The organism is Cohnella sp. OV330, from assembly GCF_900112065.1.
In the GTDB taxonomy this organism is placed as follows: domain Bacteria; phylum Bacillota; class Bacilli; order Paenibacillales; family Paenibacillaceae; genus Cohnella.
Window position 1 is genome coordinate 229,760 of record NZ_FOKE01000013.1, and the last position, 48,007, is coordinate 277,766.

Annotated in this window: 39 protein-coding genes and 1 riboswitch (1 of these 40 only partly in view); of the genes, 13 read left to right on the forward strand and 26 right to left on the reverse strand. The window is 60.7% G+C overall.

Going from position 1 to position 48,007, the window contains the following annotated elements; translation table 11 throughout:
* From BM235_RS26655 to BM235_RS26680, 6 genes are all read right to left on the reverse strand, one after another.
* Positions 1–1,470, reverse strand: the 5' portion of a protein-coding gene (locus BM235_RS26655; RefSeq protein ID WP_090117284.1) for a hemoblobin-interacting domain-containing protein. 972 nt of this gene lie to the left of the window's left edge; only the first 1,470 of its 2,442 coding nucleotides appear in the window; its start codon is at positions 1,468–1,470; its stop codon lies off the left edge, out of view.
* A gap of 185 nt (positions 1,471–1,655) precedes the next feature.
* On the reverse strand, positions 1,656–2,798 hold the full coding sequence (locus BM235_RS26660; protein ID WP_090117285.1) for a response regulator: 1,143 nt from the start codon (positions 2,796–2,798) through the stop codon (positions 1,656–1,658).
* Entirely contained in the window at positions 2,795–4,603 is a 1,809-nt protein-coding gene (locus tag BM235_RS26665; protein ID WP_090117286.1) for a sensor histidine kinase, read from the reverse strand. Before BM235_RS26665 ends, BM235_RS26660 begins: the two co-directional genes overlap by 4 nt.
* Before the next feature lie 155 nt (positions 4,604–4,758).
* On the reverse strand, positions 4,759–5,400 hold the full coding sequence (locus tag BM235_RS26670) for an NAD(P)-dependent oxidoreductase (protein WP_090117287.1): 642 nt from the start codon (positions 5,398–5,400) through the stop codon (positions 4,759–4,761).
* A 116-nt stretch (positions 5,401–5,516) separates the two neighbouring features.
* Positions 5,517–5,966 (reverse strand): Rrf2 family transcriptional regulator, encoded by a 450-nt coding sequence (locus tag BM235_RS26675; RefSeq protein WP_090117288.1) that lies wholly within the window; start codon positions 5,964–5,966, stop codon positions 5,517–5,519.
* A 154-nt stretch (positions 5,967–6,120) separates the two neighbouring features.
* Positions 6,121–7,149, reverse strand: coding sequence for an SDR family oxidoreductase (locus BM235_RS26680; RefSeq protein ID WP_090117289.1), 1,029 nt, complete (start codon positions 7,147–7,149; stop codon positions 6,121–6,123).
* A gap of 307 nt (positions 7,150–7,456) precedes the next feature.
* On the opposite strand from BM235_RS26680, the gene BM235_RS26685 reads away from it, so the two are divergent.
* From BM235_RS26685 to BM235_RS26695, 3 genes are all read left to right on the forward strand, one after another.
* Positions 7,457–10,600, forward strand: coding sequence for a CBM35 domain-containing protein (locus tag BM235_RS26685; RefSeq protein WP_255374615.1), 3,144 nt, complete (start codon positions 7,457–7,459; stop codon positions 10,598–10,600).
* Between the two features lie 101 nt (positions 10,601–10,701).
* Entirely contained in the window at positions 10,702–11,166 is a 465-nt protein-coding gene (locus BM235_RS26690) for a carboxymuconolactone decarboxylase family protein (RefSeq protein WP_090117290.1), read from the forward strand.
* Between the two features lie 418 nt (positions 11,167–11,584).
* Entirely contained in the window at positions 11,585–12,484 is a 900-nt protein-coding gene (locus BM235_RS26695; RefSeq protein ID WP_090117291.1) for a sigma-70 family RNA polymerase sigma factor, read from the forward strand.
* 68 nt (positions 12,485–12,552) lie between these two features.
* Here BM235_RS26695 and BM235_RS26700 read toward each other — a convergent pair whose 3' ends face one another.
* Genes BM235_RS26700 through BM235_RS26715 form a run of 4 tightly spaced genes read right to left on the reverse strand, consistent with a single transcriptional unit; the run spans position 12,553 to position 17,917 of the window.
* On the reverse strand, positions 12,553–14,370 hold the full coding sequence (locus BM235_RS26700) for a glycoside hydrolase family 35 protein (RefSeq protein ID WP_090117292.1): 1,818 nt from the start codon (positions 14,368–14,370) through the stop codon (positions 12,553–12,555).
* A 4-nt stretch (positions 14,371–14,374) separates the two neighbouring features.
* Positions 14,375–15,640 (reverse strand): alpha-L-fucosidase, encoded by a 1,266-nt coding sequence (locus BM235_RS26705; protein ID WP_090117293.1) that lies wholly within the window; start codon positions 15,638–15,640, stop codon positions 14,375–14,377.
* A gap of 13 nt (positions 15,641–15,653) precedes the next feature.
* Positions 15,654–16,922: a Gfo/Idh/MocA family protein gene (locus tag BM235_RS26710; RefSeq protein ID WP_090117294.1), complete on the reverse strand. Its 1,269-nt coding sequence runs from the start codon at positions 16,920–16,922 to the stop codon at positions 15,654–15,656.
* Positions 16,919–17,917 carry a metallophosphoesterase family protein gene (locus BM235_RS26715; RefSeq protein ID WP_090117295.1) on the reverse strand — a complete coding sequence of 333 codons (999 nt, stop codon included), beginning with the start codon at positions 17,915–17,917 and terminating at the stop codon, positions 16,919–16,921. The genes BM235_RS26710 and BM235_RS26715 overlap by 4 nt, the downstream gene beginning before the upstream one ends.
* A gap of 239 nt (positions 17,918–18,156) precedes the next feature.
* Here BM235_RS26715 and BM235_RS26720 point away from each other — a divergent pair, with 239 nt between their 5' ends.
* The 5 genes from BM235_RS26720 to BM235_RS26740 all read left to right on the forward strand — a co-directional run bounded on the left by BM235_RS26720 (position 18,157) and on the right by BM235_RS26740 (position 25,186).
* Complete coding sequence (locus tag BM235_RS26720) at positions 18,157–19,146, forward strand: ABC transporter permease (protein ID WP_369803555.1); 990 nt, start codon at positions 18,157–18,159, stop codon at positions 19,144–19,146.
* Between the two features lie 22 nt (positions 19,147–19,168).
* Positions 19,169–20,059 carry a carbohydrate ABC transporter permease gene (locus BM235_RS26725; protein WP_090117297.1) on the forward strand — a complete coding sequence of 297 codons (891 nt, stop codon included), beginning with the start codon at positions 19,169–19,171 and terminating at the stop codon, positions 20,057–20,059.
* 75 nt (positions 20,060–20,134) lie between these two features.
* The gene (locus BM235_RS26730) at positions 20,135–21,679 is read left to right on the forward strand and encodes an ABC transporter substrate-binding protein (RefSeq protein WP_090117298.1); all 1,545 of its coding nucleotides are present in this window, start codon (positions 20,135–20,137) and stop codon (positions 21,677–21,679) included.
* 104 nt (positions 21,680–21,783) lie between these two features.
* The gene (locus tag BM235_RS26735; RefSeq protein ID WP_110468895.1) at positions 21,784–23,532 is read left to right on the forward strand and encodes a sensor histidine kinase; all 1,749 of its coding nucleotides are present in this window, start codon (positions 21,784–21,786) and stop codon (positions 23,530–23,532) included.
* A gap of 31 nt (positions 23,533–23,563) precedes the next feature.
* Entirely contained in the window at positions 23,564–25,186 is a 1,623-nt protein-coding gene (locus tag BM235_RS26740; RefSeq protein WP_255374616.1) for a helix-turn-helix domain-containing protein, read from the forward strand.
* Between the two features lie 75 nt (positions 25,187–25,261).
* On the opposite strand, the gene BM235_RS26745 is transcribed toward BM235_RS26740, so the two are convergent.
* The 9 genes from BM235_RS26745 to BM235_RS26785 all read right to left on the reverse strand — a co-directional run bounded on the left by BM235_RS26745 (position 25,262) and on the right by BM235_RS26785 (position 34,453).
* A complete protein-coding gene (locus BM235_RS26745; RefSeq protein ID WP_090117300.1) occupies positions 25,262–25,618 on the reverse strand; it encodes a hypothetical protein in 357 nt (118 codons plus the stop codon).
* An 18-nt stretch (positions 25,619–25,636) separates the two neighbouring features.
* Positions 25,637–27,301, reverse strand: a complete 1,665-nt coding sequence (locus BM235_RS26750) for a DUF4091 domain-containing protein (RefSeq protein WP_369803557.1) — start codon at positions 27,299–27,301, stop codon at positions 25,637–25,639.
* A gap of 24 nt (positions 27,302–27,325) precedes the next feature.
* Positions 27,326–28,825, reverse strand: coding sequence for a CehA/McbA family metallohydrolase (locus tag BM235_RS26755; RefSeq protein WP_090117301.1), 1,500 nt, complete (start codon positions 28,823–28,825; stop codon positions 27,326–27,328).
* Positions 28,800–30,050 (reverse strand): MFS transporter, encoded by a 1,251-nt coding sequence (locus BM235_RS26760; protein ID WP_090117302.1) that lies wholly within the window; start codon positions 30,048–30,050, stop codon positions 28,800–28,802. Before BM235_RS26760 ends, BM235_RS26755 begins: the two co-directional genes overlap by 26 nt.
* Before the next feature lie 58 nt (positions 30,051–30,108).
* Entirely contained in the window at positions 30,109–31,047 is a 939-nt protein-coding gene (locus tag BM235_RS26765) for a metallophosphoesterase family protein (RefSeq protein ID WP_090117335.1), read from the reverse strand.
* A 94-nt stretch (positions 31,048–31,141) separates the two neighbouring features.
* Positions 31,142–31,963, reverse strand: a complete 822-nt coding sequence (locus BM235_RS26770) for an alkaline phosphatase family protein (protein WP_090117303.1) — start codon at positions 31,961–31,963, stop codon at positions 31,142–31,144.
* Positions 31,964–31,988: 25 nt separating this feature from the next.
* Positions 31,989–32,840 (reverse strand): DMT family transporter, encoded by an 852-nt coding sequence (locus BM235_RS26775; RefSeq protein WP_090117304.1) that lies wholly within the window; start codon positions 32,838–32,840, stop codon positions 31,989–31,991.
* A gap of 177 nt (positions 32,841–33,017) precedes the next feature.
* Positions 33,018–33,785: a DeoR/GlpR family DNA-binding transcription regulator gene (locus BM235_RS26780; protein WP_090117305.1), complete on the reverse strand. Its 768-nt coding sequence runs from the start codon at positions 33,783–33,785 to the stop codon at positions 33,018–33,020.
* A 143-nt stretch (positions 33,786–33,928) separates the two neighbouring features.
* Positions 33,929–34,453, reverse strand: coding sequence for a pyridoxamine 5'-phosphate oxidase family protein (locus BM235_RS26785; protein WP_090117306.1), 525 nt, complete (start codon positions 34,451–34,453; stop codon positions 33,929–33,931).
* A 193-nt stretch (positions 34,454–34,646) separates the two neighbouring features.
* Here BM235_RS26785 and BM235_RS26790 point away from each other — a divergent pair, with 193 nt between their 5' ends.
* Both BM235_RS26790 and BM235_RS26795 read left to right on the forward strand, forming a co-directional pair.
* Complete coding sequence (locus BM235_RS26790) at positions 34,647–35,111, forward strand: HPP family protein (protein ID WP_090117307.1); 465 nt, start codon at positions 34,647–34,649, stop codon at positions 35,109–35,111.
* Between the two features lie 77 nt (positions 35,112–35,188).
* Positions 35,189–35,695, forward strand: coding sequence for a Crp/Fnr family transcriptional regulator (locus BM235_RS26795; RefSeq protein WP_090117308.1), 507 nt, complete (start codon positions 35,189–35,191; stop codon positions 35,693–35,695).
* An 18-nt stretch (positions 35,696–35,713) separates the two neighbouring features.
* Here BM235_RS26795 and hmpA read toward each other — a convergent pair whose 3' ends face one another.
* The 4 genes from hmpA to BM235_RS26815 form a co-directional block, all read right to left on the reverse strand.
* Positions 35,714–36,952 (reverse strand): NO-inducible flavohemoprotein, encoded by a 1,239-nt coding sequence (gene hmpA, locus BM235_RS26800; protein WP_090117309.1) that lies wholly within the window; start codon positions 36,950–36,952, stop codon positions 35,714–35,716.
* Between the two features lie 327 nt (positions 36,953–37,279).
* Complete coding sequence (locus tag BM235_RS26805) at positions 37,280–38,512, reverse strand: MFS transporter (protein ID WP_090117310.1); 1,233 nt, start codon at positions 38,510–38,512, stop codon at positions 37,280–37,282.
* Between the two features lie 15 nt (positions 38,513–38,527).
* Positions 38,528–39,562: an ROK family transcriptional regulator gene (locus BM235_RS26810; RefSeq protein ID WP_255374617.1), complete on the reverse strand. Its 1,035-nt coding sequence runs from the start codon at positions 39,560–39,562 to the stop codon at positions 38,528–38,530.
* A gap of 181 nt (positions 39,563–39,743) precedes the next feature.
* Positions 39,744–40,604: an MFS transporter gene (locus tag BM235_RS26815; protein WP_255374618.1), complete on the reverse strand. Its 861-nt coding sequence runs from the start codon at positions 40,602–40,604 to the stop codon at positions 39,744–39,746.
* An 86-nt stretch (positions 40,605–40,690) separates the two neighbouring features.
* On the opposite strand from BM235_RS26815, the gene BM235_RS32230 reads away from it, so the two are divergent.
* Entirely contained in the window at positions 40,691–40,867 is a 177-nt protein-coding gene (locus BM235_RS32230; protein WP_158543800.1) for a hypothetical protein, read from the forward strand.
* Positions 40,868–40,927: 60 nt separating this feature from the next.
* On the opposite strand, the gene BM235_RS26820 is transcribed toward BM235_RS32230, so the two are convergent.
* Both BM235_RS26820 and BM235_RS26825 read right to left on the reverse strand, forming a co-directional pair.
* On the reverse strand, positions 40,928–41,803 hold the full coding sequence (locus BM235_RS26820) for a hypothetical protein (RefSeq protein WP_143106735.1): 876 nt from the start codon (positions 41,801–41,803) through the stop codon (positions 40,928–40,930).
* Between the two features lie 137 nt (positions 41,804–41,940).
* Positions 41,941–44,217 carry a putative bifunctional diguanylate cyclase/phosphodiesterase gene (locus BM235_RS26825; protein ID WP_255374619.1) on the reverse strand — a complete coding sequence of 759 codons (2,277 nt, stop codon included), beginning with the start codon at positions 44,215–44,217 and terminating at the stop codon, positions 41,941–41,943.
* Between the two features lie 129 nt (positions 44,218–44,346).
* Positions 44,347–44,427, reverse strand: a riboswitch (cyclic di-GMP riboswitch).
* Between the two features lie 160 nt (positions 44,428–44,587).
* Here BM235_RS26825 and BM235_RS26830 point away from each other — a divergent pair.
* Positions 44,588–45,289, forward strand: coding sequence for a glycosyltransferase family 2 protein (locus tag BM235_RS26830; protein WP_255374620.1), 702 nt, complete (start codon positions 44,588–44,590; stop codon positions 45,287–45,289).
* Between the two features lie 107 nt (positions 45,290–45,396).
* On the opposite strand, the gene BM235_RS26835 is transcribed toward BM235_RS26830, so the two are convergent.
* A complete protein-coding gene (locus BM235_RS26835; RefSeq protein ID WP_090117313.1) occupies positions 45,397–46,629 on the reverse strand; it encodes an MFS transporter in 1,233 nt (410 codons plus the stop codon).
* 136 nt (positions 46,630–46,765) lie between these two features.
* Here BM235_RS26835 and BM235_RS26840 point away from each other — a divergent pair, with 136 nt between their 5' ends.
* Positions 46,766–47,650, forward strand: a complete 885-nt coding sequence (locus tag BM235_RS26840; RefSeq protein ID WP_090117314.1) for a LysR family transcriptional regulator — start codon at positions 46,766–46,768, stop codon at positions 47,648–47,650.
* The last annotated feature ends 357 nt before the right edge of the window (positions 47,651–48,007 follow it).

The following is a 48,007-nucleotide window of genomic DNA, read 5'->3' on the forward strand; positions in this document are numbered from 1 at the left end:
GCCTACAAAGCGTCCATTCAAATCTACGGTGCCGCCGTACAAACCGATGGAGCTATGGTCGTTAATGTCAAACCAAGCCGAGTTGAACGAATCATTTGAATGATTGCCAGAGAGATCGGCGATTTGGCTAAGAGAGAAATAATAGTAATGTACCTCACTATCGCGCGTCTCGAAATGGATCGTCACCGATGAACCCGACACAGTCACTGTCGCACCCGGAGGCAGCCCATGTACATAGTCACCGCTAATCGAATCATACCAGTTAACATTGCTTTTGAACGCCTCGAGATCGTCGATCGCTACATTTTCGTTAAATTGCAAGGTCAGGTCCTTGAGATCTTTTGATACGACATAGTCCACAAGCTCAGGAGGAGTCAGATCGCTGTCATCATTTAATTTAAAATACGACGAAGAGATTTTACTCGAAAAGTAATTGCCTTCCGCGTCCTGCAGCGTAGAACCTTGAATGACGATTTGGTTCGTCTCGATTGTCAGCGGAGTTGCGAATTTGACGATCAGCTGATTATCTTTCAGCGTCACCTTATCGCCTTCTTCTAGGTTCCTTCTCTGAGTGACATCTTGATTAATTTGTTGCACATATATTCTCGAATTCAAATCGGTTGCGTCATAGTCCGGCGTGGGATAAATGTTGCGGTCGAACGTGACCGTAACCTCTTGATCGTTGTCGCTGAGCTCCACGCTCTTAATTGCCGGAGGGCTCACGGCAAGGGCCAACTCCGGTGTGACATTGCCTGCCGTATCCTCGAGCAAACCGGCTGCGAGTTTAATCTTAGTCTTAGGGCCGGAGACAAGTGCTACATTTTGATTAGAGTATATTTGCAAATAATTGCTTTCCCAATCCAAACTTACTACGCCGTCAAGCAATGGAGAGAAATGCTCTCCATCCTGCGCGATTTGAATTTGGCTTTGGAGATAAGACGCTTCGTCCTCGATGCTATCCGGGTATACGACGACGAAGTCTTCGTCGAAGTATAGCTTCACACCCTCACTGTAGCTCTCCGCTCCCACGAATTCCGGAGGCGTGATATCTCGACCCACGATCGAATTCAGTTCAATCGAACTCCCGTATGTGGCTTCCTGGTCCATCAGCCATAGCGCATCTGCCTCAATCCGAACGGCGTTGGACTTGCCGACCAACTCCGTATCCAGCGTCAAAACGAGCTGGCGCCGTTTATTGCTATCATACTGGACCGAATCCTTGTCGCCGAGCGGCGTTGGCTCATTGGTACCCGTCAATTGAAGCGAGATCGCGTTCTTCAATTCATCCGAGTTTCCCGCCGGCTCTATGTCACTGTCAAAACTGAGAGTAATCGTCTTGAAATCCTCGCTGACGGAAGCTGTCGCATTTAGCGTCGCGGGCGTAATCGGCTCCGCACTCGCCGCAGGCGCGTACGAGAACGCCGCGAAGACCAACATCGCCAGCATCAAAAATACTGAAACTTTTTTCATTCTTCTTTTGTCACTCCTATATGTTTTTAGTGATTCTTTTTGCCTACTATGTCAGTATAAATGACGCCAATGACGGCAAAATGACAAACTTCGACGAAAGTCCATTCCCGCCGCGCATGCGAAAAAAGACTCATCCCGAGTGGGAACGAGTCTTCCGGCCAGCTTCCTCTATTGATCTATCTCTTCTATTCGGCGGCTTCCAGCTGCGTCAGCAGCTGTCCGTACAGCTTAGTCACCTCTGTCGATGGCCGGACGCCCAGCTCTTCCTGAAGCGTGTCCGAAAACTTCGCGTACAACCGGGTCAGCGCTTCTCGATTGTGCTGCAGGGCCAGCGCCCTCATATATAGCTTGACCGTATCCTCGTCGAGCTCGTTGTATGCCGTGAGCTTGGCAAGCAGGCGGATCGCGGCCTGGATATCCCCCCGGTCCAACAACGCCTGGCCAAGACGAAGGGTGAACGACGCGTACATTTGGGAAATTCGTTCGACCTCGCTCCACGCCCACGGATAGGCGAGATCCCCGAACAGCTGGCCTACGTAGGCACGCTCCAGCTCGATCGCCCGGTCCAGGTTGGACGCATCCACCCCCGCCATTTCCCTACAGCCCTCTTCGAAGCGATGGAGGTCGACCTCCGCCAGCGTCAGATTCAGCGCATAGTGATTGGCGTTCGAATACAGGCTTCCCTTCATGCCGATCGCTTCGAGCAGCTTGCGGAGCTGATAGGCCGTCGTGTTCAAGTAGACCTCCGCGTTCTTGCGGGGCATGCCGCCGAAGATGTCCTCGATCAGCCGCGCCCTGGAGACGAGGCTCCCGCGCTGCAGCACCAGATAGGCGCACAGCTCCGCGCTCTTGCTGGATCTCCACTTGACGAGCTCGCCCTGCGCGCCGCGGATCTCCATGCGCCCGAGACAGTTCACTCGCACTTGCGGCTCGGGTATTGCCGGACTTTCCGCGCTTCCCTTGCCTTCGCTCGCTTCTGCCATCGCCCTTCGGACGGTATGGTGCAGCCGCTCCTGAACGACAGGCTTCACCATAAAGTCATAGGCATAGACGTCGAACGCGGCCAGCGCGAATTCGGTATGCGAGGTCACGAAGACGAGCTTGACGTCCCTGTCGCTGGCCCGAAGGCGCTGGGCGAAGGCCATGCCGCTCTCCTTGGGCATGTTGATGTCGATGAAGATCAGGTCGACCGCGTTGCCCCTCAAATATGCCTCGGCCGATGCGGTGTCCGCGAAGCTGCCGACGACTTCGACGCCGTCGATTTTAGCCAGCATCCGCTTCATGATCAGGTGCATCGCCTTTTCGTCGTCTACGATCAGGACCTTCATCCGATCTCCCTCTCCGCCATCAGGTCGTCGCCGAATGCGACGTCCGCCTGCGCGGCCGGCACCGTGAAATAGAATACGCTGCCCTGCCCGGGCGTGCTTTCGAACCAGAGCTCTCCTCCGTTCAGCCGCACGAACTCCTTGCAGAGCGCGAGCCCCAGCCCGACGCCTCGCTCGCCCGCCGTTCCTTCGGTAGAGACGACGTTGTCCTCCCGCAGCAGCGTATACAGCCGCTCCTCGGGCACGCCCGTGCCCGAATCGCTGACGCTGACGGTGAACGCGTCTCCCGACCGCGATGCCCGCACCTGGATGTCGCCGCCGAGCTCGGTGAATTTGATGGCATTGGACAGCAGATTGCGGAGCACCAGGTCGAGCATCTCCTTGTCCGCGTACACGAACGCGTCCGACTGGACGTCGGATGCGATCCGGATGCCTTTGCCGTCGCTGCGGCCTTGCAGAAGCCGGACATTCCGCTGCACGGAGTGGGACAGGCTCTGGACGATCGGTACGAAGACCATGCCGCTCCGCTGACTGCGGAACCATTCGAGCAAGCTCTCGACGAGCGCAAAGGTGCTGTATACCTGGCGGCTCATCTCTTGCACGATCTCCTCATGGTCCTCTCCGCAGGCGGACGCCTCCTCCTCCAGCAGCTCGGTCAGATTCAGAAGCACCGCCATCGGATCCCGGATATCGTGCGCGATCACGTTGAACATCTGATCCTTGAAGGCGTTCAGCTCGCGAAGCTGCCTGGCGTTCTCGAGCAGCCGCTCCTCGGATCGCACCGCGTCCGTCACGTCGCGCAGCAGCAGCATCTTGCCCGTCGGTCTGGAACGGAAATCGGCGATGAGCGAGAGCTGGACTTTATAATAACGGTCCGCGGCCTCGTCCTTAAGAAGCTCCTGATCTTCGGAGCCAGGCGCACGGTCGATTCGCCGGAGAAGCTCGTGATTGGCCGCGAAAACGGCCGATGCCGGCTGGCCGATGCCGTTTTTGCGGCCCAGGCCTTGAATCGTGCGCCCGGCCGATTGATTGAAGCCGGTGATGTTGTGCTCCAGATCCAGCAGCACGACGGCGTCCTGCATGGATTCGAACACCTTCTGCAGCGCCATCGGCGCGAGCCGGAGCAGATTGAACTGGTAGATGCCGAACAGGAAAAAGATGCCCGAGAGGACGAAGCCGAACGGAGAAATATCGAACGGCGTGGGCAGCACCTCGCTGAGATAGACGAGCGTAAAGCTATAAGGGGCTAGCGAGCCTACCAGCATGAGCGCGACATGCTTTTTCATGGACGGCGCGGACTTGAAGTACATGCGCAGGAGGAGGACGGTCCCGACGAGGATGAGCACGTATGCATACACCGCGTGCATGTAATAGAGCGGACCCCGGACGATCCGGGCCAGCGGGAAGCCCTCGGAGTCGTCGAGCGTGAGGCTTTTGTAAAAAAGATGATGCCATTCGTTCGTATTGTGGGCGATGAACGTCACGACGGGAATGACCATCGCGGCGGCGACGGTCCATTTGCGTATGTAGGCCTGCTTGCCCGTATATTGGAGCACCATGACGATCCAGAATACGGTTCCGAACGGGATGCCGATATACTCGATGCGCAGCCAGAAGCGTATAGTCTCCAGCGACGTACTGACGAGTTCGAATGCGTAGCCGAGCGTGTAGAACGCGGTGCTCAAAATGCATAGGCCATAGCTGACCGCGATCGGCAGCTCTCTTCTTTTCCAGCACAGATAGACGACCACCGCGGAGCAGCCGGTAGCCGCGATCAGCAAGGCGGACAAATATAAATTGAAGTTCATAAAAGAGGAGGCTCCTCATGGTGCTAGGCTGGAAATGCGTTCATTCGCTTCTACAGTATACACCCCTTTAATGACGGAGAAATGACAAATTTCGACGAAAACAGACGGCGCCGTATTTTCCTTTAAGAAAATACGGCACCGACGTCCGGCCTATGTTATTCCGCTTCGCCCACGACGGTGAAGCGCTCGCCTTCATGCGCGGGCTGCTCGATCTCGTCCACGATCGCGATCGCATAATCGGCGTAGCTCACGTAGCTATCGCCCTTCGCGTTGACGAGGAGTTGATCCCGTCCTTTGCGGTAAGCGCCGGTACGCTTGCCCGCCGGATCGAAAAACGCGGACGGGCTGACGAACGTCCAGCGGATGCCGGTCGCGGCCTGAAGTTCCTGCAGATTCTGCGCCTGGCTCGACGCGGTCGCCTTGAACATCTCGGGGAAGTCGGGCGTATCGACGACGCGGAGCGTCTTGGCTTCGTCTACGAACAGGCTGCCGGCGCCGCCTACGACGATGAGGCGAGCGTTTGACGCGCCCCGGAGCGCGGCGATCAGCGCCCGTCCGGCTTCGGCATGCAGATGCGCTTGGTCCAGCGGCGCGCCGAACGCGTTCACGATCACGTCGAACGCTTGCAGGTCGCTTGCTTGCAGATCGAAGATGTCCTTCTTGAGCACCGGCCAGCCCTTGTCCGCCACCTTGGACGCGGTGCGGACGATCGCCGTCACCGCGTGACCTCGCGCCGCCGCTTCCGTGGCGATTGCTTCGCCTGCCTTGCCGCTTGCGCCGATAATTCCGATTTTCATGAACGTATCCTCCTCAACGATGATGGGTTCTTTTGCAAATGGATATTGCTTATGCGCCGAACTGGGGTGAAATTCGTTGAAACCATGACGGTTACAACAAGTGCAGAGAAAAGCGCTTAGCCGTTCGCGGCACGCTTTTCTTCGATCTCCCGCGCCAGCACGTCGACGAGCTCTCTCATCGTCACGGCGGCCAGCACGCCCTCCATCGCCGCCTGCGCCTTGAACATCATCAGGCGAAGGACCTGCTCGATGTTGGCGCCGACCGGACAAGCCGGATTCGGCTGTTCGTGCACATGGAACAAGTTGCCTTCTTCCACCACGTCGACCGCGCGATACACGTCGAGCAGCGTGATCTCGTCCAGCTCCCGAGCCAGCGTAGCGCCGCCGCTCCCGGCTTTGACGTTGGCAAGTCCCGCCTTTTTCAGATGACCCAGCACCCGGCGGATGACGACCGGATTCGTCCCGACGCTGCCGGCCAGCCATTCCGACGTATGGTGATCCTGCGGCCGAATCGCTAGCAGGGACAAGATATGCACGCCGATGGAAAATCTGCTGCTGATTTGCATAAGCAACACCCTTTCGTTGTAAAAATTATAGTTACAACTCATGAGGGATGTCAAGGCTTGCGTTCCGGAGTCGAATAGACATTGCTATAGGATTCCGTTAGAAAGGGAAGCCCATTCCTTGCTTGGCTTCCCTTTGTTTCATGCCTGCATCCCGCTATTCCGCAAGCGACCGTCTAACCGACGAAGCCGCTTCGTCCAGCGCGGCGACGACCTGGTCGCACCAACCATCGAATGCCGGATCCTCACGCTGCAGCTCAGGGTGCGCCAGAATGTGCGCCACGGTCCGCTTGATCCCTTGATCGAAGCGCGTCTCGGCCGCGAAGCCGGGGACCAGCCGCTTCAGCTTGGCGTTGTCGAAGACGACGGAGTTCGCCTTGTCCCCGATCAGCCCGCCCGTAAAATCTTCGCGACTGCAAGCCGCCAGAAATTCAGAAGGCGCATGCACCGCCCGCAGCGGGACGCCGAGCGCGTCCGCGATGGCCGCATAGATCTGGTTCCAGGTCAGCGACTCGTCCGAAGTGATCTGGACCGACTCGCCGATCGCGTGCAGATTGCCCATCAGCCCGATGAATCCTTTCGCGAAATCTTCATTATGCGTCATCGTCCACAAGGAGGTGCCGTCGCCGTGAATAAGGACGGGCTTGCCTTCGAGCATCCGCTTGGCCACCTGCCACGAGCCCTTGCTGCCATGCACGCCCAGCGGTATCGAGCGCTCGTCGTACGTGTGGCTTGGCCGCACGATCGTGATCGGGAAGCGCTGCTCGCGATACTGCTTCATCAAATATTCCTCGCAGGCGATCTTGTTCCTCGAATATTCCCAATACGGATTGGCGAGCGGCGTGCTCTCCGTGATCCGGTAGTCGGACAGCGGTTTCTGGTAGGCGGAGGCGGAGCTGATGAAAATGAACTGCTTGGTTTTCCCCGCGAAAAGACGGTAATCCCGCTCGAGTTGGGCAGGCACGAAGGCGATAAAATCCGCCACCACGTCGAAAGACAAGTCCCGGATCAGCTCCGCTACGCGCGTTTCGTCGTTGATATCCGCCTCGAGCGTCTTGACGTTCGCGGGCAGCTCCGCGTTGCGCGAGCCTCGGTTCAGCAAATACAGCTCGCAGCCTTGCGCCGCCAGTTGTCTCGTGATCGCCGCGCTGATCGTACCCGTGCCGCCGATAAATAACGCCTTCATCAAAAAGCACCTCCGCAAAGTGAATTGGAGCAAGCGATAATATTCGTCCCTACCTATATTCGCTGCCGGGAAAGCCGGTCCTGTCGCCGGGCGCCCGAAAAATCGGGCGGACCGCCGCCGTAGTCACAATCCTGACGGTCGAGGTCACCAGCTTGGTAGCCGGCAAGCCATTGGCGCTCCTACAATGGGTTCACGGTGCGGCCGTCACCGACAGCGGACCGCCCGCTTAAAGGAAGGAGGCGTCTATCGCAGCAAGGAGGAACGGGCACGAACGACTCCAATATTCCACGATACGGAGGTTATGAAAATGTTAAACATGCTATGGCTTAAAAAAGCGGCGGCCAGCGTACTTGCTTTTACGCTGATCGCCGCGCTGGCGCCGCAGTTCCCGCGTACGAATGTCGCATCCGCCGCCCCCGTCGTGTACGAGGCGGAATCCGCCGCCAAGTCAGGCGGTGCCGTTACGGCGGCGGACCACGTGGGCTACAGCGGTACCGGCTTCGTCGGCGGCTATACGGATGCCAACAAGGGCGGCGCAGCGACGTCTTTTTCTGTAAGCGCTTCATCATCCGGCAGCTATACTGCGTCTTTGCGCTACGCGAACGGCACAGGCTCGGCGCAGACGCTGAGCCTGTACGTAAACGGCGCCAAGCTGAAGCAAGTGTCGCTGCCGGCGACGGCGAATTGGGACACGTGGGCGACCGCGACGGAGACCGTGACGCTAGCGTCCGGCGCCAACACGATCGCGTATAAATACGATACGACCGATACCGGCAACGTTAATCTCGACAGCCTGACGATCGACGTCTCTCTGGGCGCGAACTTGGCATTGGGCAAGACCGTTACCGCCAACAATACCTTCAGCGGATTTCCTGCCTCGAACGCCGTGGACGGCAATGCCTCCACCTACTATGAGGGTGCGGCAGGCGCCTATCCGAACACGCTGACCGTCGACCTCGGCAGCGCCCAAAACGTCGGCACGGTCGTCCTTAAGTTGCCGGCCTCCTGGGGCTCGCGCTCGCAGACGCTCTCCGTGTCCGGCAGCGCGGACAACGCGAGCTTCAGCACGCTGAAGGCTTCGCAATCGTATGCGTTCAATCCCGGCTCCAACAACTCGGTGAGCCTCTCGTTCACTGTGGCTTCAGCCCGATACGTCAGGCTGAGCTTCACGGCGAACACGGGCTCCACCGGAGGGCAGGTCGCCGAATTCGAGGTGTACGGGTCCGGCACCGCGCCGACGCCAACGCCGACGGCCACGCCTACCGCGACGCCGACTGCGACGCCTACCGCCACTCCAACCGCCACGCCGACCCCGACGCCGCCGCCTAGCGGCACCTATGAAGCCGAGTCGGCCGTCCGATCGGGCGGCACGGTCGTGGCGACCGACCATACGGGCTACAGCGGCTCGGGCTTCGTAGGCGGCTTCACCGACGCCAATAAAGGCAACGCGGCGCTCCAGTTTAACGTGAATGTCGCTGCGGCAGGCAACTACACTTTAAGCCTCCGCTACGCCAACGGCTCCACCGTGACGCAGACGCTCAGCCTTTACGCGAACGGCACGAAACTGACGCAGGCGGCGCTGCCCGCAACGACCAACTGGGACACCTGGTCCGTCAAGACGGACAGCGTCTCCCTGAACGCCGGCAGCAATACGATCATGTACAAATACGATACGACGGACACAGGAAACGTCAACCTCGACAGCATCCAGCTGGCTGTCGTCGTCGCGACGCCAACCCCAACGCCTACGCCGACGCCGCCGGTCGGCACGTATGGCGCGACGATGCCTTACGACACGTACGAAGCAGAGAACATGACGTACACCGGCGCCGTCGTCGGCCCGAACACGACGTTCGGCAACATCGCCTCCGAGGCTTCAGGACGCAAGGCCGTCCGGCTCACTTCTACGGGCCAATACGTGCAATTCACGCTGGCCAAGGCCGCCAAAGGGCTCACGCTGCGCTACTCCATCCCGGACAACGCTGCCGGCACCGGCATCGACTCGGCGATCAGCCTTTACGCCGGCGGTACGCTGATCAAGGACATCCCGCTGACGTCCAGATTCAGCTGGATCTACGGCTCATGGGGAACGGAGGGCGGCCAGATCCGCTGGTCCAACAATCCGAACGCCTCGCCCAACACGCCGCACCATATGTACGACGAAGTCGCCGTCGTGCTGGACCAGCAGTATCCGGCGGGCACGGTCATCAAACTGCAGCGCAATGCGGCCAATCTGAACTTCAGCTCCGTCGCGAACGTCACCGTCGACCTTGTCGAGGCGGAGCCCATTCCGGCTGCGCTGACCATGCCGGCCAACTATGCGTCCATCGCCAGCTACGGCGCGGTCGCGAATGACGGCGCGGACGATACGACCGCGATTAACAACGCCATTAACGCAGTCAAAAATTCGGGCGGTTCGCTCAAGGGCATCTGGATACCCTCGGGCACCTTCAACCTGAACAACGGCGATCGCGGCGCCGGCTTCGACGGTTCGGGCACGCGGCTATATCTGGACAACGGTATCTCGATCAAAGGCGCGGGTATCTGGTACTCGACGCTCGCGGGCAACTATGCAGGCATCTTCATGCGAGCCGGCAACGTCACGCTGTCGGACTTCAAGATAAGCGCGAACGACGTAATACGCGACGACTACAACGGCGTGACGGCCGTCGAAGGCGTCGGGACTAATTCCACGCTGACTAATCTGTGGATCGAGCATGCCAAGGTCGGCTTCTGGCTAACGGATCAGACAAACGGCGCGACGATCTCGAACTCCCGCGTACGGCAAGTGTGGGCGGACGGCATGAATCTGCACCGGGGTACGTCCAATACGACCGTCACCAACAACTCGGTCCGGGGCAGCGGCGACGATGGGCTCGCGATGTGGTCGGACGTATACCTGGATACGAACAATACGTTTAGCTACAACACGGTCCAAATCCCGACGCTGGCGAACAACATCGCGATTTACGGCGGCCAGGGCAATAAGGTCATCGGGAATCTGCTGACGGACACGGTGGTAAACGGCTCCGGCATCTCCTTCGGCACGAACTTCGACCCGCCGTCGATGACGGGCACGCTGACGATTCAGAACAACATGCTGCTGCGGACCGGCTCCCTGCACAAAGACTACGGCTATCAAATCGGCGGCATCTGGGCATACTGGCTGAACAATAACGGCAGAGCGCAAAACCTGACCGTGACCGTATCGGGCAACACGATTCAGGACAGCACCTATTCCGGCATCTTCATCGAAGAGCCGGCGCCGAATATCTCCGTTGCGTACTCGGGCAACACTGTTACTAACGCCGGCACGTATGGCGTCTATATCCGGGGCACGGCGACGGGCAGCTCGACCTTAACGAACAACACGGTGAACGGCGCGCCTTCGGGCAAGTTCCTGAATACATCCTCCAGTTTCACGGTGTCGGGGTCGGGGAACAACTGGTAACCGAATCGGGAAAACAAATTCGGTCCTCCTGTCACAAATCCGCCCGCCTCGTTGTCTTAGATAGCAGGAACGACAAATACGAGTTAAATGGAGGAATCGACATGCAATTGCGAATGAACTATATGACGGCGAACCAGGCCGCTTTCCAGGCGCTGCTGAAGCTGGAGGACTCGGTCAAAAAGCTGGGCCTCGAGCCCGTGCTCTACGAGCTGATCAAGATTCGGGCGTCGCAGATCAACGGATGCGCCTTCTGCGTCGACATGCATACGGCCGACCTGCGCAAAATGGGCGAATCCGAACGGCGGATCAACCTGATCGCCGTATGGCGCGAGGCCCCGCAGTTCACCGCGAAGGAACGGGCCGCGCTCGCCCTGGCGGAAGCGGTCGTGCGCATCGCCGACGCCGGCGTGCCGCAGGATATCTACGACGAGGCGCGCCGGCACTTCAGCGAGAGCGAGTACGTCGCGATCGTGATGGCGGTCAACGCGATCGGCAGTTGGAACCGCATCGCGATCTCGACGGGCATGTTCCCGGGCTGCTTCGACAAGGAGACGGCGCAGGCGTAAATTTCTGAGTAAAGAAGCGGATTGCGGATGTCTTTGACAGTCCAGGCGGCACGTGCCAAAACGGGCGGACTCTGGTTCCGTTATTTCGCAAAGTCGTGTGGATTTGCGTAGGTTGCCGGACCGTGGTTCCGTTATGGCTGCTTCCGCAGGCTATAAAACCCGGTTTTTCGTGAAATAGCGGATTCTGTGTCCGAAACGAGCCGTATTCGCTCCTTTTGACGTGAACAGCGGATCTAAGGTCCGTCTCGCCCTCTCGCCCCTCCCGCAGCAGGTTAGACCGTCAGAGGCCGGCATCGCCTCCTCATTCAACAAAGCCACCCGGCCGGGTGGCTTTGTTGGCGTCGCGGGATGAAGTTGGATAAAATGAAGGCAACATATAAGGATAAGGGAAAGCAACTAAGAAACGGAGGCGGGCTCCTTGAATACCAGCGACGCGACGCAAGACGTCGAACGGCTCTACCGCGAATACAAGCCTCTGCTGACCTCGATCGCCTACCGCATGCTCGGCTCGATGAGCGAAGCGGAAGATGCCGTGCAGGACGTATTCGTCGCCGTCAGCCGGCTGAACGGCGGCGAGGAGATCGAGCATCCGAAGGCCTATCTCGTCAAAATGACGACGAACCGCGCGCTCAACATGATGAAGGCCGCGCCTCGCCGACGGGAGAGCTACCCGGGGCCATGGCTGCCCGAGCCGATCATTGAGCTGGACGACAAGGAGCAGCCTCTGGAGCAGATGCTTCGGCATGAGCGGCTCGGCTACGCGATGCTCGTGCTGCTGCAGACGTGCACGCCGCCCGAACGGGCCGTGTTCGTACTGCGCGAGTCGTTCGGCTACGACTACGCCGAGATCGCGGCCATGCTCGACAAGAGCGAAGCCGCCTGCCGCAAGATCTTCAGCCGCGCCTCCGCCAAGATCGGCCACTTGCAGCCGACGGAGCACGAGGACGCGCCGGAACCCGAGATGGATCGCTTCGTCCGTTCGTTCGAGGAAGCGCTCGCGTCCGGACGCCCGGATGCGTTCGTCCATCTGCTCGCCGAGGACGCCGTACTGCTGAGCGACGGCGGCGGCATCGTGCGCGCGGCGATCAACCCGATCGAAGGCCCGGCGCGCATCGTCGCCTTCTTTGCCGGCATTGCCAACAAGGGCTCGCTCGACGGCCGCTGGCGGCGCGTGCGGATCAGCGGGCAGCCCGGCCTCCTGCTGGAGCGGGATCGCCTGACGCCGGTTGCCTATACGCTCGAGCCCGACGGTCGCGGGGGGATTCGCGCGATTTATATGGTGTCCAACCCGGAGAAGCTGACGCGAATCTCGCGCTAAAAATGCGAAGAGCCGTCCCGGAGGACGGCTCTTTGTCTTGTTAGGAGAGCGCCATGCTTTTCGACGGGTCAGCCTCCGGCTCCGACGTCCGGTTCATCCGCGAACCGAACGGTCGGACGGTTCACCCCGTGCAGCTCGAATACGACGATCTCGTTCTCTCCTTTGCGGAGCAAAGGTCCGGGGACGTACAGCCGGCGCTGCGGCCCGAGGCTCCAGTATCTCCCGAGATTGAAGCCGTTCACGAATACGACGCCCTTCGTCCATCCGTCCAGCTCCAGGAACGTATCGGCCGGTTCCTCCACTTTCAGCTTGCCGCAGTAAAAAGCGGGGTCGCCTTCCGGGGCTTCGAACGCCGAATTGGCCCGTCCTCCGGACTCCGGCGCCGCTTGTGTCCCTGGCGCGAAGACCAGTCCCGACAGATCGTCCAGCGGCAAAGCGCGAAGCTCCCAATGATACAGGAACTGATTGCCCAGCCGGATGCCTTCGGTGACGCCCTTCGGATCGCGCATCAGCGGCCCGTAATTAATGCGCCCCATGTTCTCCACCAAAATGTCTAGCCGGACGCCTTCGGGCGGAATGTCGAAGCGGATCGGCGGATGCGTCCTGCCGCTGTCCGCCCGTTCGACGACGCCCAGGCAGCGCCCGTCCACGAACACCAGCGCGCGGTCGCGCACCTCTTGAATCACAAGCTCGTTATCCGGACGCGGGCCTGTGACATGCGTTGAATACAGGATGAAGCCGCTCGACTGCCCGACGTTCTCCATCGGCTCCGGCGTCGTCCGCTTCATCGGCGCAGACAGCGCGTCCAGCGAACCGAACAGCGATGCCCTCTCTGCCAAGATGAGCTCGCCATAGTCCCGGCTTGGGATCCGGGCGGGCAGCGGGTCGTCGGGCAGCGTCATATGCTCGGACAGCACGCGCCGGACCGCCTCGTATTTGACCGTCGGACGGCCGGATTCGGACAGCAGCGCGTCGTAATCGTAGCTCGTGACGGTAGGCGCATAAGCGCCGCCATGGTTAGCCCCGCTCCAGAAGCCGAAGTTCGTGCCGCCGTGGAACATGTAGAAGTTCAAGGAAGCCCCTTGCCGCAGGATCGCGTCCAGCTCCTGCGCCAGATTGTCCGCATCCCGGACATGATGTTTTTCTCCCCAGTGGTCGAACCAGCCGTTCCAAAATTCCATCACCATGAGCGGGCCGACGGGCTGATAGCGCCGCAGCTGCTTGAAAGCCTCCTCCGACCGGGAGCCGAAGTTCACCGTCGCCAGCGCTTCCGGCACCATGCCGCCCTGAAGCATGAAGTCGGCTTCGCCGTCGGACGTGAACAGCAGCACGTCCATCCCTCTGGCGCGCATCGCGTCCCGCAAGTACGCGAGGTACGCGGTATCGTTGCCGTAGCTGCCGTATTCGTTTTCGATCTGCAGCGCGATGATCGGTCCTCCGTTCGTGCACAGCAGCGGGCGCAGCATCGGCAGCAGCCGGTCGTAATACGCGTCGATCCGCCGCAAGTACGGCTCGTTGTAGCAGCGCAGGCGAATTCCCGGCTCCGCGAGCAGCCAAGCCGGCAGCCCGCCGAACTCCCATTCGGCGCAGATGTAGGGGCTCGGCCGGACGATGACGTGCAGCCCCAAGCTTCCGGCCAGCCGGACGAAGGCGGCTACGTCGGCGATGCCGGCGAAGTCGAACTCGCCGGGGCGCGGCTCGTGCAGGTTCCACGGCACGTACGTCTCCACCGTGTTGAGGCCGAGCGCCCTCAGCTTCAGCAGCCGGTCCTCCCAGTACTCGGGCACGGTGCGGAAGTAATGAATCGCGCCAGACAGGATCCGTACCGGCTCGCCGTCGAGCACGAATCGATCGCCTTGCGCCTCGAACGTTTTCCTTGCTGTCATCGGCTTATCCCCTCTCCTCGGCATATAGGCGCATCGCCCGCACGATCGGTACGCCTTCGCTCTCCAGCACGCGCAGGCGGACGGCCTCCGCCTTCACCTGCGGCAGCCGGTCGATCTTCTTGTGACCGACCGCGCTGCCGCGGGCGATCTCCGTCCATTGCCCGTTCGCCAGCGCGTCCGCCGCATATGCGCGGATGCGCTCCCCGTGCCGGATGTCCTCCATCAGCACGAGATGCGAGAGCGCCGTCTCCCGGTCCAGCCGTACGGTCAGCTCGTATCCCTCGCCTGCCGTCTGACCCGCAGTATGCCCGAATCGCCGCCGCACCTCGTCGCCGAACTCGAGCACGCGGCGGACATCCGCCTCCGGCAGAAGTCCCCGATCGTCCGGCGATACGTTGAGCAGCAGATTGCAGCCGTGCCCGACCGAACGATAATAAATATCCATCAGCTCATCGAGCGCGAGCAGCCGGTCTTCGGCATCCGGATGCCAGAACCACTGTCTCTTGCGGATCGGCACGTCGCACTCGGCCGGAATCCACCGGGGCGTATCCTCCAGCCAATCGGCCCCGGCATCGGTGAACATGCTTAGCCGCGCCGCCTCGGCCGTATTCCAGCAAGGGTACGGCGCGACGCCGTCTTCATTGCCCACCCAGCGGATGGTCGGGGCGCCCATGTTGAACACCATCGCCTCCGGCTGATATTCGCGGACTAGCTCCATGATGCGCGCCCAATCGTACGCGCGGCCCTCCGAGCCGGCGCCGTCGAACCATACCTCGGCCAGCGGCCCGTACCCGGTCAGCAGCTCCGTCAGCTGGACGGCATAGAAGTCGTCGTAGGCCGCGGGGTCCGCGTAGCAAGGTTCGTGCCGATCCCACGGGGACAAATATAGGCCGAAGCCGATACTCTCCTCCCGGCACGCCTCCGCGCATTCCCGCACGACGTCGCCCCGGCCGTCCCGCCACGGGCTCGAAGCGACGGAGTAGTCCGTCGTCGCCGTCGGCCACAGGCAGAAGCCGTCGTGGTGCTTCGCCGTCAGGACGAAGTACTTCATGCCGGCCTGCTTCGCCGTCCGTACCCACTGCCGCGCGTCGAGCGCCGTCGGCCTGAACTTTTCCGCCGGATCGTCGCCCTCTCCCCACTCTTGATCGCAGAACGTATTCATCCCGAAGTGGCAGAACATGCCCATCTCCATGTCCTGCCAGGCCAGCTGCGCCTCGCTCGGCAGCGGGCCTTTATATTGGTCAGCCGCGTTCGGCTCCCTCGCGTTCATCCCATCGTCCTCCTCATCCTTGCAATCCCTTGACGAACGCGGCCGGCTCGACCACGATGCCTTCCGATCGCGATTTTTCCGCCGCGAAGGCCATCAGGTGGCTCTGAACCGACTGCTGCGCCGATGTGCGGCCGCCGCCCGAGCCCCCGCCTTCGCCGACCAGCTTGACGAAATCCTTCATCAGCCGCTCGTCTCCGCCGCCGTGACCGACATGGCCGCCCGATTGGCCCCAGGAGATTCGCTCCGTCTTCCCGGTGCCGAAGTGCAGCACCTCGATCGCGTCCTCCTCCATCGTGCCTCGGATCTCGCCTTTCGTGCCCATCAGCTTGATGCTGCGCCCGATGTCCCGCGTGAAGGCGCTCATCGTGAAGGCGGCGGTCGCGCCGCCCGCGAATTCCAGATTGACGACCTGGCGGTCGACGACATCGTTGTCGCAGCGATAGACGCAGCGGCCGTAAGGACCTTCGAGCAGCGCGCGATACCGCGCCTCGTAGCTCGGATCGTCGCTGATGGCGGAGGTCGGCCAATCCGTGTTGTCCGTCAAATACTGCCTAGGGGCGTAGTAGAGGCATTCGTCCGCGGCCGGGCAGCCGTCCAGGCAGCGCTGCGGCGCGCCCGCCGGGGCATGCTCGGGCCGGAAGTGCCCAAGCGAGCCGAAGGAAGAGACGCGCACGCAATCCGTCCCGGCCAGCCACAGCAGGATGTCCAGATCGTGGCTGGCCTTCGCCAGAATCATCGGACTGGCATCCGCCGTCCGGCTCCAATTGCCTCGCACGAAGCTGTGCGCCTGGTGCCAGTAGCCGACATTCTCGTTGTGCACGATGTTCGTCAGCGTGCCGATCCGCCCCTCGTCCAGCAAAGCCTTGATCGTGGAGAAAAAATCGGTGTACCGCAGCACGTGGCAGATCGAGAAGATCCGTCCGGCGCTCGCGGCGGCTTCCCCAAGCCGCAGGCACTCCCCGGCATCGGGCGACATGGGCTTCTCCAGCAGGACGTGGTATCCCGCGGCCAGCGCCTTCATCGCCTGCTCGTAATGCTGCTTGTCCTGCGTGCAGATCAGCACGGCGTCCGCGAGCTTCGGGCGCGCGAGCAGCTCGTCCGCGCGCTCGAAGCACAGATCGGGCGCGATGGCGTGCGCTTGCCCGACCTGGTTCCTTCGCACGGCGTTCGGCTCGGCGACGGCGACGACCTGCATCGCCTCCGGATGGCCGATCGCGTACGACGCATAGTAAATTCCTCGCAGCCCGGCGCCGATCAATGCAACCTTTACCTTCGCTTTCATCCTTGAGACTCACTCCCTGCCTTCTTATATTTATCCGTGCCCATTGCGCCGACCTTCGGCGTCCGGCCCGTCGGTTCATGTCTCGGCTGCGCCTTCAGCACGGAGCCGTCCGCGAGCCGAAGCCATGTGTCGAAGCTGCGTTCGCCCTCACGGAGTTCGATGACCCGTGCGCCCGGAAGGAAGGGTCGATCCAGATAGGCGTTTCGCGTCGTTCGACCGTAGCAGAGCCGGATGCCATGCCACTCGCCCCAGTAATCTTGCGCATGGTCGTGCCCGACGAACGTCCCCATGACGTCGCCCTGCTCGATCATCGCCGCGAACATGCCGGAATTGATCCAAGGCGCGCAGCAGAAGTCCGCGTGGCGCTCTCCGTAGCAGACGCCGAAGTCCCATACGTCGTTGTATTCCGGAAGCGGGATATGGAAAAACGCGAGAGCCGGCAGCGGGACGCCGCCGTTGTCGACGGCAAGCCGGTGGGACGTATTCGCATACCATTCGATCTGATCGCGGCGAATCCAATCGTAGAAGCCCATCCGGCTGTATTCGAGCGGCGAGTAGCTTCCGGAATCGAGGAAATACAAGGCGGCCGCCGCCCCGCGCTCCCGCCCTTCCACCGTCAGCGCGTAATTGCCGGCGCCGTGCACGCCCGGCGCGTCCGGCTTGGCCGCATTGTGCGGGTACGTCAGTTGGAGCGCGTGCAGTTGCTCCCGCGTGACCGTCCCCTCCGAATCGTGATTGCCGAAGACGGCCGCCCAGGCCGTCCGCGTCCGTTCGGGCACCTCGCAGGCGCGCCGGAACGCAGCCGCGGGATCGGCATGTCCGGCCGAAGCGATCACATCGCCCGTATAGACGACCAGGTCCGGCTTCTCCGCCTCGATGATTTCAAGCATCATCCCGGTCATCCGCGTTTCTTCCTCGTCCGGATTCGCGAACTCGGGATCGGTGAATTGTACGATCCGGAACGTTCCGTCCGCTTTGAATCGCATCGATTTCATATAAGCAAAGGCCACCTCCGCAATCACTTAACTGTACTTCCGGCGACCGTTCGCGGTCCGCCGGCCTTGGCTACGCCACTAGCATATGAGCCCCTATCAGCCGCGTCAATACGCGGCCCCGCCGTTCGCGCAACAAGTCACGAGCGTGCCAAGATCAAGTCATCATCCTAGTAGTGACGCCGATCGGCCCCTTGCTATAATCGAGTCACCGCAACGGACGCACAGAAAGGATGAGCCATTTGGCAGCGCTACCAACGATAGAACACACCGCATCGCAAGCAGAGCTTCGCCGAGCCGTGCCCGCGTCCCGAACACGGACATTATGGAGGCAGATCAAGAAGTACAAAGCTCTGCTGCTCATGACGCTGCCCGGCGTCGTCTACTTGATCGTCAACAACTACATTCCGATGTACGGCGTCATACTCGCTTTTAAAAACCTGAACTACGTGCAGGGCATCTGGGGCAGCCCCTTCGTCGGATTCGACAACTTCAAGTTCCTGTTCCAGTCTCCGGACGCCTTCCTGATCACGCGCAATACGATCGCTTACAACGTCGCGTTTATCGTCTTCAATCTGATCCTGGCGCTGCTGACCGCGCTGCTCATCAACGAGATCAAGGACAAATTCGTCGCCCGCTTCTACCAAAGCACCTTCCTGCTGCCCCACATCATCTCGATGGTCGTGGTCGCCTATCTGGTATACAGCTTCCTCAACACGGACAGCGGCCTCGTGAACCGGCAGATCGTCAAATGGTTCGGCACGGACGCGATCTCCTGGTATACCGAGTCCCGCTATTGGCCCTACGTTCTCGTGATCGTCAACGCATGGAAAAACGTAGGCTACCTGTCCATCATCTACTTTGCCGCCATCATCGGCATCGACAAGGAGTATTACGAGGCGGCGACGATCGACGGCGCCAGCAAGTGGAGACAGATGACCCGGATCACGCTGCCGCTCATCTCGCCGGTCATCGTCGTCATGACGTTGCTCGCTATCAGCTCCATCATGCGTTCGGACTTCGGCCTGTTCTACCAAGTGCCGATGAATTCGGGACCGCTGCTGCCGACGACCAATACGATCGATACCTTCGTCTACCGGGCGATGGTCGGGTTCGGCGATATCGGAATGTCCGCCGCGGCCGGCTTGTACCAGTCCGTCGTCTGCTTTTTCCTGATCCTCGCAGCCAACCTGCTCGTCCGTCGAGTCAGCAAGCAAGACGCCCTATTCTAAACGAGAGGAGGCACGACGCCGCATGCCGATTGCCAGCCGTATACGCATTCCGTTCATTCACCTGTTTTTCGTGTTGTTCGCCATTGCATCGCTCTTGCCGTTCGTCCTCGTCTTCATCGTATCGATTACCGACGAGCAGTCGATCGCCCGGCACGGCTACTCTTTGTTCCCGAGCAAGATTAAATTTGCCGCCTACAACTTCCTGTTCAACGACTTCGCGCAGATTGCCCGGTCTTATGGCGTTACCATCGTCTGCACCTTCATAGGCACGATTCTGAGCGTGCTGATCACGGCCCTGTTCGCCTATCCGCTGTCGCGACCCGGACTTCCGCTGAAGCGAACGCTGAGCTTCTTCCTGTTCTTCACGATGCTGTTCAGCGGCGGCATGGCGCCTTGGTATATCACCTACGTCACGATGTTCGGGATGAAAAACACGCTGATGTCCATGATCGTCCCGAACCTGCTGCTGAGCGCGTTCAACGTCCTGCTGATGCGCAGCTTTTTCGCCAATACGATACCCGAGTCGATCGTCGAATCGGGCACGATCGACGGGGCGAGCGAATGGAAGATCTTCCTGAAGCTGATCGTGCCGCTGTCGGCTCCGATCGTCGCGACGATCGCCCTCTTCAATCTGCTGTCATACTGGAACGATTGGTACAACTGCATGCTGTTCATCGACAAGGCGGGACTTATGAACATCCAGTATCTGATGACGAAGATGCTGCTGAACGTCCAGTTCCTGATCGAAAAGTCGAGCTCCTCGAGCAATGCGACAGAACTGCTGTCCAAGATGCCGACCGAGACCATTCGCATGGCTCTCGCCATCATCGGCATCGCGCCTCTCTTGGTCGCGTATCCGTTCTTCCAGCGGTACTACATCAGCGGCATTACCAGCGGCGCGGTCAAGGGTTAATTCCCATCGATCTAGCCGTTGTCAAAGATTCATAGATCCTTAATATTAGAAGGTAGAGAAGGGAATGGGACAAAGATGAAGAAATCTCAAGCAGTCATCGCCCTCTTGACGGGAGGAGCGCTGCTCCTGTCCGCGTGCGGCAACAATTCCGGCAACGGCAACAACGCCGCAAGCTCGCCATCGGCTTCGGCCGGCTCAAGCGCGGGCTCCTCCGCAACCGCTTCCGCTAGCGGAAACGATACGGCGGCGAGTCTGAAGCCGTACAAGCTGACGCTTGTCTATCCCGGTTCGGCCCCTGCCGACCTGCAGCTCGTTCAAGACGAGATGAGCAAGTACCTGACGGAGAAGATCAACGCCACGATCGAACTGAAGTCGATCGACTGGGGTTCCTGGCTCGACAAGACGAATCTGATGAAAATCTCCGGCGAGCAGTTCGACCTCATTTTCACGGCAAACTGGTACAACTACGCCATCGACGTATCGAAAGGTCAATTCCTCGAGCTGTCCGATCTGATGGAGAAGAACGGCAAGGATATCCCGGGCGTGCTCGGCGACGACTTCTTGAAAGGCGCGAAGATTAACGGCAAGCTGTTCGCGCTCCCGACCAAAAAGGAATTCGCCCAAGGCTTCGGCTTCCTGCTGAACAAATCGCTCGTCGACAAGTACCAGTTCAATACCGAGGGCGTCAAGTCGCTCGAAGACATGGAAGCGATGTTCAAGACGATCAAGGAGAAGGAGCCGGGCATCATCCCGATTGCCGGCAACAAATTCTCGCAGACTTGGGGCGCTGCCAACTACGACGGCGATCTGCCTCGCGACAGCAAGGAGCTCAAGGTCATCGACAGGCTCACCGATCCGAAGTACATCGACTTCTTCAAGCGGATGCGGCAGTGGAACCAAAACGCCTGGTTCGACAAGGACGTCGTCACCTCGAACGACAGCGACCAGGCCCAGAATCTGATCAAGGCCGGCAAGGCGTTCGCCATCGGCCAGTCGCTCAAGCCGGGCAAGGACAAGGAGATGACCGTTCAACTCGGCATCCCGCTCGTTCAAGTCGAGACCGCCGTGCCGTACACGACGACAGGGGAAGCGCAAGGCGCCATGCTCGCCATCTCCCGCACCTCCGGCGATCCGGACCGGGCGATGATGCTCTTGAACCTGCTGTATACCGATCCGAAGCTGCTCAACATGCTGGATTGGGGCATCGAAGGCAAGCACTACGCCAAAAAGTCGGATAACGTCATCGATTATCCGGAAGGCGTAAACGGGCAGAACACGGGTTATCCGACGCCGGGCGGCTGGATGTTCGGCAACCAGTTCAATTCGTACCTGTGGGCCAACGAGGACCCGGACAAGTGGGCGCAATTCGAAAAGTTCAACGCGAGCTCCGAAAAGTCGCTCGCCCTCGGGTTCACCTTCGACCCGACGCCGGTCAAGTCGGAGAAGGCCGCGCTGGAGAACGTCGACAAAGAATTCATTAACGTGCTGAACGCCGGCGCGGTCGATGTCGACGCCACGGTTGCCAAGTACAAGGCGAAGCGGGATGCCGCGGGCTTCCAGAAGGTGCTCGCCGAGGAGCAGCGCCAGATGGACGAGTGGGCGAAGTCGCAAGGCAAATAAGACGGACGGAGCTGGGGCGTGCCCCAGCTCCATTTCCCTTTCTCTTTCCTGTCCCCCCGCGGGGAGTTGTGCCATAATGACTAGAAAACGCCCGGAGGATGCAGATGAATCCAAAACGATCGCTTCGCTCGATGTTGACCGTCGGCTTCGCCGCGATCGCGCTGCCTCTCGTCTGTCTGCTGCTCTACAGCAACCATACGGCCTCCGATGCGCTGCGAGGGCAGGCGGCCGAGGCCAACAAGAACATGATCGCTCTGTACGCCAACCAGATTCAGGCGGTCCTGGGCAACGAATCGAAATATTTATACGATCTGGCTTCCTACAACTCTGACGTCCTGTCGCTGGACCGGATGATCGCCGACTCTTCTGAATATGCGCTCGCCAAGGTGCGAATCCGGAACAGCCTGCAGCAATATATCCGATTCAACAGCGGCGTGGACATCCAGTTCGCCTACCATGTCGCCTACCGGGACCTCATTCAAACGAACTATAACTCCGGCTCCTATGAGGAAGCGACGGCGATCGAGACGTGCCTGAACCGTATGCTCGCTTCCGTGAAGCCCGGGGATCCGCACTTCTCCGGGTGGAAGGAGCTGCGCTGCGGCGACGTCGACAGCCTGATCCGCCTCGTGGATACCGGCTACGGCGTATATCTGGGCGGATGGGCTCGTCTCGATCATCTGATGGTGCCGCTTGAGCTGATTCAGCTCGGCGGGGGCGGCTTCGCCGCGTTCGCGGACCGGCAGGGCCGGCTCATCGCGGGCACGTTCGACGCCGAACGCCTCGAAGAAGCGCCCGTCGTCGAAGCCCGGGCGGACTATCAGCGGATTCGAGGGAAGCGCGAGACCTACATCGCGGTCAGCAATCCGGTCGCCACGACCGACGTCAGGCTTGCCGCGTTCATTCCCGAGAAGCGGATGCTGCAAAATTTGGCCTGGTTCCGCAAGTTCATCGCCTGGGTTCCCTTTTTTGCCGTCGCGCTGCTCTTGCTCTACCTGCTCTACTTGAACAACATCATCATCAGGCCGATGAACGGCCTGCTTAAGGGCATGCGCACGCTGACGCGGGGAGATTGGAAGATTCGGCTGGGCGACACCGCTTCCAGGGAATTCAGCTCCTTGAACGACGCGTTCAACGGCATGGCGAACGAGATCCAGGATCTGAAGATCCATGTTTACGAGGAACAGATCCGGACGCACAAGGCCGAGCTGAAGCATCTGCAGCTTCAGATCAATCCTCACTTTTTGCTCAACAGCATCAACGTCGTCTACAACCTGGCGCAGCTAAAAAACTACGAGATCATCCAATCGATGTGTCTCAATCTGGTCAAATACTTCAGGTTCACGACGCAGACGAACCAACCGTTCGTGACGCTGTCCGAGGAACTCGATCATATGGACAGCTACTTGTGCATTCAGCAGCTTCGCTTCCCGGGCAGAATCACGTTCCGGATCGACTTGGCGGAGGACGCGCGCGAAGTCCGGATTCCGCCGCTGATCGTACAGCCCTTCATCGAAAACGCGATCAAATACGGCTTCGACTTCATGGAGAAGCCCTTTCATATCGAGATTCAGGCGATGCTCGCCGAGGGCGGCCGGCGCTGCCGCATCCGGATCGCCGACAACGGCTGCGGATTTCCCGAGGACGTGCTGCATGCGATGCAGAGCGGGGACTACTTCCGCCAGACCGACGGCAAGCATCTCGGCATCTGGAACTGCTACCATCGCTTGCAGCTGCTGTACGGGCCGGAAGCGCGGCTGGCGTGCGGCAACGCCGCGGAAGGCGGCGCGCTGATCGATCTGACGGTCCCCGCCGAGCTGTCCGATTCGTCCGCCAACCTATTGCATGCTTAAGAAGCGACCGATCAACGGAGGGGATTCGATCGTGAACGTATTGATTGTCGACGATGAGATGTATGCCGTATTGGGAATGAAGGACGCGATCGGCTGGGAAGCGCTCGGCGTCGCGGCCGTTTACGAGGCCTATAATATGAAGCAAGCCATTCGTCGCTTCGAAGAGCAGACGATCCATGTCATGATCTGCGATATCGAAATGCCGAAGGGAACGGGGCTCGACCTGCTGGAATGGGTGAACGAGCATTCGCCGGATACGGAGACGATCTTCCTGACGGCCCACGGGGACTTCCGCTTCATGCAGCGGGCCATTCAATTGAGCAGCTTCGACTATATGATGAAGCCCGTCGAATTCCCCGCCCTGGAGGCGACGGTCCGGCGCGCGATACAGACCGTGGAGGAACGCCGTGCCGAGCGCATTCGCAACGAAAACTACAAGCCGTACTACGAACTGTGGAACCGGAAGAAAATGCTGCTGAGCGAGCGCTTCTGGTACGACCTGCTGGCGCAGCGCGTCGTCGTCGATGCGTCGTCCGCGACGGCGACGGCGGCCGAATACGGCCTTCAACTGCGCGAGGGCGACCGGCTGCTGCCGATTCTGGTCAGCGTGGAAAATTGGATGCGGGAGCTCAGCACGCGGGACGAAGAGGTCATGGAGTATGCCGTCCGCCAATCGGCCCTGGAGATGCTGATCGCCGGCGCACGGGGCGAGGTCGTCCAGACGAAGCAGGGCGTGACGATCGCCCTCCTATTCCTCTCGCCCGAAGAAGAAGCGCTGCTGTCCTCGAGCCGAATCGGCGGCGCCTGCCAGGAATATATCGCGGCCTGCCGGCAGTACTTGAACTGCCAGCTATCGTGCTATATCGGCGAGCCGACGGCGCTGCACGAGCTCGCCGCCATGTACAAGGCGCTCCTCGCCATGGAGTTCAACAACCTGAGCGAAGCCAATCAGCTCAATTGGCTGGCCGAGCTGTCGCACGAACCGGCGCCCGGCCTGCGGCCGACGCTGCCCGACTTCGCCGTCTGGTCGCAGCTGCTCGAGCTCGGCAAGGCCGACGAGCTGATCCGGGAGCTGCGCGGCAGCCTGCGGGAGCTGGGGGCGGATCGGCGGTTCGGGGCGGACGCTCTCCAGGCGTTCTACCAGGGGTTTCAGCAGATGATTCATTACCTGCTGCAGAAGAAGGGACTGTCGGCAAGCCAGCTGCTGCGCGAAGACGACGGACTCGCCCAAGGCGCCTTGCCTCCGCGGACGCTGGAGCAGATGGAGAAGTACGGCTCGGACTGGATCGGCGCCATCCACCGCAGCCTGTTCCAGAACGAGTCGGTCGTCCAGCGTCTGCGCGCCTACATCGCCGATCATCTGGGCGAGAACGTCACCCGCGAGATGCTGGCCGAATACGTTCACCTGAACCCGGCTTACTTGTCGCGGCTATTCAAGAAAGAAACGGGCCTCAGCATCACCGACTATCTGCTCGGCGAACGCATGCGGATGGCGAAGGAGCTCATCTCCCGCTCCGCGCTCCCGATCTCCGAGATCGCCCGGACGCTCGGGTACAACAACTTCTCGTACTTCTCCCGGATGTTCCGGAAGGTGTACCACGCCAATCCGCAGCAGTTTCGCAAGCAAGCGGGGAGTGTGAATAATGGGACGTGAGCGCGGCGGATGGTCGGCGGATATGCAAAGAGGACCGCGGAGGATGACTCCGCGGTCCTTTTTCTATTTCCCTAATTAGAAGGCGATTGAAAGGCGGTCGCCGCAATGCGGGGGGTCGCCTTCTCTACGAGAGGCGATCGCCCTGCCGGGCACGCGTTCGGCCGCATCGCCTTCTCTACGAGAGGCGATTGCCCCGACGGTCACGCGTTTGGCCGCATCGCCTTCACTACGAGAGGCGATTGCCCTGCTGAGCACGCATTTGGCCGGATCACCTTCTCTACGAGAGGCGATCGCCCCGCCGGGCACGCGTTCGGACTCATCGCCTTCACTGCGAGAGGCGATCGCCCCGCCGGGCATGCGTTTGGCCTCATCGCCTTCTCTACGAGAGGCGATCGTCCCGCCGGACACGCGCGAATTCGCGAGAGTGCGCATCCATTCCTTCTGCCCCGCCTACGCTCTCCCGGACACGCTCGACTTGATCCGCTCGTTGACCCGCTCCCGCAGCGACCGCAGCCAATCCGCGTCCCTTGGGTAGTCCTCGAACGTGATCGCCTGCGTCAAGCCTTCCTCGACCAGCCGCAGCGTCTCTTCCTTGCCGATCATCGACTCCAGCAGCCGCAGCGCCCTGAGATCCTGCAGGGCTTCGTGCAGCACGACAAGACGGAGCGATTCGACGGGCCCGTCCTCGCCGGGATAGACGACGAACGCGTCGCCGGACGGGAAGGCACATCCTGCATCCGTCACCTTGTACGGGTCGATCGGGTACAGGGAAAACTGCGAATTCCAGAAGTTATAGCCCCAATGCAGGAAGCCGGCCGCGTTGAATTTATAGAGCTGGATGCCGAGAATGCGGTTGCGGTAGGACGGCATGTGGAAAAACCGGTTCGCCACCTTCTTGTTCTGCGAGACGCAGTAGTAGGTCCATAGCGGCTCGACGCCCCGCTCGATGAACGGCTTCACGTGATCGCTCGCCGGAATCGGGATGTCGACCGAGCCCGTCGCGTAGAAGTCATAATCCGACAGCGCGTCGATGACCGGGAAGCCCGCCAGATGGCCGCGAATAATCCCGCTCGCCGTCCGGTAGTCTTCCAGCGCCTCCATGGCCGGCTCGTCGGAGACGTGGAAGTAGCTGCGATCCTTCAATCCGCCGCGCTCGAGGAAGGCGACCAGCTCGGGAAGGAACGCGTCCAGGAAGCTGCGGTACGCCGCCCCGCCCGCGTCCGTCTCCCAGCCGAACAGCCGCTTGTACGCGCCGTTTTCCGTACCCATGATCTTGGGCGCGTGCTTCGCCCCCCATTGCGTGAACAGATGGGAAAATTCGAAGTACTCGACGCCGTTCGAGAGGCACAGCTCCACCCAGCGCTGCAGCTTGTCGAAGCCGAATCGGTAGCCGTCCCCGATCCGCTCGACGTCGACCAGCTGTACCGTCGTCCGTTCGCCGCCGATCTCGGTGTCGAGCGGAGGCGTGAACAGCGGGGTCAGCAGCATGTTCATTCCGTTCCGGACGGCGGTCCGGATATACTGGCCGAGCAGCTCCCACAGTCTCTCGCTCCAGACGTCCTCCCGGTAGTAGGCAGCGATACAATCGACGTGGAACCATTCGGTATGGATAAGTCGTTGAGGCGGCAGCGCCGTCGCGATGACCTCTAGCTCGAACGTCTCGGCTCCCGCGACTTCGCCATTCTCTTGCATGAGGCGAATCTCGATCGGGTACGTGCCCGGATCGACCGACTCGTCGAGATCGACCGTCACCCAGAGCGAACGCCATTGACCCGGCAGCGCGGCGAAGCCGATCCCGTCGCGCGGAGGGTATAACGGGTCGGGATACAGCCCCGGCGTCGTCCGCAGCACGTCATCGTCGTGGTCCTCGCGGCAAGGCAGCTCCGAAGGGACGAGCCCGACGGCCCGGACGGAAATGCGCGGCGCCAAATCGGAGATAATGCCGGCCGACAACGGCTTAAGCAGCGCCTCCGAACGGTACGCCACCTGGTAGGAAAAACGTTCGTTGCGTAGCGCGGACGCCCGGCCGACGCGGGCGTCCCGGAGCTCTTCGTCCGCGAACACCTTCGACAACGAGCTCAAGCATCGGGTTTGAAGCGAATAGTCACTCATCATGCGTTAAACCGCCTTTCGTTCTGTTTAAGGCCGTGCGTTCACCGGCATCTCGAAGCCGGCACGCGCCAGCAACTGCTGCCATGTCCGTACGCCGGCGTCGCGATTGCCGTAGAACACGGGGTTCGTGAATGCCTGCAGCGCGCCGTCCGGATCCCGGATCTCGAAGCGCGCCCACCGGTAGGCTTCGCCTCTCCAGTCGAGCGCGATCTCGAACGTCTGATCCCGCGCTTCGATCGGGAGCGACGCCTGTAGGCCGCCGTTCTCGATGACGTTCACCGAACCCGCGTCCAGGCCGCTCGCCGCCAGCCGGACGCGAACCTTCCCGTCGGCCGATTCGTCCACCGCCTCCGTCGTATCGGCACCCAACGGCAGCCTGCGCCCTCCCGCGGTTACTTCGATTCCGAGCACGGGTCCGAGCGATACGTAGGCCCGCCCGGCTCGCGCCGCGTCCACGATCGCCGCCGCCGACAGCGTCTCCGCTTCGACGTAGGTAGCCGGCATGCCGATTTCTTCCCGATGCGGCGCATCCGCTTCGCCTCCCTTCGGCGCGCCGTGCACGTCCGATCCGCCCAGCCCGGCGAGCCGGACGCCTTCGTTCCAGGCGGCGCTCCAGACGATGAGCATCTTCTCGGTGTTTTCGCCGTCTGCCGGCGTATTGACGATTTCGAGCGCGTCCAGCTCGGAGAGCGGCGTATCCGCGAACATCCAAGCCCATGGGACGGTCAGCGGATGATTGAGCGAACGCAGCGCCCCCCGCCTCCCCGCTTCGGCCATGAGCCTGTCCATGCCTTCCTGCGTGCCGATCCCGCCGTCCCGCGACGCATGCCGCCAATCCGGCCAGCGGTCCAGGCCGATCGCGTTCCAGTCGCCCCGGCCGAACGAGGTGATCTCGATGCCCGGGATGACGCGCACGGCGCTCTTCGGCCAGCGATGCTGCATGATATTATGATCGGTAATCGCGAAGAAATCCAGGCCGCGGACCGCTGCCTGCCCGGTCAGCTGTCCCGCCGTCATCTCGCCGTCCGACAGCACCGTGTGCGCGTGGAAGTCTCCCCTGTACCAGCGGCGCCCTCCTTCGCGACTATCGGTCCAGTCGTACCGGTTCAGCGTGTACGCGCCGCCTTCGCCGCCGCCGGCCGTATGTCCGTCGGACCAGACGTCCCATTCCTCCCCAGGCTGTCCTTCGGCCGCGGCAGGCAAAGCCCCGCTGCCCGTCCTCCAGGTCAGGGCGACGGTCTTGGGCTTGCCCCGCACGAATTCGATCTGCCACTCCCCCGGCGGAATATCGCCGGGGATGGCCAGTTCGCTCGTAAGCAGCGAGTCCCGATGAACGGTCACTTCACCGACGCGGTTGACGTCGAGATAAGAGAACCGGATGCGGCCCTCCGAATCCCAGACGTTCATAAAAATCCAGCTCTCGCGGCGGTCGAATTCAAATGAGAAAACAAGCCACTCCGCGCGCTCCTCGACGCGTAACGAGGCCCGTTCCGGAGCCGGGTCAAAAACGATCCGATTGGACTCCATCTGCCGCTCTCCTCCGCTTCATGAATGGTTTTCCGTACGCCATGCCGACCCCAACGAACAGCATCGCGCAAATGATATAAGCGGCCTGCAGCCCGTACTCCGCGCCGACCGCGCCGAAGACGACGACGGGACCGATCGCCGCTCCCAAGTCAGTCGACACCGAGTACGCCGTCATTACTTTGGCGGCGGACCCTGTCCGGACCGCGTCCGCCGCCATCGCGTCCATAATCGTGCCGAGCGTCGTGGCGGTCGCCATCGCGAGGAGGACGGCAGCCACCCAGCAGACGAGCGGCAGCTCCCATGGGATGAACGCGTAAGCGGCCGACGCGCCGATGAGCGACAGCAGGAGCCAAGGCAGCCTGCCGCCCCGTTCGTCCGTACGGCGTCCGATCCAGCTAGCCAAGAACGGCTCCCATGCGCACCGGAGGGCGGTGAGCGCCCCGCCGATCGCCGTGCTCCCGGCCGCGAGCCCCGCGAACGAAGCGGCCGACGCGTAGTTCTCGTCGATGACATATGTCAGCGTCGCCCCGAAGACGGCTTGCACCAACGCGACGACGAGTCCGCAGAGCACGATCTTCGTCACCGGCGCCGTCCATAACGGTCCCTCCTTATGGCTCTCCGAATGACGACGGCCGGTCCGCGCATCCGCGCTCGCCTTCGCCCGAACCGCAACCGTCACAAGCGGGAGACCGAGCAGCGCCAGCACGCCGAACGCAATCCCGACAGGCTGCAGACCGATCTGCGGGACGAGCAGACCGCCGGCCAGGACGCCGGCCAAGCTGCCGAGCCGCCAGACGCCGTTGTATCTCCCCATCAGCCGGCCGCGGTTCGAGGCATGCGCGATTTCGATGACCGTCAGGTAGCCGCCGATCCGCAGCAGCGACCAGGCTACGCCCCAGACGGCGCGGAGTAAGAGCCAAACGGCGAACCCGCGGCCGACGCCGTATCCGATCGTCGTGGCGGCGCCGAGCAGCACGGCGACTTGCAGTCCCATCCTGAGCGGCATATGCCTGTATAGCCAGCCGATCAGCGGGTTAAGCGGCAGCCGGACGAAGCGGTTTACGGCCAGCAGCGCGCCGACTTGCCACAGCGAATCGAGCCCCGCCTCTCGCCAATAGACGGGGAGCACCATATAGACCATCGAGTCGCCCAGCAGAGCGGCTGCGGTCACGAGCCCGACCGCTGCGGTCGTCCGCTCGCCCTCGTGCTTGCCCAAGAAATTCATGCGCCGCGCTCTCGGTGCGGCGGCATCCCGACTGGCGGCGGCATCCCGCCCGGCAGCATCATCGCGCTTCCGGGCGATCGGGCCGGTGCTCGGCCTGCTGCATGTCCACGCTGCCGTCGTCAAGGCGGAGCCACGACTCGAAGCCGCGCGCGCCCCGGGTCATCCGAATGACCCGCGCCCCGCGTGGGAATCCTTCCTTGCCGTACGTATGATAACCGGTGGCGCGGCCATAGGCGAGGCGAATGCCGTGCAGCTCTCCCCAGTAGTCGTTGATATGGTCGTGGCCGACGAACGTGCCCATGACATCCCCCATCTCCGCCATCGCCGCGAAAAACCCCGAATTGAGCTGCGGACTGCATACGCCCTCGTGCTTGCTCCCGTAACAGACGCTGCGTTCCCACGCGGTTGCGTACTCCGGCAGCGGGATGTGGAAGAAGGCGAGCGCCGGCAGCGGGCTTCCGCCGTTCAGCGCCGCGAGCTTGCGGGATTCGGCCGCGTACCAGTCGATCTGATCCTTGCGAATCCAGCCATAGCCCTCGACTTGGGGGAGCGGGGAGTAATCCCCGCTGTCCAGGAAATAAAGCGCCGCAGCGTCGGCCCCGTCCGCGCCCGCTACTGTCAGGGCATAATTGCCGAACCCGCTGATGCCCGGCGTATGGCGCGCCAGGCAATGGTCATGCGCCAGGAGCGCGTCCAGCATCTGCGCCCGCGTCACCTTCGCCTCGGCATCGTGATTGCCGAGCACGGCCGCCCAGGGGATGCCGCTCTCTTCCGCGGCCACAACTGCCTGTCGCAGGGACCGCCTGGGATCTTCGCAATGCTCGCTGTATACGATATCTCCCGTGAAGACGATCAGATCCGGCGTTTCCTCTTGAAGGACGAGGCGCATGAGCGCTTCTGTCCGCTTGTCGTCGGCCTCCCCGTTTTGCCAATGCACATCGGTAAATTGCACGATCTTAAAGGTTCCGTCTTCTCTAAAGCGCAATCGGCTCTTCACTTGGCTTTCCCCCTGCATAGCTTCCTGATTTTCGTCCCCGTCCGTGCCGTCGCCGAAGGCCCAATCGCGCATCCGGCCAAGATCGGAGGCACAGTCATCGCGGCGCAAACAATCCTTGCGGCAGCTTCGCTTCCCATGCCGCAGGCGCTTCGAGCCCGAGCGCGCGAACGACGACGGCCGCCGTGTCCTTGATCGAGACGTCCGACCGAAGCTCGGCGCCTGCGGCGATGCCGGGACCGACGCAGCCCCAGTAGATCGTCTTGTCCATCGGATGATCGCTGCCGTGGCCGTACTTGTCCTCGCCTCCGCCGCCGTGGTCGGTGACGAATAGGAGCAGGCTGTCGCCGAGCAGCCCCGCTTCCTCGATCGCGCGCAGGATGACGCCCGTGTTCGCGTCGGTCTCCTCGATCGCCGCGATCTGGCCGGGCGTACGGTAGCCGTGCTTGTGCCCGGCTGCATCCGGCAGATCGAGCTCGATATAGAGCAGCTTCAGGTCCGGATTATCCCGGATGTACGCCGCGGCTGCTAAAGCAAGCTCGGCGTCGTCCATCGAGACTTTGTGCACGCCAAGCGCGTCCTCGACGATGCCCGAGTTGATCGGCCGCCAAGCGCTGAACGCCGCCAGCTTCGCCTCGGGCCAAGCCTCCCGCGCGACCCGGAAGATCGATGGATACGGAGAATCGGCCGGATACGTCTCCTTGTCCGCCTTCTCGTTGGTCAAGCCGTGCTTGGCGGGAGACACGCCATGCATGAGCGATCCCCAGCACTCCGCGCTGATCGACGGCGACTCGGTCCGCGCCCCGAACGTGAACGTTCCCTTCGATACGTAGCGATCCAGGTTCGGCGTATGCGCATCCTGTACGAAAGTCCCTGCGCCGTCCCATCCGATTACGATCGCTCGATTGATCTTCTCCATCGTTATTCCTCCTCGTCGTTTACGATCAGTGCGCGGATGAAGCGACCAGGACGATCCCGGCAGCCACCGCTGCGGAAGCCGTCACGCGGCGAACGCCTTGCCGCTCCTTCAGAATGAACAGGCCGAACAGCGTGCCGAATACGATGCCGACCTCGCGTACCGGGGAGATGGCCGACACGTCGGCTTGGCCCGCAGCCAGCAGAAACAGCAGATAGGAGCCCGGAGAGAGCACCGCCCCGAGCCCCATCGTTCGCCAATGGTTCCCGATGGTGCGGCGAAGGCGTCCGCGCTTGCAAGCGGCAGGCGTCAGGCCCAGCATGAATCCGATATTGGTCACCTCCAACAACGCCAGCGGAGAGATATGCTGCAAGTTGACCTTGTCGATCAGCGTGTACGAGGCGATGCATAGGCCTACGCACACCGCCAGCGCGATCGGCTTCCGGGATTCCTTGTCCGCGTCGCCCCCCTGAGAGCGTCCGATCATGACCACGAATCCGACGAGCATGCATCCGATACCGAGCCATCCCCACGGCGGCATGCGCTCGCCCAGCAGCAGCGCGCCCGCGAGCGGGACGAGCAGCGTAGGCATTCCTCTCATCAGCGGATACACTTGCGACAGATCCCCCATCCTGTAAGTCAAGGACAGCAGCGCTGCATATAGAGCCTGCATGCCCAGAGACGCGCCGAGCAGCAACCACTCGCCAGCGGCGTATCGCTCGTGCGCCAGCTCTGCGAACAGCACCGGCAACAGAAGGACCGTCGCCGGCGCGTAGATCGCCCACAGGAAGACCGATTTATCCTCGCTTTGCTTGGCGAACAGATTCCAGAGGGCGTGGGCGAGTCCGGAGCACAACACAAATATCAAGGCAATCGTCATCGTTGGACGTCATCTCCTCCTTGCTTGCATTTCCACACATATTAACACACAAACACACACATTTAAATATAAAAACAAATAAATGCGTGGGATATCACACCATGATTCAGAAAAAGACAAAGAAAAAAAGACCGCGCTGCGCGATCTTACGGATCTGCCGATTGGCATATGCGATTGTTATTCGTAAATCAATTCAAGCCCGCTCTGCCTGAACTGCTCCGCCAATTCCCGGTCGATCCTCGAATCGGTCACGAATCGCTCGACCTCCGAGCAGGCGCACACCTTGATCAGGGAGAGCTGGCCGAACTTGCTGCTGTCTCCCAGCGCGATCGTCCGCTTGGCGTTGGCGAACATAATCTTCTTCACCTGCACCTCGCCCATGCCGTTGTCCGTTATCCCTTCGGCCAGCGTCACGCCGCTCAAGCTCATGAAGAACAGATCCGCGTGGAACCGCGCCGCGAACTCTTCGGCGAGATCGCCGACGATGCTCTGCTCCTGCTGGCGGATGACGCCGCCGATCAGCACGAGCGTATAGTCGGGTACCGCGATGAGCTCCTGAACGATAGGCAGCGAATTGGTCAGCACCGTCAGCCGCTTGAACTTGGCCTTGAGCACCTTCGCCAAGGTCAGGTTGGTCGTGCTGGCGTCGAGGGCGACCGACATGCCCTCGGACACGTAGCGGGCCGCGATAAGCGCAAGCTCCGTCTTCTCCTCTTGGTAGATCGATTCCCGGATCGGCAGCGGGATCTCCGCGCTGTAATCCAGCTCCTTCGCGATCGCTCCCCCATGAACGCGCCGCAGGCAGCCCTCGTTCTCGAGATACTCCAGATCGCGCCGGACCGTCTCGAAAGACACGCCGAACAGGTCCATTAATTCGGAAGCGCGGACCGACCGGTCGCGAGCCAGCTTGTCCACGATGGCTTGGTGTCTCTGTTGCGCGAACAACCGATCCCTCTCCTTTCGGCTTTTCTTCCGCATGATCGTATGCCGACCTGCCGAAGTGAAGCCACCACCCCCATTCTACACGAATCCCTGCACCCGTATCTATAAAAAAGAGCCGTCCCGAAGCGACGGCTCTTTTAAACGCCCTATGGCTTCGGGACAGCCCCGTCGTCGTCCGATCCGTGCAAATCCACGGTCTTGTTCAGATCCGAATCCGGCCTATCGTGACCGGTCAGCCGCTGGAACAGGTGCGCGACCATCTTCATTTTGCTGCCCGTTTCCCAATATTCGGCCGTCTCCGCCCTGACCTTGATCAGGACCAGGTTCGGATCGTCGTACGTCGTGTCGAGCAGCTTCTCGTAGGCGACGCTCCAGAACTCGCGAATCTTGGCCGGATCGTTCACCAGCTCGGCCTCGCCGCGCACGGACACGTACGATTTGCCCACGTAAGCGACGTTTACGCGCGGATCCTCCAGGAGCTCCTCGTATTTGTCCGTATCCTTGGACGTCAAAAACCACAGATCTCCGTCAAACTCCACTTCTTGCGTCTTGAGCGGCCGAGATACGAGACCTTCGGGCGTCACCGTCGTGAGCATGGCGGTATCGATTCCCTTGATCAGGTCCCTCACCTTGTCGATCGCTTCCTGGCTGGCCGTATGCATATTTGGCATGTCCTCACCTCATCGTTTGGATTGGGCCTTTTTTGCGCTCTCCGTATATTTAAACCGAATCGCCGCCCCTTCAACCAATGGGCCAACCATCTTCTGTAAAGCATTGACGCACGGAAAGGATGAGGCGTAAAATAATTCTTCGGTAAGTCCATGGAGTAGATCAGGTATGAACAAAGGAAGAGGTTGAACCGTTTTGAATTTTAAGGCTGTCGCAATTTGCTTATATATCGTCGGCATTTATTGGCTTTCGTCGCGCGTGCCCGCGATGCACGCTTTATTTTTCCCGACGCTCGGCGCGTTTAGCCTTCTTTTTATCGCGCATCCTTTTTCTCCGGGCAAACTAGGCAAGGTCGCCTTCGGCGCCGTCGTCTCCGTCTTGATCGGCACGACGTTATCCTACGTGTACCCGGGCGCGGTCTCCTTGTTGGTCAATATGCTCATCGTCATCTACTTGATCAACCGGTTTAAATGGAATGCACCGCCGATTCTCGCCGTGTCGCTCATTCCGTTTTTCGTGCATACGTCCTTTATCTGGGTCATTCCGGCGTCCGTCTGCGTCTCCCTGATCGGGCTGGTGCTCACGCTGTGGATCGCCCATCACGTCGAACGCATCATCTCCGTGCAGACCCGGAGCGCCAGCCAGGCAGAGTCCGGTTAACGGCCAAAAAAAGCGAATCGCCCTTTTACCGCGGCGCATTCGCTTTTTTATATCCCCCGAGAGCGGAGGCGTCATCCTTGATTTTGCATAAAGGCGAGATATTATTCCGGCAAGGAGAATCGGGGCCCCTGTACCATCTGAAAAGCGGCCTGCTCAAGATCGTGCGCCTCCATCCGGATGGCTCGCAGTATCTGGTCAATATCATCGTGCCCGGGGAGACGATCCCCCATCACTCGCTCATCAGCCCCAAGCCGTACTTCGGCACGGCCGTCGCGCTCACCGCCAGCGAAATCGACGTGCTGCCGGCCGCGGAGTGGTATGAGGAATTGGCGCAGGACCCCGTACGCTATCGGGACGTGGCGCTGCTGTTGCAGGACAGATTGAGTCTGCTGCAGCAGCGGTTCGACCAATTGACGGAGACGTCTCCCGCGGAAAAGCTCAGAAAGCTCGCCGCCTGGTTCGAGACTTATATCGGTCCGGCGCCGCTCGCCGACGTGCTGACGCAGGAAGAGATCGGTCAGTTCGTCGGGCTGCGCCGCGAGACGGTCAACCGGCTGCTGCGCAAACGGCAGCCGCTGCCGTGATCTCGCCGCAATCCCGGATCAAGCTTGAGCCGTCTCCGCCTCCTGCAAGCTGCCGGACGGTCCGAAAAATTCGAAGCGAATCCGCTCCTCCGCGATTCCCCACGACCGCAGCGCGGCAAACACCGTCTTCATGAACGGCGTCGGCCCGCAGAAGTAGAAGCTCGCTTCCGTCGTCGGAACGACTTGCTGCAGCCAGGACAGATCGACGTAACCTTCCTTGTGAAAAGCCTCCGTCTTCCGGTCCGAAGCCGACGGACGGCTATAGCACCAGTGCGCGGATACATGCGGGCTGCTCGCCGCGACCTCCTCCGCTTCCTGACGCAGCGCATGCGCGTCTCCGCTCCGCGCCGCATGAATGAACGCGATCTCGCGGCCGGGTTGGGCCTCCGCTGCGGCTTTCAGCATGCTGACCATCGGCGTCAGCCCCACGCCGCCGCTGATGAGCACGAGCGGCCGGGTGTCCGCCCGATCCAGAACGAACTCGCCCGCCGGCGCGGACAGATGCAATACGTCGCCTTCTCCAACCTGCGCGTGCAGGTATGACGACACTTTGCCGGCCGGCTTGCCGGGGAGCGCGTCCTCCCGTTTCACGGAGATCCGGTAATACGGCTTGCCCGGCGCATCCGACAGGCTGTACTGGCGGATATGCGTGTTCGATTCGCCCGGAATGTCCAGCCGCACGCTGATATACTGCCCGGGCTCGAACGAAGCCAGCGCCCCGCCGTCCGCCGGCACCAGGTAGAAGGACGTGACGACATCGCTCTCCGCCACCTTGCGCGCGACGCGGAACGCTCTGAATCCCGCCCAGCCGCCGTCCTGCTTTTCCGCCTGCTCGTACATGCCTTCTTCGACTTGGATGAAGACGTTCGCGATGATGCCGTACGCCTCCGCCCAGGCCCCCAGGATGTCGTCCGTCGCCGCGTCGCCGAGCACGTCCTTGATCGCGCCCAGCAGGTACTTGCCGACGATCGGGTACTGATCGGCCGTCACGCCGAGGCTGCGGTGCTTGTGCGCGATCTGCTTCACGACCGGCAGGATCGACTCCAGCTTGTCGATATGCAGCGCCGCGGCGTATACGACGTTGGCGAGCGCCGCTTGCTGCCTGCCCTGGCTCTGGTTCGCATGGTTGAACAGGTTCAGCAGCTCCGGGTGCGCCGCGAACATCGTCTGGTAGAAGCGCTTCGTGATCGTCGTGCCGTGCTGCTCGAGCACGGGCACCGTGGATTTGATGATCTCTATCGTGCGGGAACTAAGCATATCCGTTCTCCTCGCTTTCATGGACTTAGGATGAACCAAGTATATAAAAGCGGGAGGCCTCGCCTGTGTGATCTCGATCACACCAAATCGCAAGGATGTGTGAAGAAGCGCGGAGACTGCCCAGGACGATCATGCAAAAATACATCATCCAAAGCCAGTATGGCGGGTTATTGCGATCTATCGCGCAAAAGCGCACGGTAGCTCACCTCTTTGGGCGAGATCCAGTGTGTTCTAAGCGATAATCCTGCACTTTTGCGCGATAGGTGGAACGATGCGGCGGCGGTGATCTCAATCGTGTACTCTTGCGCGATAGATGGTCATAGATCTTCACATGTAAGGGACAGACGATTTACTTTTAGATGGATTGGGCTTTTTCAGGTAGACATTCAATCGTTCTGAAAATAAAAGCATCGCGGCGGCCGAAAGTGCGAGATAGGACGGGAAGATGCCGATGGTCGAATGCGAGGCGAGAAAGCCGAGCAACGGCGGCATCAGCGTGCTGCCGGTATAAGCGACGGCCATCTGGTAGCCCATGATGGACGGGGCGTGCCGCTTGCCGAATCGGACCGGCGTCTCGTGCAGCATGCACGGGTAGATCGGGGCGAGGCCCAGCCCGACGATCATCAAGCCCGCAAACGAGAAGCCCGCCGGCAGCGGCAGGACGAGCAGCGCGGCGCCGGCCAGCGCCGTCGCCTGTCCGCAGCGGATGAGCGTACGGTTGCCGACCTTGATGGTAATGAAGCCCGTGATCAGCCGGCCGATCGTGATGCCCATATAGTACATCGACACCCACTGCGCGGCGGTCGCGGCGGACAGCCCTTTGACGCCGACGAGATAGCTGCTGCCCCACAGGCCCGCGGTCGACTCGACGCCGCAGTAGAACAAAAAGGAGACGAGCGCCAGCTTGACGCCCTTGACCTGCAGGGGCTTGATCGGCCGGGTATCGGCGTCGCCTTCCGGCAGGACTGCCTCCTCCTGCGCCTGGCGGGCGGTCGCGCTCTCGCGGCTCCGCGCGACGCGGTCCCACAAGGGCAGCGTTGCGAACAAAATGACGACGAGCACGAACTGAATCCCCGCTACGGCGAGGTACCCGTCTCTCCAGGTACCCGTTCCCCCGATATAGCTCGCCATGATCATGGGCCCGAGCGTGGCGCCGACGCCCCAGAAGCAGTGCAGCCAGCTCATGTGCCGGGCTTCGTAATGCTCGGCCACGTAGTTGTTGAGCCCGGCATCCACGGAGCCGCCGCCCAGTCCGAGCGGAATGGCGAAGAGCATGAGCCAGATGAGCGAGGGCGACTGCGAAAAGCCGAGCAGCGCGCCCGCGGTCATGACGCAGCTGACCGCCGCGACTTTTCCCGTGCCGAACCGCTTGAGCACGGCTCCGCTCGCCAGGCTGGACACGATCGTGCCCGCGGCGACGATCATATAGAGAACGCCCGCGGTCCCGAGCGGCGCGTCCATGTCGGCGTGCATCACCGGCCAGGAGGCGCCCAGCAGCGAATCGGGCAAGCCAAGGCTGATAAACGCCAGATAAATAATCAATAAAAAGAAAGTTGCCATCGTTTGCTTGCTCCTTTATTCCTGTATGCTCGCGCCCGAGATCATCCGATGAAGCCCCAGGCTCCGCAGACCGTCCAGGTAATCCTGCCGCCAGTCGCTCGCGGTCAGGCGAGGCAGATGCGCCGGAGGCACGTAGGCGGCGCTTCGCTCCGCGATCCGGTCCAGCAGCGTCTCGCTCACCTCGTCCCGGCAAAACACGATCGTATGCGGATTCAAAATCGCCGTGCAGGATGCGACCATCCGGCTAACGGCGTCCAACTCCCTTTCGTTCATCCGGCCCGGCGGGGACGCATGGGCGCGATCCAGCGCCTGGGTGAAGTTGCGGTCTTCGTATTGGGGCAGGAAGGACACCTCTCCGGCGAAAAAGGTGCTTCCTCGCACGATGTCCCCGTTCACGAGGATGCCGGCGCCCGGGCCGTTCTGGCCGAAGTACAGGTACACGATCGACGGATTGACGTGCTCGCTCTTCTTTTCGTTGAAGCCCAGGACGGCGGCGTTCATATCGTTTTCAATGACGACCGGGATCCTGAACCGCGTCTCCAGGTATCCTTGCAGATCGAAGTCATGGTACGCCTCGTAGCACGGAATAAAAATAATGCGTCCGTTGTTGACCGATCCGGGGATGCCGACGGCCACGGCGCGGATCCTGGGCTGTCGGGCGAGGATCTCCGCGATATACGCCGCCAGCTTCTCTGCGTCGCCTTCCAGCAGGCTTGAGGTCGATCCCTGTTCCTTGGCTTCGCCCAAGCAATTGAAGATCGAATAATGGGTCTCGTTCTTTTCCAGAAACAGAGCGAGCCCGAGCATATGATCCGGATTGTACGCATACCGCTGCGCCCGCCGTCCGCCGCTCGACTCGTCGAGCCCCGCAGTGACCAACTCCCCTTCGCTCTCCATGTCGGACAGAAACTTGCTGATCGTCGGGAAACTGATGCCCAGCATGCGGCTGAGTTCGACTTTGGTCATGCTGCCGTGCGTGAGCAGCGCGGCGCGTATGCCGCTGTAGATCAATCTGCTGCGATCCTTAGGCGTCGCGATTCGTTCCTTCAAGGGGTTACCGCCTTTCGCTGCTTCGACTTATTAAAACAATTTAATAAGTAGTTGTCGCAAGTTTAACAGATGCGGCACGCTTTGAACAGCACAAAAAAAAGAGGGGGCTGGCCCCCTCACTGTGCGGACATCTATTCCGGAGCAACGCCGCCGCGAGGCTCGATAGCGATAGGCTGCATCCTTATTTCGCCGCAACGACCGCCGCGTCGCTTGGCTGGGCCGCCAGCTTCCGGTACACCTTCGCGTACACCCATACGGCGTTGACGAGCAGCAGCGCGCCGGTTAAGCCGAACACGTACCGGAGGCCGAACCATGCCGCGACCTGGCCGCCAAGCACGGAGCCGGCGAACACGCCGAGATATCCCGCGGACATGGAAAATCCGAACACCCTGCCCGTGATCTGCTGCGGCGTGATCTTTTTGAGCAAGATATTGACCGCCGGCGTGAGTCCGGCGGACGTCAGTCCGAGCAGAAAACGCAGGATCATGAGCTGCCAAGGGGCGGTCACGAACGCTTGGGGAATAAACAGCAAGCCCGCTACGGCGATCGATGCCAGCATGACCTTGTGCGCGCCGATCCGGTCGGACAGCTTGCCGAGCCGCGGGGCGGCGAAGATGTTGGCGAGGCCCGACGCCGAGAACGTAATGCCCGCGATCAGCGCGACATGGCCTGCGCCGCCGGACAGATGCGTGATATAGACGGTGAGGACCGGCTCCACCGAGTACAGGGCGACCGTCAGCACGAAAAACGTCGCGAACAGGACGAGCGTGAGGCTTTTTTCCGGGACGGCGTCCCAGATCTCCCGGAATCGCAGCACCTGCTTCTTGTCCCCGCGCTCGAACGATTCCCGCACGAACAGCGCGGTCGCGACGAAGGCGACGAGCAACAGCGCGCCCGTGAAGAAGAACACGTCGCGCATCCCGAGGTTCTCGCCGATGAAGTCGCCGACCGTCGGGCCGAGCAGCGATCCGGCGATGCTCGCCGTAGAGAGCGTCGCGAGGGCGTAGCCCGCGTGCTCCTTGTCCGTCTGCGTGGCGATCATGGTCGTGCAGGCCGTCCCGTAACCCGTGATGACGCCTTCCGCTGTACGGGCAGCTGCACGAGATTCTAGTCGCGCAGTTCGAGGAGATGCACGGATCCGCGCAGGACAACGCCGACGCGCAAGCGAGCGCCGTATTCAGAGCGGACATGCTGCTCGTGGCGCTCGGCAGCGAGTCCTACGCCGCGCAGCGGGACGTTCGCGGGCTGTCGCCGGAAGAGATCGTCGAACAGCTCGGACTGACCTTTTTCCAGGAACGGAACTGACGGTTCTGCGCCAACAAAAAAAGCGCTCCTCCGGACAATCGGAGAGCGCTTTTCATTTGGTTACGTGGGCCTCGAGAGTTTATCCAAGTTTTTCATCCAGTTATCGTAATACGATTCAGGCGTTATTCCGTCTATGAAATCCTTTTGAAACGCGGCGATCGTTGCCCGTACTTCGCCAGATTCCGTAGATTGGGCATATTTTAGCATCCAGTCTTTTCCGTCCTGCAGTCGATTGAGGAGCAAGTAGGCGCTCATGACATCGTTGAGCGTTTCCTCGTTCGACTCCTGTTCAAACGCCTTTATCCTGTTGGACAACTGATCCTCCCAATACTTTTGCGTAAGTTCGGAACTCGGTTCATAGTGGTCCTTCACCCAGACGTAGACGCCTTGCAGGGCAGGCGCGAGCGGATATTCGCCGTAACTGGAAAAGCCGACTAGCACCTCTCCCTGCTGTCCATCCATTCGTTGGAACGATACGGCCTTTTCATCCTGCACGGTTACTACCAACTCTCCTGCCAGCTCCTCTACGACGATCGAAGCGGGATCCGGTCTACCGTCCGCCAAGTCGAAGACAAACGTGGGCCGGCCATTTTGCTCTAAGCCGGTAATCCAGACGGCTTCGGTCTTGGCAAGGCCTCCTTCGAAAGCAATGCCGTGCTGCAAGCTGTTAAAAACCTCTCTGCCTTCTTTTCTTATCGCAAAGCGCGTGTAATCGAACTCTCCGTCGTTCCAATAAGCGATTTCATAGGGAACGCTGTCGAGGGTGATTCGGTCTATATGAATAGGCTGCGAATCGCTTGCCGGAAAATCGTCCAAGGCGGACTCGGCTGTTGCCGGAGATAAGACTGGATCTGGCTCCTCTTCCTTTCGGGTTTCAGCAGGCGTTGCTGTCGCGGACATCGTTGAATAGCCAGGTGCCGTAGTGCCCGGATTCACGTCTTTACTTGTCCCCGCGCATGCGCAAATCGTCAACAACAAAGTCAACCCTAGCAGTCCCAGTAAAGGACGAAACAATTCTCTCATCTCCGATAAATAGACATCTTTTATTCATAAGCTAAAAGCGCAGCTTGAGTCTAGCCTGATAATATCTCCGTATTTGTCCCCGACTCCCCCGCGGCAGACAGCATCTCCTCGAACGCTTCCGGGCTCACCGGCCTGGAATAGAGATACCCCTGCCCCACCGGGCAGCCGTGCGCGACGAGCACCTGCCGTTGATGCTCGGACTCGATCCCTTCCGCGACGACGCCTAGGTTGAGGCTTAGCCCCAAGTCGATGATCGTCTTCAGCATGGACAGCTGGACGCGGTCGTCGATATCGTCGATGAAGGACTTGTCGATCTTGATCGTATCGACCGGCAGCTTCGGGATGATGAACAGCGACGAATACCCCGTCCCGAAGTCGTCGATCGAGATGCTGATGCCCATCCGTCTGAGCGCGCGCAGCACCTCTGTGCCCTCCTTCACGTTTTGCATGATGCTCTCCGTGATCTCGAGCTCCAGATAGGCGGCGGGCAAGCCCGTGCGCTGCAGGACGCTTCGGACGGACATGAGGAACTCGCGGTGCTGGAACTGGCGGACCGATACATTGACCGATATACACAGCGGCGGGTAGCCCTTGTCTTGCCAAGACTTGTTCTGCTCGCAGGCCCGCTCGAGCACCCAGTCGCCGATCGCGACGATCTGGCCCGACTCCTCGGCGACGGGAATGAACTCCGCGGGGGATACGATCCCCAGCTCCGGATGCTCCCAGCGAAGCAGCGCCTCCATGCCGATGATCCGCTTCGTCCGCAGCTCGAACTTCGGCTGGTAGTGAAGCTTGAACTGACGGCGCTCGATGGCCCGCCTGAGCTCGTGCTCCAGCTTCATTTTGCGGGCCATGATCGCGTGCAGCTCCGTGTCGTAGAACCGGAAGCTGTTTTTGCCGCTTTCCTTTGCCAGGTACATCGCCGCATCCGCGTATTTCAACAGGTCGTTGCTCGTGCATCCGTTATCCGGGTAGATGCTGATGCCGATGCTCGGCGTCACGATGATCTCGATCCCCTCGCAGCGAAACGGCTCGCGGAACTCCCCCAAAATCCGGTCGGCCGCGGCCGCGCACCAAGAGTTTTCGGCGTCGGTCAGGATGACGACGAATTCGTCGCCGCCGAGCCTGTAGAGAGGCGAACGGGCGCCAACGGAGCGTCTCAGCCGTTCGGCGGTCTGAACCAGGATGAGGTCCCCGGCATGATGACCGAGCGTATCGTTGATCACCTTGAAACGGTCGAGGTCGATCAGCAGCAGGCCGGCCCGCACGCCCGCTTTGCCGATGATTCGTTCCAGATCCTGCTGAAAGCGGATTCGGTTCTTCAGGCCCGTGAGCGGATCGTGATAAGCCAAGTAGCGGTACTCGCCCATCAGCTTGTTCAGGACGCGCATCATGCGGAGCTGGCGCCCCATGATCAGCAGGAATAGCAGCAGCAAGCCTTGACTGAGCGAGTTGAAATCCCAATGCTTGCTGAGGAAGGAAAGAATGACGAGGACGGCGATACTGGCATACGGGAAGACAGATTCCTTATGATGCACTTCGGGCTCTCCCGCCTGCATCGGGTTGGTCTGCTCTTCTCCCGCATAACGGCCGCCTAAACCGATCAACAGCAATGCAAGCACCCAGAGCACGTCCACGAACTCGCCCGAGTGTTGCTCCTGCTGTTCCGCAAGATAGGCGTAACCGATATCGCCAGCCACCTGGGACAGCATTCCCCAAATAACGTACAGCATCGATTTGGTCAGCGCGCCCTGCTGCAGCAAGCAATAATAAAGGATAAGGGTGATCAAGAAGATGCTCAAAGACGCCAAGGGATAGACGACGGAAATCACCGTGACGAACGGCGTCTCGTCGGCGATGGAAATGATCGGATCGATCACGAAGTGGATGCTGGCGCTGACGGCCGTTACCATGAAGACGATAATGTTGAAAATATAGGCGGCTCGGGCGGATTGCCCGTAGATATGCCTGTATTTGCAGAACAGGGCTGCGAGGAAAAAACCGTACGCGATCAGCCAAACCATGTAGGAAAAGATGGAATAATCGGTCGCCGACGAAGCGAGCTGCTTGTAGAGCAGCTGAAAATTCGACAACGTATTGAGGATCAAACCTGCGCAGAGCAGCAGCCAAAATCGGCGGCGCTTGCCGGTCAGGCGAAGGCCGGCCCTCAAGGTCCAGTACGCCCCGATGGCGCCCCCCGCGATCTGCAGGATGTTCGAGCCTAGAACCCGCATCCATACATTATCCCAGTAGATCGCATACAAATATCCGATGGCTGCAGCGAATCCGGCCAGCAAATACACAGGCAAGCGTCCAGAACGTAACATAGTAATCCCTCACGATGACTAAAGAATGTGCAGCGATGCAATCGAGGAAATACATGGTGAAACCGCGTTTATCACGAATAAAACAAAAGGCTATTCCCCGCGGAAATAACCGGTCTTCTGCAGCTATTCCTTGGCAGCCCGGCGACCGTAGTTTCCCTTAGGCCCGTAGCTTTGCGTCCTCGCCTTTCGGCGAGTTTGCCTTTCACATGACTCTTCAATTGGTTATATACTATCATTTTTCGCCCCAAATACATAGCACTATTTTCCTATAAAAGAAAAGATTCCGCTACCATTACAATAGGCGGATGGCGATACGCCGAGGCGGCGTTTGTACATATGATGATGAAAGACGAACGGAGGGGAAGCAGCCTTGAGCAAACCAGGCGTATCCATCGTGGCTTGCACGAACCGCCCCGCGTTTTTCGCCAACATGCTCGACAATTACGCGCGACAGCGCTATCCGCGCAAACAATTGATCGTGATCGTCAACAAAGACGGCGTCGATCTGAAGGCGTTGCGGCGGCAGGCTGCCCGCTTGCCGGACGTATCCGTCTACCGGGTACCGGAGCGGATCTCCCTCGGCCAATGCCTCAACTGCGGCATCTCCCTCGCCAGGTACCCGCTCATCGCCAAGTTCGATCACGACGACTACTATTCGCCGTATTACCTGAACGAACAAGTCCGCGCGCTCCTTCGAACCGGCAGCTCCATCGTCGGCAAGCATGCCTGCTTCGTCTATCTGGCCGCGAGCCGCCGGCTGATCATCCGTTCGCCCGGCGAGCGGCAGCGATTCATGAATTTCGTGCAGGGAGGCACGATCCTGTTCCGCCGAAAGGTGCTGAAGGACGCGCGGTTCGCCGACATCTCCCTGGGCGAGGACGTACGGTTCCTGCGAAGCTGCGCGAGAAAAGGGCACCGGGTGTACGCGACCTCGCCCTACAACTACGTCTACGTCCGCCGCAAAGACAAAAGCACGCATACGTGGCAGGTGAACGACCGCTATTACATGAAGGGCAGCCAGCCCGTCGCGGTCACGGACCGGTACCGTTCGTATGCGATCCGGAGGGCATGAGCGTCGCTGGGACCGAGACGGTCGTGCGATATAGCGCAGCTACGACAAGTCAGGCCATCCCCTACCGGGATGGCCTGATTCATTGCCGGCAAACCGGCGCATATTGATTATGCCGTCTTCGCTCTCGCTTCCGGCGCGGGAAGCGCCGTGCGCCGGCGGTGGTGCAGCAAGACGTAGAACAGCACCGACAACAACGCGATCGAACCCGCTCCCGCGTACATCATGCGATAGTCCGAGACGGAGGCGATCATGCCCATAAAGTAAGAGCCGACGCCGTAGCCCAAGTCGAACATGAGGAAAAACGTGCCGGTGGCGCTCCCTCTCCGGTGCTCGGGCGCCAGCTTGATCGCCAACGTCTGGAAGCAGGGCAGCAGCGCCCCGTAGCCGATGCCCATCGCGGCGCCGGTCAACAGCACGGCGACGGCCGAGTGCGCCTGGCCGAGCACGATCATGCCGATTGCGAACAACGCGATACCGGGATAATACAGGTAATGCTCCTTGTACCGGTCGAACACCCGCCCGATGACGGGACGGGAAGCGACGATCATCACCGCGAAAACGACAAAAAACAGCGCCGTGACATGCGTCTGATGGATCTCCTCGGTAAAGGCCGCGAAAAAGCCGGAAAGCGAGCTGTAGGCGAACGAAACGACGAAGCCGACGATCGAGATCGGCAGCGCCTTCGGCTCGATCACGTCGCTCCAACGCAGGCGCCCCTTTTTCGGCCCGGCATCCGCCGCGACAGTTGCGGTCGGTCCTGCCAGCTCCGGCTTGGCCCCCTTCGCCCGCATGCCCATCGCGAACGCGAGCGACAACGCCGCGATGACGCATACCGCGAGCAGCAGCACGTCGACGTTTTTGCCCTTCCACAGCCATAGGCCGAGCGCCGGTCCGATCGCCATCGCGATGCTCATGAACATGCTGAAGTAGCCGACGCCTTCGCCCTGGCGCGAGCGGGGAATGAGCGACGTCGCGGCCGCGCTCGAAGCGGTCGACGCTACGGCGTAGCTCATGCCGTGTACCAGACGCACCGCGAGAAACAGCGCCATCCCATTCGCACCGAAATAAGCGATGCAAGCTGCCAGGAAAACGGCCAAGCCGATCACCGTCATCCGTTTTTTGCCGAACCGGTCTGCCCACATCCCGGAAAGCGGCCTGCCGAGCACGCCCCCGACAACGTAGATCGTGATCGCGAGGCCCATCTGCTGCTGATTGCCGTGCATGCTGTCCTTCACGTAGAGCGGGAAGGCCGTAGCCAATATATAAAACGTCAAAAACATAAAAAAGCTGCTCAAACAAACGACGACAAAATCCCTCGTCCAAATTTTTTCTTTGATCACAGCGGAACGCGCTCCATTCTCCTGTTAAAGCTTCTCTAGTGTGCAAACATTATAAGCCCCGCGGATTCATCATGTATAATACTAATTTTATGATAAATTGATCACATGAACGTAATATAAGGAGCGCGATGAAGCGGTGGAGTTTTTGCAGCTCAAGTATTTCCTGGCCGTGGCGAGACTTGAACATATTACGAAGGCCGCCAAGGAACTTAACGTGTCCCAGCCCTCGCTGAGCAATGCGATCGGGCGGCTCGAGAAGCGGCTCGGCGTGCCGCTGTTCGTGCGCCAGGGACGGCAGGTCAAGCTGAACGCGTTCGGCAAAACGTACCTTCGGCGCGTTGAGCAGGCGTTCCTCGAGCTCGAGGAGGGCGAGCGCGAGCTGGCGGACATGGCGGGGCCCGATCACGGCGTCGTCTCGATCTCGGTCACCCTCCCCTACGTGCTGCCGACGCTGCTCAAGGATTTTCTGACCGCGCATCCGCATGTCCGGATCATTCAGCATCAGCTCGGCTCCGTGCTCGAGATGAAGACGAAGCTGGCGAACGCCGACATCGACTTCTGCGTCTCCTCGACGCCGATCGCAGGTCCCGACATCGAGTGGCTGACCCTGGCGGAGGAGGAGCTGTGCCTGACCGTGCCCAAGCGGCACCGGTTCGCCGGGCGGGAGCGCATCGCGCTCGCCGAGGCGGCCGGCGAGCCCTTCATCTCGCTGTCGCCGAGGTCCAACTTCCGGGAGATCACAGACGGCTTCTGCCGGCAGGCCGGCTTCGAGCCGCATGTCGCCTTCGAGCTCGAAGAGGTGAGCGCGATCCAGACGCTCGTCGAGATGGGGCTCGGCATCACCTTCACCCTGCCGCTCTCGCTCGGCAACCGTGCCTCGAGCCCCGACACCGTCCAGGTGAAAATCGCGGAGCCGGTATGCCGGCGGACGTTCGGCATCGCCTGGAACAGAAAGCATTACCTGTCCGAAGCGGCCGTGCACTTCCGGCAGTTCGCGATTCAGTTTTTCGGGAAGCTGTGACCGGAGGCGAGCAAGCCTCCGTTTTTCGTATTATCAGGTCAGCCAGAATTTCTGGTTGGCCTTTTTACATGGCCGGTTTAAGATGGCGGTAGCCGGGAGAACGAGGGCGTTTTTGGGGAGTTTTACCCCGTCGCAAAAACTGTTCTCCCACTACCCCCAATGACCATGTTTGAGCTGGTTGAGGCATTTGGACCTCGCATCACAAGCGAAGCTGTGGGATTGGAACCATCGTGGGAATGCCGGCTACGATTGTAGGAGGAGATGACATGAGACCGGTTGTCGGAGTGGATGTGGCGAAAGGGACAAGCATGCTCCAAGCGTTTACGGATCGGAACAAGCCGTACAGTAAGATTATCA

Coding starts and splice junctions, on each gene's coding strand:
- BM235_RS26660 (WP_090117285.1), bottom strand. CDS start 2,798: ATGAAGGTCCTGATCGTAGACGACGAAAAGGCGATGCACCTGATCATG.
- BM235_RS26665 (WP_090117286.1), bottom strand. CDS start 4,603: ATGAACTTCAATTTATATTTGTCCGCCTTGCTGATCGCGGCTACCGGC.
- BM235_RS26670 (WP_090117287.1), bottom strand. CDS start 5,400: ATGAAAATCGGAATTATCGGCGCAAGCGGCAAGGCAGGCGAAGCAATC.
- BM235_RS26675 (WP_090117288.1), bottom strand. CDS start 5,966: ATGCAAATCAGCAGCAGATTTTCCATCGGCGTGCATATCTTGTCCCTG.
- BM235_RS26680 (WP_090117289.1), bottom strand. CDS start 7,149: ATGAAGGCGTTATTTATCGGCGGCACGGGTACGATCAGCGCGGCGATC.
- BM235_RS26685 (WP_255374615.1), top strand. CDS start 7,457: ATGTTAAACATGCTATGGCTTAAAAAAGCGGCGGCCAGCGTACTTGCT.
- BM235_RS26690 (WP_090117290.1), top strand. CDS start 10,702: ATGCAATTGCGAATGAACTATATGACGGCGAACCAGGCCGCTTTCCAG.
- BM235_RS26700 (WP_090117292.1), bottom strand. CDS start 14,370: ATGACAGCAAGGAAAACGTTCGAGGCGCAAGGCGATCGATTCGTGCTC.
- BM235_RS26705 (WP_090117293.1), bottom strand. CDS start 15,640: ATGAACGCGAGGGAGCCGAACGCGGCTGACCAATATAAAGGCCCGCTG.
- BM235_RS26710 (WP_090117294.1), bottom strand. CDS start 16,922: ATGAAAGCGAAGGTAAAGGTTGCATTGATCGGCGCCGGGCTGCGAGGA.
- BM235_RS26715 (WP_090117295.1), bottom strand. CDS start 17,917: ATGAAATCGATGCGATTCAAAGCGGACGGAACGTTCCGGATCGTACAA.
- BM235_RS26725 (WP_090117297.1), top strand. CDS start 19,169: ATGCCGATTGCCAGCCGTATACGCATTCCGTTCATTCACCTGTTTTTC.
- BM235_RS26730 (WP_090117298.1), top strand. CDS start 20,135: ATGAAGAAATCTCAAGCAGTCATCGCCCTCTTGACGGGAGGAGCGCTG.
- BM235_RS26735 (WP_110468895.1), top strand. CDS start 21,784: ATGAATCCAAAACGATCGCTTCGCTCGATGTTGACCGTCGGCTTCGCC.
- BM235_RS26745 (WP_090117300.1), bottom strand. CDS start 25,618: ATGCGCACTCTCGCGAATTCGCGCGTGTCCGGCGGGACGATCGCCTCT.
- BM235_RS26750 (WP_369803557.1), bottom strand. CDS start 27,301: ATGATGAGTGACTATTCGCTTCAAACCCGATGCTTGAGCTCGTTGTCG.
- BM235_RS26755 (WP_090117301.1), bottom strand. CDS start 28,825: ATGGAGTCCAATCGGATCGTTTTTGACCCGGCTCCGGAACGGGCCTCG.
- BM235_RS26760 (WP_090117302.1), bottom strand. CDS start 30,050: ATGAATTTCTTGGGCAAGCACGAGGGCGAGCGGACGACCGCAGCGGTC.
- BM235_RS26770 (WP_090117303.1), bottom strand. CDS start 31,963: ATGGAGAAGATCAATCGAGCGATCGTAATCGGATGGGACGGCGCAGGG.
- BM235_RS26775 (WP_090117304.1), bottom strand. CDS start 32,840: ATGACGATTGCCTTGATATTTGTGTTGTGCTCCGGACTCGCCCACGCC.
- BM235_RS26785 (WP_090117306.1), bottom strand. CDS start 34,453: ATGCCAAATATGCATACGGCCAGCCAGGAAGCGATCGACAAGGTGAGG.
- hmpA (WP_090117309.1), bottom strand. CDS start 36,952: ATGCTTAGTTCCCGCACGATAGAGATCATCAAATCCACGGTGCCCGTG.
- BM235_RS26805 (WP_090117310.1), bottom strand. CDS start 38,512: ATGGCAACTTTCTTTTTATTGATTATTTATCTGGCGTTTATCAGCCTT.
- BM235_RS26815 (WP_255374618.1), bottom strand. CDS start 40,604: ATGATCGCCACGCAGACGGACAAGGAGCACGCGGGCTACGCCCTCGCG.
- BM235_RS32230 (WP_158543800.1), top strand. CDS start 40,691: ATGCACGGATCCGCGCAGGACAACGCCGACGCGCAAGCGAGCGCCGTA.
- BM235_RS26825 (WP_255374619.1), bottom strand. CDS start 44,217: ATGTTACGTTCTGGACGCTTGCCTGTGTATTTGCTGGCCGGATTCGCT.